Here is a 56,859-nt window from a genome sequence, read left to right as displayed (position 1 = left end):
ACGAGGGGGAGGTGGGGCGCGGTTGGCGGCTTGGACGCCGTATGCGGCCCTGGCTCTGGCAGTGCTGGCAACGCCCTGGGTGGTTGCGGACACGTATTTACTCTCTTTGGGCAGCCTTATCGGGGTGTTCGCCTTGGCCGTGACCGGCCTGAACCTGCTCATCGGCATGGCCGGGCAGGTTTCCCTGGGTCAGGCCGCTTTTTTCGGCCTGGGGGCCTACGGATCAGGTATTCTCAGCGTCCATTTCGGGCTCCCGGTGGGAGCGGCCATGCTCGTGGCCGTGGCCGTCGCCTGCCTCGTGGCCCTGGTTCTGGCCGTGCCCACGCTCAAACTGGAAGGCCATTATCTGGTCATGGCCACCCTGGGCTTCAACATCATTTTCACCATCGTCTGCATTCAGTGGGAATCCTTGACCGGGGGGACATCCGGACTGTTCGGCATTCCCGGCATGGAGCTGGCCGGGCTGAACCTGAGCGACGACCGCAATTTTTTCTATCTGGTCTGGGCCGTCTTGTTGCTGGTACTCTGGCTGTGCGCCAATTTCCTGCGCACCCGTCCGGGCCGGGCCTTGCGCAGCCTGCACCAGGGTGATCTGTTGCCGGCCTCCCTGGGCGTCCCGGTGACCCGCTACAAGGTCGGCCTGTTCGTGGCCGCGGCCCTGCTCACCGCCATGGCCGGAGCCTTGTACGCCCACTATTTCCAGTTCATCAGTCCGCACAGCTTCGACATGTTCGTCTCCCTGCAACTGGTGACCATGACCGCCCTGGGCGGCCTGGGCAACCTCTGGGGCGGCATCTTCGGCGCGGCCTTCCTGCTCCTGCTCCCGGAATGGCTCCACGCCTGGCCTGACCTGATGATCCTGCTCCACGGCCTGATTTTGATGCTGGTCCTGATGTTTTTTCCCAAGGGGCTCTTGCCTGCGGTCGGGGAGGGAATGAAGCGGATTGTGGGAGTCATGGTGAAGCCTTGGAGGCAACGCAATGAGAAAATGTAATTGTCATTTTTGTGGTTCTCCGGATTATGACCAAAGAAAGGTTGATTATTTATATTCGTATAAAGAGAAAACACTCCTTGTACCGAATACTCCTGTTGACGTATGTGTAAAGTGCGGCATGTTTTATTATGATGCGATTATTTTAAAGGCCATTGAAAAGTTTTTTTTTGCTGTTTATGCAAAAAATATAGATATATACGAAGACACTATAGAGCTTCTTGGGTATGGAAAGCAGTTTGGCATGAAAGGCTCTACGGATGAATGGATGCGCGAAATGCGTGACGGGGAAGAAAATGATACGGTGTGCTGTAGAGACACACCTTGATTGGTCCCTGAAACCAGATTTATCAATATAGACTTTCATGAGCGACAACGAATCATACCTCCTCTCTCTGCGCGACATCTCCCTGCGTTTCGGTGGGTTGCAGGCGCTTTCGGATATTACCGTGGGCGTGTCCTCGGGGTTGTGGACGGCGCTGATCGGACCCAATGGGGCTGGGAAGACGTCGCTTTTGAACGTGATCTGCGGGCTGTACGCGGCTCAGCGCGGGGAGGTGGTTCTGGGCGGGCGGCCTTTGGACGGGCTGGGCGTGCATCAGCGGGCCGCGCTGGGTTTGGCCCGGACGTTTCAGGCCGTGCAACTCGTGCTGGAGATGCACGTTCTGGACAACCTGCTCCTGGGGCTGCATTGTCGCGGTCAGGTTGGATTGTTGGGCCATTTGCTGGGCAGCCCTGGCAGTCGGCGGGAGGAGCGGGCCTTGCGGGATACGGGCCTGGCCGTGCTGGAACGCTACGATTTGGCCGAAGTCTGGGACCGGCCTGTGAGCGAGCTGTCCCTGTGGCAGCGCAAGCTCCTGGAACTGGCCCGGGCCGTGGTCGGCGAGCCCCGGCTGCTGCTTCTGGACGAGCCCATGGGCGGGCTGACCATGGCCGAGCGGGAGGCCATGGCCGAACTGCTGCACGATCTGCGCGGCGGCGGCCTGAGCATGATCATGGTGGAGCACGACATGGACATGGTCATGACCCATACGGATCACGTCATGGTGCTGCATCACGGTCGGTTGCTGGCTCAGGGGCCGCCGCGGGAGATTCAAGCCGACCCGGACGTGATCGCGGCCTACCTTGGGGAGTAGGGGGGAATAGGGGAACATGCTGCGCATTCGCAATGTGAGCGCCGGATATGCCGGGATCGCCGTGCTGCACGGGGTCAGTCTGCACGTGGGTCAGGGCGAGACGGTCTGTCTTGTGGGGGCCAACGGAGCGGGAAAAAGCACCCTGTTGCAGGTGGTCAGCGGGTTGATCCGTCCTTTTTCAGGCGAACTGCGGTTCGAGGACGCGGACCTGACGACCCTGCCGCCTCACCGGATCGTGGCCGCTGGTCTGGTTCAGGTTCCGGAAGCCCGGGAACTGTTTCCGTCCATGACCGTGCGGGAGAACCTGGACCTGGGGGCCTTCGCCCTGCGCCGGGCGGCTCAGGCGGAGATTCGGGCCAATCGCGCCAGGTTGCTGGAGCTGTTTCCGGTTCTGGGGCAGCGCCTGGAGCAGAAGGCCGGCACCTTGAGCGGCGGCGAGCAGCAGATGCTGGCCATTGCCCGTGCCCTGATGGCCAAGCCCCGGTTGCTGATCCTTGACGAACCGTCCCTGGGGTTGGCACCCCTGGTGATCAAGGAGATTTTCCGGACCTTGACGGAACTGCGACAGGAAGGCCTGACTATCCTGCTGGTGGAGCAGAACGCTCTGGCGGCCATGCGCATCAGCGACCGGGCCTACGTCCTGCAGGCCGGAAGGATGCTGCTCAGCGGCACGTCCGAGGAACTGCAAGGCAACGACGATTTTCGCCGGGCGTACCTGGGCCGGGACTACAAGGCAAAATGGGAGCGCTGAGGGAAGGATGAAGGGTGAAGGCGGAAGGTTGATGGCTGATGAGGGGCGGTGGTTTTTGTTGGTTTGAGTCGGTGAGTTTGGAGTCTGGATATGGAACATGCCATTTGGAATCCGCAAGCGGAATGCATGGATCGGGAGAACCTGGCGCAGGTCCAGCTGGAACGCGTGCAGATGACCCTCAATCTGGTTGCCCGGAACGTGGATTTTTACGCCAAAAGATTTCGGGAGATCGGGCTGCTGCCCGAGGATGTCCGGGAAGTGGGCGACCTGGCCGGGCTTCCGTTCACGACACGGGACGACCTGATCCGGGCCTACCCCTACGGCCTGTTCGCCGTGCCGCTGCGCAACGTGGTTCAGTTGCGGCTGGCCGCTTCCAGCGTCGAACCCATCGTGGTGGGCTATACGCGGCAGGACTTGCGGATGTGGACCGAGCTGATGTGCCGGGCCATGACCGCGGCCGGCGCGGGCCGAACGGACATCATTCAGGTGGCCTTTCACTACAGCCAGTTTCCCGGAGCCTTCACCTTCAATCAGGGCGCGGAATCCCTGGGCGCGGTGCTCACCCCGGCGGCCACGGTGTCCGGGGCCTTGCAGATCAAGATGATGCGGGACTTCCGCTCCACCGTGCTGGCCAGCACCCCGGCCTTTGCCTTGAGCCTGATCAAGACGCTTCAGGACGCGCAAAGCCGGACACCGGCCGAAGGCCCAGGCCAAGGGGAAAGCGGCTCCGGGCTGCATCTGCGGGTGGGCCTGTTCGGGCCGGAGGCGCTGCAACCCCAGGTGCGCGGGCTGCTGGAGCGCGGCCTGGGGCTACGGGCGTATACGGTCTACGGCGTGGCGGAAATGATCGAGCCGGCCCTGGCCGCGGAATGCGTCCAGCAAAGCGGCATGCACCTGGCCGAGGACCATTTTTACGTGGAGATCGTGGACCCGGAAACCGGCCAGCCACGCGCCCCCGGCGAGGAAGGCGAGGTGGTGGTGACCAGCCTGACCACCCAGGGCTATCCGCTGATTCGTTTCCGGACCGGGGACATTAGTCGGCTGCACTTGGCGGCCTGCCCCTGCGGAAGAAACTCGGCCCGGCTGTCCCCGGTTTTCCGGCGCAGCGACGACGCGGTTTCGGTTCGCGGCATCCGGGTCCATCCCGGACTGGTGGAGCAGGTGATCCGGGATATGGCCCCGGAGTCCTCGGATTTTCGGTTGGTGATTCAAACGGTGCACGGGTTGGGCGACCAGGTGGAACTGGTCCTGGCCCATCCCGAGGACGGCCCGCTGTCCGGGGCGACCCTGGAGATACTGCGCGCTCAACTTCGCCGCGTTCTGGGCCTCGGCCTGCGTCTGCGCCAAGTTCCGGTCAATCGCCTGCCTCTGGCCGGATTGACCTACAAGACCACGTTTCAGGAGCGGGAAACTCCGGCTTCCGAGCTGCCGTTTTAGAGGAATGCGTTTCATGCCCAAATCCCCCGTGTATTTCTCCCTGGTGCTGCATTTTCATCAGCCCGTGGGCAATTTCGATCATGTTTTCGCCAATGCCTACGATTTGGCCTACAAACCGCTGTTGGATCACCTGTGGGACTATCCGGATATCCGAGTCGGGCTGCATTTTTCCGGTTGTCTGCTGGACTGGCTGCTGGAGCATCGGCCCGCGGTGCATGAACAGGTGGGCCGACTGGTCAAGCGCGGGCAGGTGGAGATTCTGGCAGGCGGGTATTACGAGCCCGTGCTGCCCATGCTCCGGCCCGAGGATGCCCAGGGTCAGGTGCGGATGCACATCCGAGCCATGGAAGACCTTTGGTCCGTCACGCCCACCGGGCTTTGGCTGACCGAGCGGGTCTGGGAGCCGCACCTGCCGTCCTGGCTGGCACCCCTGGGCCTCCGCTACAGTTTGGTGGACGACAACCACCTGCACAGGGCCGGGGTGCGCTGCCTGGTCGGAACCTGGCTGACCGAGGACTGCGGCCATCCCTTGCGCCTCCTGGTCAATCTCAAGCCGCTGCGCCGGTTGATCCCCTGGCAGCCTCTGGACGCGGTCTGGACCATGCTGGGCGATCTGGCCGAGCTGGGTCGGAACCAGGGCATCGCGCCTTTGGCCTGCCTGGGCGACGACGCCGAGCGGTTCGGACTGTGGCCCAGAACCCACGAGCATTGCTGGGAACAGGGCTATATGCGCCGCTTTTTCGACGGGTTGCTGGAGCGGCGGGACTGGATCAAGACGGTCACTCCGGCCGAGTACATGGAGCGTCACGCGGACCAGGGCCGAGTCTACCTGCCCACGGCCTCTTATCTGGAAATGATGGACTGGGCCATGCCCACCCAGGAGGCCGCGACCCTGGGAACCTATCGCCGGGCCTGCGAGACCCAGGATATTTCCCGGTTTCTGTCCGGCGGGTTCTGGCGCAACTTTCTGGTCAAATATCCGGAAGTGAACTGGCTGCAGAAGCGGGGGCTTGACCTTTCCAGGGCCCTGGACGGTTTGGCCGCTGAGCGGGGCGAGGACGCGGCCGTGGAGTCGGGCCGCAAGCGGGTCTGGGCCAGCCAGTGCAACTGCGCCTACTGGCACGGGGTTTTCGGTGGGGTCTACCTGACCCATCTGCGTCAAGCCAATGCCAGCAATCTCCTGGCGGCCCAGGAAGAGTCCGGCCTGTGGCCCTCTCCCCACTGGTCCGTCCGGGACGTGGACGTGGACGGACGCGAGGAAGTGCATGCGCGGTTCGGTCCCTGGCAGCTCTTTCTGAGCCCGGCCAACGGGGCCGCGGCCAAGGAGCTGGACTACCTGCCCAAGCGCCTGAATTTGGCCACGGCCTTTGCCCGGCATCCCGAACCGTATCATCAGGCCCTGCGGGAAGCCGCGGAAAAAGGCGAGGTGATCACGCCGGACCATCCGCAATGGAAGGAGTTTTTCCATATCCACTCCGCGGAAGTGCGGGCCAAGGAGCCGGGGCTGGAACGGTTACTGGACTATGACCGGTTCGACCATATGCCCTTCGCGGATTATCTCCTGCCCGACGAGACCAGTCTTGATGATCTGACTCACGGACGCTTCCAGCCCTTGGCCAGCTCCTGGCAAACGGCCATGACCTGGGAGATTCAAGGACTGAAGGAGGGGATGGAGGCGGCGTTTACGGGCCGGATGGCTTTTACAGAAAACTCCTTCGACAAGCCGGTAGGAGACCCTTCGCGAGGACTGGACGTAGAGAAGTCCTTTCGGTTGTTCACGGACCGGGTGGAGGTGGATTACCGGATTACGGCTTGCGGGGGTGATGTCCGAAACGCGATCTGGGCCACGGAACTGGCCTTGGGTCTGACTTCGCGGTGTACCGGACGATCCCATGGCAATGGCGGCGGGGAAGAGGAAAAAGACCTCGAACAGTCCTGGAGTTTCGTTGCTCTCGCGGACGTGACCTTTGCCTGTCCCTATTCCCAGGGACGGTTTCTGGTGGAGGTCAGCCCGGAGGCCACGTTGCGCCATGTTCCGCTGTGGGCCGTGACCAAGTCCGAAAGCGGCTTCGAGCGCACCCCCCAGGGTTCGGCGTTCTATTTCTGTCGTCCGCTGCGGCTGACTTCCGGCGGGGAAGAGCGCTTCCGGCTGACGTTGCGGTTCGTCGAGTAGGGGCTTGCCCTTCTTGCCTGTCTCCATGCGCCACGTTGTGCCGAGGTTGCCGGAATGCTGCTCCCCCAGCCTTTGATCACCGGTGTTTTGATTCGGCGCTACAAGCGCTTCCTGGCGGACGTCCGGCTGGAGAGCGGCGAGGTGGTCACGGCGCACACCCCGAACACAGGGTCCATGCTCGGGTGTTCGAGTCCGGGGAGCCGGGTTTGGTTGAGCCGGGCGGAAAACCCCAAACGCAAATATCCCTGGACCTGGGAGTTGACCGAGACCGAGTCCGGCGTGCTGGTGGGCATCCATACCGGAAGGAGCAACGGTCTGGTCTGGGAGGCCCTGGCCGAGGGCAAGGCCGCTGAACTGGCCGGTTACCGACCGGTGCGCCGGGAGGTCGTGGTGGAGAATGGACGGCTCGACATGCTGCTGGAAAACGCCGAAGATCGGGCTTGCTATGTGGAGGTCAAGAACGTCACAGCGGTGGATGAGCAGGGCACCGCGATCTTTCCGGACGCCGTGAGCGTCAGGGCCTCCCGGCATCTGGAAACCCTGGCCGAACTGGTCGTCAAGGGACACCGGGCCGTGATCTTTTTCTGCGTCCAGCGCGGTGATGCCCGCCGACTGTCCCCGGCGGACGTCATTGATCCCGTCTACGGCCAAACCCTTCGCCGAGTGTCCGCCCTGGGCGTGGAGGCGTTGGCTTGGCGGGCGGACGTTTCACAGCGGGCCATCGTCCTGGAAACGCCTTTGCCCGTGGTTTGTTGAATACGATGACGGAGGACGGATGACGACGACAACGCCCTTGACGTACAAGGGCTCCATGATGGACGAATACTTTTTCGAGGAACGCTGTTTTATCAGCGAATGGTGGAACTCCGACCGGGACGAGGACGTGTCCGTGGCCCGGGCCCGTGTCCTGCCCGGCGTCACGACCCGCTTGCACCGTCTGCGCGGCATCATGGAGCGGTACATCATTCTCGAAGGCCAGGGCTTGGTGGAAATCGACGGGCGGCCTGCCGACACCGTGAAGCCCGGAGACGTGGTCCTGATTCCCCCCGGCGTTTCTCAACGCATCAGTAATCCCGGCATTTCTGACCTGCTTTTTCTGGTCGTGTGCACGCCTCGATTCGTCCCCGAGGCCTACGAGGATATGGAAAGCCTGGACGGCGTCGAAGCGGATCAATGATCCCTCGACCATTTTTAATATCTCAAGCAATAGCGACCACGGCTCCCAAGCCAAGAACCCAAAAGGAATACTGACCATGACAATCGAACGTTTTGAAGAACTGAATCTATCCGAGGAAACACTGAAGGCCATTCAGGACATGGGGTTTGAGGAGCCGTCGCCCATTCAGGCCTTGGCCATCCCCATGCTGATGCAGGGACGGGACGTCATCGGCCAGGCCCAGACCGGAACGGGGAAAACCGTGGCCTTCGGCATCCCGGTTTTGGAAAAGGTTGACCCCACGAGTCGGGACATCCAGGGCATCGTGCTCTGTCCGACCCGGGAACTGGCCATCCAGGTGGCCGAGGAGCTGAACACCCTGGCCAAATACCGCAAAGGGGTCACCGTGCTTCCGGTCTACGGAGGGCAGCCCATCGATCGGCAGATCCGGGTGCTGCGCCAGGGGGCGCAGGTGATCATCGGCACCCCGGGCCGGGTCATGGACCATATGGACCGGGGGACCATCAAGCTGGACAAGGTCCGGATCGCGGTCCTGGACGAGGCGGACGAGATGCTGGACATGGGTTTCCGGGAAGACATCGAGCTGATCCTTCAGACCGTGCCCGCCAATCGACAGACCGTGCTCTTCTCCGCGACCATGCCCTCGGAGATTTTGCGCCTAGCGGATACGTATCAGACGGACCGGCTGCTGGCCAAGGTATCCCAGAAAGTGCTCACCGTGCCGAACGTCGAGCAGTTTTTCTACGAGGTGCCCCGAGGCTCGCGGCTGGAGGCCATGTGCCGGATCATCGATGTGTTCAACCCCAAGCTGAGCATCGTCTTTTCCAATACCAAGCGGGGCGTGGATCAGATCGTGGAGCACCTTCAGGCCCGGGGGTACATGTCCGAGGGGCTGCACGGGGACATGAACCAGGTGCAGCGCGACCGGGTGATGGGCAAGTTCCGGTCGGGCAGCGTGGAGATTCTGGTAGCCACGGACGTGGCCGCCAGGGGCATCGACGTGGACGACGTGGAAGCGGTCTTTAATTTCGATATTCCCAGCGACGTGGAATACTACGTCCACCGTATCGGGCGCACGGGCCGGGCCGGACGGACCGGAAGGGCCTTCACCTTCGCCTCGGGCCGGGAGTTCTACAAGCTGCGGGACATCCAGCGGTTCACCAAGGCCAAGATGGTTCAGCGCAGCGTACCCAGCGTGGGAGACGTGGAACAGGCCAAAACCGATAAGTTCCTGAGCGGCATCCGGGAGAGCATGGCTCAAGGCGGATTGGAAAAACAGGTAAGAGTGGTTGAGCACTTTTTGGAGAACGAACAGGTCTCTTCCCTGGACATGGCCGCGGCGATGCTGAAAATACTCATGGGACCGCCCAGGAAGGAACAGGAGGATGCGCTGCTGTTCAACGAGCCGTCCCGCGGTCGGTCCGGTGATCGGGATCAGGACCGGAATCGTCCTGGCCCCGGATTCCGGGAGAGCGGGCCGCAGCAGGGCATGACCCGGCTGATGCTCAACGTCGGTCGCAATCAACAGGTGGAAGTGCGGGACGTGGTCGGGGCCATTGCCGGGGAAACAGGCCTCTCCGGAAGGCAGATCGGCAAGATCGTGATGCAGGACAGCCGCTGCTTCGTGGAAGTCCCCACGGAATTCGCCAAGGACGTGGTGCGGGTGATGGACGGGAACCAGATTCGGGGGCTGCGGATCGAGGTCAAGGAGGTTTCGGACGGCGGACGAGCGGACGATGACCAGCGCCCCATGCGCAAACGACCCGCCACGGTCCGTCCGTTCCGGGCCAAGCGGCCCAGCTCGCAAGGCTGGGACAGATAACACTACAGCGAAATTTTGCTGAAACTCGTGAAAATGCCGAGGGCAAGGTGCCGTTGTCCCCAAGGTTTCCCGTGCTTTTCAGTGTGTTCCGTGGGCCAATCTTGGGGCGTATTGCCGATCAAGGCATGAAGGTTCACTGTAGTGAAAAGCGCGGCCGGGGCAAAATTATCAGCCGTCGTCCGATGCAAACCAGTTGAACCACCTAGGTATGGGGCGTTATGAAGGAGCAACAATGCCCACTCTCTTTCCATATCCGATCCGAAACCTGCCGCGGGCCGACATCCCGCTCGCGGGCATCACGGCCTACTTGTCCCAGGCCAAGAACCACCAGGTAATATTCATGGAGTTTGAAAACGACGTGGATCTTCCGGAGCATGCGCATGCGGCGCAAATCGGATTCGTTCTTCGCGGGAGGATTGAGTTGACCATTGACGGAGTCAAAACCGAATATTGCCAGGGGGATGTTTATTACATTCCGGAAAACGTCAGCCACTCGGGGAAAATTTATGCCGGATACGCGGACATCACTTTTTTCAATGAGGCAGACCGGTATATAGTGAAGACCTGAGACGTGGGCGGGTTTGCGATTGTTCGACCGTTGGAGTCGAGCAGTGCCGGATGCTCATATCTGCACAATTACTGTTGGTTTCAAACAAATCAATTGCATCTGTTGGGATGCAGGTTCCTGGAGCCTATGGCCTTGTAGCGGGTGCTGTGGTCAAACGGCTTTCCCTCCGTCGCGTGTTCCAGGACGTACTTTTCCAGGGTATCCGGGTCGGTTATTTCCTTCAGGGCGACCCTGGCTAAATGCTCCTGCCCGCTGAGTTTGGCCACAGCGTTGGAGGCCTTGTCGCTCCTGGCCTGAAGTGCTGTCTGCAGCAGTTTCCCCTTTCGCTCCTCAAATGATGAGCACCCGGAAAGGACAAGAATCAAGCCCGCGCAAAGCGCCCCGAACAAGACCAAGCAGTAACGCGACCTGTCTGAAACGTGTTTCTACTTGTAGAAAGATGATGGTTGAATTTTGGTTGAAAACAGGTTGTTATTGTTTCATTATGCCGCGAAAAGACATTTTGTTTTTTGCAAGGACATCATTCATTGTGGTGATGTAATAGGAGACGATCAGGTAATCAGTATACAAATACAGAGGTTGTGGATCAAGCATGCGAGGTCCCTCTTCATGGAGAGTATCCTGGGTTCATGGCATTTCGTAATCCATTTTCATGTAATGAGGAAGCTGTTCAAGTATTTTTGTGACCAGATAACGGATATCGAACAAGAGATTAATATCTCATACGTAATGTGAGTTGCTTATTGAAATCGCAATAAAATGTTTCATTAATATGAAATAATGCAGTTTATTGTCTCATAATTTACCATTATTTAAAATATTGCCTCTGAATTTCGACCAAGTTTTTTGCAGAATGCCATTGGAATTTACCTTGAGAGCATTTATATAGCCATCGTCTGTGCCAAAATACATTATTCCATCATTGCTAATACTAGGGGATGAATAAAGTGCATCTGTCAAGCCGTATTTGTCTACTAACTCGCCATTAATGTCTAAAGCATAAATCCAACCATCATCAGATCCAATATATATAATTTCATTTTCCCCTACTATAGGAGTAGAACGTATCCAGCTTTCTGTGCGATACTTCCAATTTATTAAACCGTCTTTGTTTAGCGAGTATAAATTATTATCATATGATCCAATATAGATATCACCGTTTTTCCCTATTACAGGAGAAGATCTTAGTGATGATCTTAAATATGTTTTCCATCTTAATACTCCATCTTTATCGTTTGAATATATCCAACCATCTTCTGTACCATAATATACATTTCCATAATTATCGATAGCAGGAGATCCTGGAACTTCACCAGTACATTCATATATCCATTTGATTTTTCCATCAAAAGAAACAGAATAGAATTTATTTCCCTCATCTGTGCCAAAATATATAGAGCCATTTTCTTCATCAATTGACGGTGATGATCTAATCCATCCTTTTACCAATAATTTCCATTTTACCTCTCCATTAGGGGAAAATGCATAAAAATAGCCATCTTTAGATCCAATGTAGATTGTTCCATTAGAATCTATCGCTGGTGAGCACCAAACATATCCTCCCAATTTGTATTTCCATTTTTGATTCCCATTGTCATCAACCGCATAAATATACCCATTTTTTGAACCAAAATAAATTGTTTTATCTTGTGATATGGCAGGTGAAGAATATATTTCATTCCCGGCTTTAAATTTCCATCGCAATGTTCCATCACTATTCAATGCATATAGAAATCCATCATCTGACCCACTATAAATAATATTATCTTCACTGATTGCAACAGATGAATAAACATCTGAGCCTGTTAAATACTGCCATATTAATCTGTTATCTTTTTCATGCCGTATTGTTTTTCCTCCTATCGCGGATTGCCAGTCCGCGTTTTTCATGCAACTGCTGAGTATGGTAAAACAAATAACCACAAGAGTAAGCAATATTTTTTTCATAACACGATAATCTCTAATTTCTTATATGATGGTCTGATCTAGTACAGGATATTTTCAGCATAGAATTTGTAAAACGAAATTATTGCATGTCAGTTCACCAACTAAATTGTAATAAATTCATATTGAGTCAGCAGTAGCCTTGAAAACAGGCGATGTGTACCATGAAGAGTATCCGAGCCATTATCAGGATGCTATGGGAAGACAAATCCAAGCATCACCTGCTTTGCCAAGATCGACGCAAAAGCTGCGAGTAGAGTGGGGTGTATGCATTTGTTAGCTGATTTGATTCAAATATTGCTCTATTTTTGTGACTCTGTCGATTCTTTTACGTCTTTTATTAACATTGAGTGACAGATGTAATGGAGGCACTTTTATTATTAAACCTTTCCAATTCACTTCTTCCAGATTGGCCAGTGCGGATGGGCCACAGTCGATTGGTTCTGGATTATCTAATATATCTTGCGGATCAGAAGCAATATCTATCCTTGCATGTCGGAAGATTACTCCAAAGTCTTTTGTTAACCACCCATTTGTGTCGACTATTGGCTCAATCAGGTAATCAGAGAACATGTCACTGATTTTGTAAACATCTGAAGAATCAATCATTATGTCAACATCGTGAGGATTTAATGGGATACCTCTTACGCAAACCGCGCAACTACCGGTCAACCACCAGTTAATATCCTTATTCTCTAGCTCTTTTGCAAAATCAAATAGAGCAATATCCCAAGGAATAGGTTTGAAATACCCCAATTGATCAAACATGTCCTGTGCATGATCATAATAGTATTTCATTATCTTATCCAGATATTTTGTGTTTTTGGGAAATCGTTTCGTGTAGCTGCTGCTTTCTTGGGAGTAAAAACAAATTTTCAATACACTTTCGTATTTCTTGTGGAATTCGGAGACACGAAACACCACGGCATCATTCTCTTCTTCAAATGAGATTTTCATTTTTCCTTTTATCAGGCTTTATGCGTAAGCCATTTAATAGTGTTATTATTCTGAACTCTCAAAAAATCGATCCCCTGATTACCAAGAAAAAACTGACATTATTACTGTCATACGTTCAGTCTCTCCCGGAATCCTTGACGAGTTCCACCCGCCGGTTCAGGGCACGGCCGTCTTCATCATCATTGGGGGCTACCGGGGCCAGGAAGCCAACTCCGGCACTCTTCAGCCTGGTCCCATCCAAACCGTATCTGTCGGTCAGTTCCTGGGACGCTGCCTGGGCGCGTTTGCGGATCAAATACATGTTGTAGTCGAATCCGCCGACACTGTCCATGTGCCCAACCACATACAGTATGAGGTCCGCGTCAGTCCGAAGCAGCTTGGCGATTCATCTTCAGATGAGCAGTTCGATCCGTGGGAGGGACAATAATCACTTCGCGACGACTCAGCAAATGGAACTGCTCAAAAGCATTTGCGTAGTGATGAGATTATCCTGCTTGTCTCCGATTCCGAAAGCGTTCCCAATTCCTGATAAATGAGAACAGGATTACCATGGTGTGCAGAGCCGCCGCGTGCAGCGCGATGCCGTGAAGTTCGTCGTTGACCCGCATCCGGGTCCCCGACCAGCAGCATCACCACAGCATGAAGAATCACCTTGAGGACATGCCGCGGTAGCAACCCGAAAAGTCGGGTATGGGGAAAAGCCTCACCGCTCCAGCACTCTGAAGGAAACCTGTTCGAATTTCCCGGCTTGGTCCATAACTGCCAATCGCTGTTCGCCCGGGCCAGGCGCGGACAGGGTCCAGTGGTGTTCCGGACCCTGGCCCGAGGTCTGGCCCTGCCAGATGCCGTTGAGAAACCAGTGGGCCTCGCCCTGGACTCCGATGGCGGACAGGTGCAGGTCGGGCATTGAGGACCGGCTCGGCAGGGGGCTGAGTACGGCGTTGGGCTGGATGCCTTGCACCAGCAGCCTTCCGCGGGGTGATTCGGGCCGGGCCTGGAGCGGGTCGAAGCGCGGCAGGAGGCTGGCCCGCTGCCAGCGTTCGGGCAGCCAGGGCTCCAGGGTGGGCGGCCAGAGCTGGATGGTTTGCGGTTCCCTGGCGGCAGAGCCGTGGTCGGCATCCGGGCTGCTCCGCGCCTGCTGGCGTAGGGTTTCCCCGGGTGCCAGCAGGGGGTCGCGCAGGGTTGGCGGGGCGGTTTGGTCAATGAGCCAGGCCTGGCGGCGGCGATGGCAGTCTTCCGGGGATTGGAGCGAGGCCAGGGTGCCCTGGGGCCAGCAGATGGCCGCGGACATGACATTCGCGGGCCGTGGCGGCGGCTGCCAGCTTTCCGGGGGCAGCAGGAGCAGCAGGCGGTGCAGCAGGGGCACGGCCGAGACGCGGCCGGTGTTGTGGGCCAGGGCCGCGCCGTCGGGCCGACCGATCCACACGGCCACGGTATGGGTCGCCGTGACGGCCACGGCCCAGGCGTCGCGATGGCCGAAGCTGGTGCCGGTCTTGTGGGCCACGGTGGGCAGGCGGGTGCGGGTCAGGCGGTGCAACTCGCCGGACTGCTCCAGGGGAACGCGCAGGACGTGGTGGATGATCCAGGCCGCTTCCGGGGACATCAGCCGACGCTCCGCAAGCGGCTCATCCGGCGTGAACCTGATCCGGCCGGCCATGCCGTCCCGACCCAGGGCGGCATAGACCCCGGCCAGATGATCCAGGCGCACCCCGACCCCGCCCAGGGCCATGGACAGGTTGGGCTGGGCGCGGGCCGGCAGCCGGACATCCAGGCCGGCATGCTGCAACCGGGCGAACCAGCGGCCAGGCCCGAGTTCAGCCAGAATCTGTACAGCGGGCACGTTCAGGGAGCGTTGCAGGGCTTCGCTCAGGCTGACCGGCCCCAGGAAACGGGCGTCGAAATTCTGGGGGCGGTAGCCGTCAAAGGCCAGGGGGGCGTCCAGGAGCAGGGATTCGGCATGCACTAGGCCCTCGTCCAGGGCCAGCCCGTAGATGAACGGCTTCAGCGCGCTGCCCGGCGAGCGCACGGCCTGGACCATGTCCACGAACCCAGCGCTGGTCTCGTCGCCGTAGCGGGCCGCGCCGATATAGGCCAGCACGGCAAGGTCGGCGTTGTTTACGATCAGGGCCGCGGCCGAGGTCCCGGGCGGAAAACCGCTGATGTGGTCCGCGGCCAGATCCTGGACAGCGGCCTGCAAGCCGCTGTCCACGAAGGTGGCGATCACCGTCCGATCCGGATGCGCGGCCCGCAGCCTGTCCGCCAGCAGAGGGGCCAGCAGGGGCCGGGCCTCGAACCCGGCCAGGACCGGCTCCATGCGGGCCTCGTCGATCTCCCGGGCCGACCATTGCCCGGTTCGGGCCAGGCGCTGGAGCACCTTGTCCCGGGCCTGCACGGCCCGTTCCGGGTGGCGGTCCGGGCGCAAGGCGCTGGGCCGCTGGGGCAGCACGGCCAGCAGCGCGGCCTCGGCATGGGTCAGGCTGGAGGCGGGCTTTTCCAGATAGGCGTAGCTGGCCGCCTGCACCCCTTCCAGGGTTCCGCCAAAGGGCGCGTGGTTCAGGTACAGGGTTAGGATTTCGTCCTTGGAGAACCGACGCTCCAGCTGCAAAGCCCGGAACATCTGTCCGGTCTTTCCCGCAAGGCTGCGGGGATGGGGGTGGAGAATGCGGGCCACCTGCATGGTCAGGGTGGAGCCGCCGGACACGACCCGCCCGTACCGGCCCCACTGCCCAAGGGCCCGCAGCAGGGCCAGGGGATTGACCCCGGGATGATGGAAGAACCAGCGGTCCTCGTAGGCCAGCAGGGCAGTCAGGTACAAGGGCGAGACGTCCTCCGGCGCGACCGGATAGCGCCACACGCCGTCGGCGTCCGGAAAGGCCCGCAGGGGTCGGCCCTGGGCGTCGGCGACCAACTGGGCAAAATCCCGGCCCTGCTCCTCGGGCAGACGCAAGGGCAAGGCCGCGTCCAGCATCAGAAACAAGGCCAGGGACAGATTCCAAAGCACGGCGCAGATCAGGGCCGCGAACAGGCCCAAGGACAGGCCCAAGGACAGGCCCAAGGGCAGGCCCAGGAAAAGGGGGTGGCGGGTGCGTGGCAGCATGGCTGGGTTACGGTTCAATCTCCCGGCACTCCCCGCTCCCTGACGGTCGCCACGCCCGGAGTACCTCCTACCGCCCGCAGCATGGGCCGGTACATGTCCTCCACCTGGGTCGGGGGTACGGTAAAGCGTCCGGGGGTTACGGCTCGGGCCAGGTAGAACAGCTCGGCCGTTTCGCGGCCCGCTAGGGCCACCGCGGCCACGTAGCGGTCGTCCCGGAATTCCTGGTGGGCCAGCCGTGTTTGCTGCATCCAGTCCTGCACCTGGCGGCCTTCCACCACGACCTGGTCAAAAGAAGTGGCCCCGGTCAGGGCCGGGTTGTCCAGTTCCAGGCCGGCAGGCAGGAAGTCAGCTACCAGGACGTCCGGCAGCGCGGCTCCCGTCGCGGACCGCACCCTGATCCGGGTCAGAACCCAGTCTCCGCTGGCCAGGTTCTTCAGGGACAGGGGCTCGCCTTGCAGGTCGTAGTATTGTCGATCCACCTCGATTCCCTGGCTCCGCGCAGGCGGGGTTTGGGCGGGATAGCCCTGTACGACCCCGGAGACGTAGAGCGGGCCGTTACTGGTATTGATCAGTTCCAGTCGCGCCGGCCAGGTTCCGGCCGACCAGTGATCCGACCATTGCCGTTCAGCCGAGACAGGCAAATTGATGTGAACGTCCGTCGTCGCATGGGGCGGGACCACCAACAGCTCCGCGGTCCATGGGTCGCCGCCGCGCTGCTCCAGAAGCAGGGCCAGCCGGTACAGGACCATGCGCTCCTGGGTGGACAGCCATTGCTGATCGCGCAGGGCTTGCTGCAAGGGGAAGATCAGATTCCAGGGCTGCACGGCCCGCTGATCGGGCTGGGCCAGCAGGCGGCTCTCCTGGCTGAGCAGGAGGGTCCAGGCCAGATCCCGTACCGGGGAGCCGTAATCCCCGCCATAAACGGGCCGCACGTCCGTCCAGGCCAGGGCCTTTTGCCAGGCCTCCCCGGCCCGGCGCACGTCGCCCAGCCGCTCCAGGGCCAGGGCCAACTGGGCCAGGGGCAAGGGGGATCGGGCCGCGTCGGCGTGCCGGTCGTAGATCTGGCGCACCGCGGACAGTCTGGCCTGACCGGCCCCGGACAAGACCAAAGCCGCATAGGCCCGGTAGGCCAGGCGATAGTGTTCCGGGGCTTCGCTGTGCCAGCGGCCCTCGCCCGGAATCCCCTGTTCGGCTCCCACATACCGGCCAAGACGCTGCAAGGCCTTGTCCAGCATTTCCGGATTGACGGCATGGCCGTGATCCCGGGCCGTCAAGAGCAGGTCAGCGGCGTACGCCGTCAGCCAGTGCGCCTCCTCCCTGTCGTTGCGCCATGCGCCGAAACCGCCGTCGTAACGCTGCATCCCGGCAATGCGTCCAATGCCCTGTTCCACGGTTTGCCGCACGACCTGGGCCCGGTCTTTGGCCAGGGCGTGGTCCGGATGCAGGGCAACGTAGCGCCGCCAGTCCTCGTCCCTACCCAGGAGGAAGGGCCACAGTCGGCTGGCCGTCTGCTCCAGGCAGCCGTAGGGGTACTCCACCAGATGCTGGAATTGGTCGTCCAGATCCAGGGGCGGGATGGACGAAATGACCAGTCGCCCCTGCAGGGTGTTCAGCTGGAGGTCCGCGGCCAGGGACTCGGCGGAAGCCTCGGTCCGGTCGTGCAGAACCAGCCCTTGCCCGGCCGGAACCATCCAGCGGCGTACGTGGCGCTGGGCCGGATAGGGCGGCCGCAGGCCCAGGGACCAGGTCCGGTCCATGAGGATTTCCGGCTCTTGGCCGTCGCGGCTGCGCAGGTTCAGGCGCAGCTCGCCCCGGCCTTGGGTTGAATCCTGGCCCTGGGTCTGGCTCGCCTGGACCGGAAGATGCATTCGGGTCCGTCCGGAGGCCTCCAGGGTGATCACCTCCGTGACCCGGTTTGCTCCCAGGGCCGCGTCGCCTTCCAGGGTCACTTCCAGTTCCCGGGCCTCGGGCAGCAGGTTCTGGATGTCCCACACGGCATCGATGCGATCCCCCAGGGCCAGGAACCGGGGCAGATTGATTTCGGCCACCACGGGCGCGGCCACCCTGACCGGGCGCTCGGCGCTGCCGACCCGTTGATCATCGAAGGCCACGGCCATCAGGCGCACCTCGCCGTTGAACCAGGGCAGATCCAGGGGGATTTCGGCCCGTCCGTCGTTATCCAGAAGCACCTTGCCGGAAAACAGGGCCACCACCTGGACCTCGCTCAAGGGCGCGTCCCCGCCCCGGGCCAGGTCCGCGTCGCCGCCGAAGCGCTGACGCGCGGCCTCGGCCCGGCTGATCTCCACCAGGTCGCCGTAGGTGTCGCGTAGCGCCGGACTGTAGCTCCGGGGCCCGAAAAACCAGGCCAAAGGGTCAGGGGGCGCAAACCCGGTCAGGCTCAAAATGCCCGCATCCACCGCGGCCAGGGTCACGGCCACGGTATCGCCCATATCCTTTTTTGTCAGCGGGGCCTGAACCTGGACGACCACGTTCAGCCGCGTATCCGGCAGAACCTGGTCCGGCGCGTCAATGGTCAACCGCAAATCCCGTGAGGACCGGTCCAGGGGCAGGTGGCGCAGGCCCCAGGCCCGCCGCGGCATGCGCTGCTCCGTTTCGGACTGGGTGCGCTGGCCGGGCCGTAGCACCAGGGCCGTGGCGTATAAGTCGTGCCGGTCCCAGGAGGGCGAGACTGGGATGCGGATATCGGCCCGGCCGTCCCGGACCTGGGCCGTGCCCTGCCAGAGCAGGGTCGGGCCTTCCACCGTGACCAGGGCATGGCCGTCAAAAGGCGCTTCCAGGGTCAAGCCGGCCATATCGTCCGGGCCATAGGCCGAGGCGTCCCAGTGCAGGGCAACCTGTTCGGGTCGCGCCCCCTGGTCGTCCTGGTCCCCGTCCCAGCGCCAGCCGGCAAAAAAACGGTGCGCGGCCAGGAGCCGACCCTGGACGTCGCGCAGCTCCAGACGGTACCGCCCGTACTCCACCGGCACGTCCAGGCTGGCCCGTTCTCCGTCGGCCCAGCCCAGTACCCGGGCGTAAACGGTCTGCTCCTCCTCGCTTTCCTGGCGGCGCCAGCCGTCATCGCCCCAGCGCCAGTAGTGGTCCTGGTCCTCCCGGATCAGCTCGGCCCGGACCATGTCCAGGCCCAGCAGGCGGTCCTCGGGGTCCACGTGGATCAGTTCGAAACCGGCTTGACCGTGGGGATCGGCAATGGGGCCGGTCCAGAGCGGCCGCAGCCCCACCAGGGTCGGACTCGGCCAGAGCACCCTTTGCCAGGATCGGGTCACGGGCCGCCCCCCGGATTCAAACAGGCTGACAATGGCCTGGAGCTGGATCGGACGATCCGTTTCAGCCCAGTGGTTGGGCAGTTCCAGGACGGTCCGACCGGACTCGTCCAGGATCTGGACAGGTAGTTCCAGGGTCTCATCCGGCCCCGGCGAGGCCGGACCGAACAGGAAATCGGCAAACCTGGCGGACAGCTTGCGTGCGCCGGAAACCCGCAGGGTGGTTTCCACGCGGTTGCCCGCGGCCGGCGCGCCCCACAGGTATTCGCCGTGGATCTCCAGGGTCGGGACCATGGACAACATGGGTGACTGGGCCAGATCCTGGGCCAAATCCTGGGCCTGATCCTGGGCCAGGCCGTCCGCCAAATCGTCCCTCAGTATCAGGCGCATCCGTTCAGGCAGGAAATCTTCCACATGCACGGGATAGGTGAAGGTGTCGCCGTTACCCAGGGTGGCCTGGAACCGCCATCTGCCGGTCAGGGCGTCGCCGGGCAGGGCCACCTGCGCGGTGGAGAAGCCCTGGTCGTCCCCCTGCCAGGCAAAGGTGCGGTAGGTCCGGCCATCCGGGCGGGTCAGGACAAGCTGGACCGGCTGGTCGGCAATGCGTCGGCCGTCGTGATCCCGGAGCAGGGCGTTGAGGATCATGGTTTCCCCAGGCCGGTAGATGTCCCGCGGGGCGTAGAGAAACAGTTCCTGGGGTCGCTGGGGCCGGGCGGGCAGGGTGAACTCGGTCAGATCCAGGGCCGGCCGTTTCAGGGAGACCATGGCCAACTGGCTGCCCATGCGGGCCAGGACCAGGGCGGCCTCGGGCTCCACGCCCTGAAACAGGGCCGCGCCCTGGTCGTCGCTGCGCACCTCGCGCAGCACCGTGCCGTGCGCGTCCAGCAGTTGGACCCGCACCCCGGACCGGGCCTCGGCGCTGGTCAGCCCGTGGACCCAGGCCAGGGTCTGGGTCTCGTACCGGCGCACGTGCAGGCCCAGGTCGCTGACCGTGAACCAGGTGGACTGGTACTGCCAGGGATAATCCCCGGCCGCCTTGAGCACGGCCATCCAGACCCCGGCCTCGGCCAGGGGCGGCAGGCTGCGCAGCGGCAGCAGTCGGCGCACCCGGTGGTTGGCCGGGGCGTCCAGGTCGAACCGCCCGCTATAGCGCAGGTCGGCGATCTCCCGCAGATTCTGGATGTCAGACACGTGGCCGCCCAGGGGCTTGGCCGCGAAGGAGCTGAGATGCTCCGCGCGTACCTGCCACAAGTCCAGATCCACCGCGGCCACGTTGGTTGCCTCGACCTCCAGGCCGTCGGTCAGTTCCGGAGAAAATTGGGCACCTCGGCTGGTGAAGCGGACCGCCGGAGGCAGGGCCGCGCTGGTCACCCACTGTTCTTGGTCCCGGTCCAACTCGCTGCCGGTGAGCGCTTTCACCCCCCTGGACACCCGCACCTGGTAGCGGGCTTCGGGTTCGATGAACGGAAACAGGGCCACGGCACCGGACGGATCAAGCAGCCAGCCCCCGGCCACGGGTTGCCCCGCGCTGTCCAGCACGTCCAGATGCCGCTCCAGGATCGTATCCGGGTCCAGGGGCACGGAAAAGGACACGGCCAAAGCAGGCTCCCCGTTCCATTCCCGCTCGCCGATGCCCAGCACCTCGAAGGGCGTCCGGGCAAAGTCCCGTCGGGCCTGTTCCAGGTCCAGGGCCAAGTCCAGGGCCGGGGCTGGCTGGGGCTGAGCCGATTCCATCGCGGCCAGGCCGTCCGCTCCGCTCTGTTGGCCCGAGCCAGGTTGCTGCTGCTCGGCGCAGCCGGGCAAGAGCAGGGTCAGGAACAGGAGGCAAAACAGAAGCGGCAGGAGCAAAACGGGGCGGAACGGGATCATGGCTGTTCTCCTGGAATGGCCACGGCCAGAGGCCGGGTTCAGGGTTCGGATCGCACCAGGCGCGGGCCCGGGTCCGGGTGGGCGCTGTCCGGGGCGAACCAGTATGCCCAGGCAGTGGGATGCAGGCTGGAAGTTCATCTTGTCCCGGATGTCGGAGCAGCTTCTGACTCCGGTGGACGTCAGGGTTCTGACTGATGTGGAGGATTCGCCATGGAACACGAATACACCCCCGAACATGTGATGGAAATCGGCAAGGAACTCCACGAAGCCTTCATGGCTGGAGTGGATTTGACGATATACCGTCCAGATACGATCTGGAAGAGGTTTTGTCCAGATACGGCATCGAGGAACGCCTGTCCGGGCTCAGGCCATTCGGACATGGGGGCGGTTCGTAGGCCGGGGGCTTGGAGACGGCAGGGTCGTCAGGCAACCCGCCGTTAGGTTATCCGTGGACCGCTTCCCCCAAACGCTTCATCTCACTTTCATTGATACATTCCATTCCCGATAAAAAACGCCCGGGGTCTTGAGCCCCGGGCGTTTTTACCGAAACTATTTCTGGATCGGCGTTTTATCCAGGCGCATATTCCAGCTGTTGCCGACCCAGTAGTCGGCAAAGGGTGGCTTCTTATCCTCGTTGCCTGGCACCCCTTGGTTGGTTAGAATGCTTAACTCATAAACACGGGCAATGTTTTCGGCCTTCATTTCCGTGTTGGTGATGGCTATATGGATGGGCAGGCGCCACTGAAGAACCCGTCCGAAAATATCGCTAGTTGCCACGGCCCAGGGGCCTCGAAGGGCAACAGCCAGTACCTCAACGCCCTTACCGGATGGATTCCAACTGGGGTGGCTCCGGAAATACTCAAGGGCCTTCCCGGTCAGTTCATTCGGCAACCCCGGCCCGGGAAAGTCGTTGATGTCGCCGACCCAAGTGCGCGCGTCCACATCGGCTTCAATGCTTGCGCTGATGTCGGCATACAGAATATCCATCTCTCCCAACAGCCTATTGATCTCTGCGTTGGCCGGATCAAAAGCCTTTCCGAGAATAAGCTGCTCCCGCGCCTCAGCCAGCCTCTGTAGACGGATTTCCTCGGAGTACCCGGCAATGCCGCTCATGGTCTGCCCTGCCCTGCCCGCCATGTCCTGCCCGGTGGCTTGTCTGGACTTGCGGATGTTTTCCAAACCTGAGTAGAGTTCTCGGAAGGCTCCACCAAAAAAATGATCGTTCTTTAGGCCCAGGGCAAAGAGCGAATTATCAATATCCATGGGGTTGTCGCCGTATTTCTCAACAATAACAGCCAACACAGGCTGAATGGTCGGCACTACCTCGCTCTCCAGGGCATCCAGTTGAGCCAAAGTGTCGCGGCCTTGCTTGAACTGGGCTTCCAGTAGACTTTCGTTGATCATGGTTGAACCGTACACCCCCACAAAACGATCTTTATGTTTGGTATGCAGGGCCAGCAATTTCTCCTCGATGGCCAGGGCTTCGGCCACTGCTGGCTGCACATCCGCAACCGGCTCAGTTTCCGAACCCCGACGTTCACGCCATGAAACAATTTCTGCTAACAGTGCTTTATTTTCCTGAACCTGCAGGGCATCGGCCAGGGCAGGATCAAGGCCGACAATCAGTTCGTCGAGTTGGGTCCGGAACTTGGCCAGGTTCTCGTCCGCGCTTTGAAGACGACCCTCGCGCATGCTGGGCGCTAAATCCCACCATTGGTCATAGCTCAGGCTTGACCTGGTTCTGTTCATTTCCCGGTTCAGCTCCAGGAACTGCCGGGACACGGACGCAGGCATTTTGACTGTAGCCTTTTCTCCGGGCGAAGCCTGCGGCTGGGCGGAATCGACTTGCTTCTGTCCAGTGCGGCGCTGAACATCGGCCAGTAGCTTAACATGCTTATTCAAGGCGGTTTTCAGCTGTGGCGTTTCGCCTCCAGCCTTTGCAGCCTCAAGCAGAGTACCGGCCTTGACCAGATCCGCCAGGGCTAGATCAGCCTTCCCTCCATGCATATTGCGTTCCGCCGCACGGAGCAGATCATTGGCCTGCTTGATCTGCTCAACCTGCGTCTTAGCCCAGGCTTGGTCGCTAAGGGTTGCCGTGCTAAACGCCAGGGACAGTGCTACCATCAGTAACAGTATTGGCCATTTTCGCCTATGTTCCATATCATATCCCCCTGATTGAAGAGCACATTCAAGATTGAACGAAAACCCATGGAAAACGTTTTTACAGGGCTTAAGCCAGCAACGTGTTGAAAAAGAGAAACATTCCGTCTGTCCACACTAGCAGGAAAACCGATCCAAAAGATGTTGCTTCCGTAGATCTGAGACTTGTCAAGATAACCTCCTTTGTCGAAGCGCCTGTAAACGACATTTGATATTGAAGCAATAATGTGAACAGTGAAACATGTCGGAGATATGTCCCAAAGCTCCGGACAAATCCCTTTGCTGTTTGCTGGTAGTGTTTTGAATTAAAAGAAAATGTTTGAATTTCTCCGGCCATTGATTTGTCCTTTCGCACCAAGTTTATTAGGCGGTAGCGCCACGGACATTTTCAATCCATGATCATCTATCATCACTTGGCATACCTGATCCCGGTGGTCATGGTCCGGCGATTCCCCCGACAAACCATGGCCAAGCGGTTGCAGGGGAGGATAGTCAAGACGTATATGGGAACACAGCAAAGGAGAGTCCATGAGCAGTTCTTTCCGCATAAACACTTCGCACTTGGCGACCTTGGCCAGTGGGGCGGTTCTGATCCATTCTCTGGCTGTTTTTGTTATTCTGCTTTGCGTCCCCGTCCAGGCCCACGGCTGGTCCGTGGACGACACCCTGAACGTCGTCGTGATCAGCGACATAGACGTCTCCCCGGATGGAAAAGTCGCGGCGTACGTAGTCAAACGGGCCGTCATGACGGACGACCGGAGCGCCTGGGAGCGGCAGGTGTTTGTATCCGCGGGAGGAGGCCAGGCCACCCTGATCAGCGATGAGGAGTCGGTCTGGTTCAGCCCCAGATGGTCTCCTGACGGGCGGTGGCTCGCCTTTTTGTCCGACATGTCCGGAGACGCCAACATCTGGATCATCCCGGCCGAGGGTGGACGATCCGTGCAGGTGTCGGACGTGGATACCGAGGTTCTGGATTTTCAATGGGCACCGGATTCACGCTCCCTGGGCTTCCGTGCTCCAGACCCGTTGCCGGACAACGCCAAGGCGGCTCAAAAGGCCCGGGACGACGCTCAGGTCAAAGGGAAGTCCTTCCGGATGAAACACCTCTGGATCGTGCCGTGGAGTCCACCCACGGGGGCGGCGACTTCGGGGGACGACGGGCCGCGTTCAGCGGGCGTCCGGGTGACTTCCGGGGGCTTCAGCGTCTTGGACTGGGACTGGTCTCCGGACGGGTATTTCATGGTCTTTTCCCACGTTCCGAGTCCTGAACCGGCGAATTCCTTCTTTTCGGACATTTCCACCGTCGCCGTGGGAACCGGAATAGTCACCCCCTTGGTGCATGATCCGGCCATGAACAAGAGCCCTCTGTACTCCCCTGACGGCCGCTGGATCGCGTACATCGCATCAGATCTACCTCCTTGCGACTTCAGCGCTTTTGCGGTCTTCCTGATTCCAGCCGAAGGGGGGCTTCCGCGACGTCTGGCCGAAACGCCGGACCAAAGGCCTCATTTGCTGGGCTGGTCCGCAAACGGCGACTTTTTGTTATTTTGGGAATACCGGGGAACAAGCACCGCGCTCTCGGTTCTGCCCGCGGACGGTCGGGAGCCGGAAGATCTGTCCGCCCTGGGCGGAGTCATGGCTGGGATCAGGCTGAACAGCTCGAGGACATCCGTGGGATTCTACCTTCCAGAACAGCTCCGAGCCTCCAGAGGTATACGTCTCGCCTCTGGACGTCTTCGAACCAAAGCAACTTAGTCGCATCAACGAAGACCTGCCTCTCCAGGGGCTGGAAAGGACCGAGATCGTACGCTGGAAATCGACTGACGGTCACGAGATCGAGGGACTCCTGACCTACCCGGTCGGCTACCGGCCCGGGGAGATGCAACCCCTGCTGGTTGCGATCCACGGAGGCCCCGCCAGCACCTCATCCCAGGACTTCATCGGCGGCTCCACCTTCTATCCCATGTCCTACGTCTACCCGTACGCCGCCTTCTCCGCCCAGGGGTATGCGATTCTCCGACCGAATATCAGGGGCTCGGGCGGTTACGGGGCCGCGTTCCGAAAAGCCAATGTCGAGGACTGGGGCGGTATGGATTATCAGGATCTGATGGCCGGAGTGGACCATCTGATCAACATCGGATTGGCGGACCCGGACCGCCTGGGGGTGATGGGCTGGAGCTACGGCGGCTACATGACCGCCTGGACCATCGCCCAGACCCAGAGGTTCAAGGGCGCGTCCCTCGGCGGCGGGATCACCAACCTCGTCAGCATGTACGGGACCAGCAGCCTCTGGAATCTGGTTTCCATGTACCTGATGGGAAGCCCCTGGGAAAAGCGGGATCTGTACCTTGCCCGCTCGCCCATTTCTCACGCGCCCAACATCGCCACACCGGTCCTGATCCAGCACGGCGCCGAGGACTCCATGGTTCCCCTGACCCAGGCGATGGAACTCCACCGGGCTCTCATCGAGCATGGGACGCCGGTGGAAATGGTCGTGTATCCGCGCAGCGGCCATATGCCCGAGGAACCCAAGCTGCTCCGGGACGCCATGCGCCGCAACCTGGAGTGGTTCCAAAGGCATGTTCCCCAGCCAAAAAAATGAATCCCCTGGACAGCGGCAAGACCGACGCTCTTTGCAGATCTGACAAAGGACGTGCTCCTTGACATGCCCATCCTCGCCGGTGTAGCCGCGAATTGACACGCAATCAATATTTTTCGTGTTCATGGCTTACGTGGCGTGCATGCCGAAAGCCTCCTCAAGGGCTGAAGGCATGTACGGACTTTTTCGCCAACCAAGGAGGTTTTCATGTTTTTTCCCGTCGCCGGAATCGAAGTGGCCCCCTGGATTCCCTTGGTCGCTGGTTTCGCCGTGGCCTTCGTCTGCTCCATGGGCGGCGTGTCCGGAGCCAATCTGCTGCTGCCGTTTCAGATGAGCGTGCTGGGCTTCGTCACCCCGGCGGTCAGCGCCACCAACCACCTCTTCAACATCGTGGCCATTCCCAGCGGGGTATACCGCTTCATCCGGGAAGGCCGGATGGTCTGGCCCCTGACCTGGGTGGTCATCGCCGGGACCGTGCCCGGGGTGCTGGTGGGCGTCATCCTGCGGGTCCAATACCTCCCCGATCCGACTCACTTCAAGGTGTTTGCCGGATTCGTGCTGCTGTATATCGGTTTCATTATGGTCCGCTCGTTGATCAAGGGGCCACCTCCCGGAGAGGACAAGGCTTCCTCGGAAAAACGGTTTCAGGAACTGGTCAGCCGGTTTCGCAAGAAAGAGGCCGCGTCCAATGAGCCTCTGCCCAGGATCACCGTTGATCATTTCGGGTTGAAGACCATCGACTACTCATTCTACGGTGAAAAAATCAGCGCCCCGACCATGGGCATTTTCTGGCTCAGCGCCATTGTCGGAGTTGTCGGCGGGATGTACGGCATCGGCGGCGGCGCGATCATCGCTCCCTTTTTCGTGGCCGTGTTCCAGTTGCCCGTGTACACCATCGCCGGAGCCTGTCTCATGGGTACGCTGATTACGTCGGTGGTGGCCACGGGCTTTTATCAGGCCATCGCTCCGTTGTATCCGGACATGGCCGTGGCTCCGGACTGGCTTCTGGGCATCCTCATGGGCGTGGGCGGAATGATCGGCATGTACGCTGGCGCGAGAATGCAAAAATTCGTCCCGGCCCAGGCCATCAAATGGCTGCTGGCCTTCATCCTGGTTTTTTCCGGCGGACGGTACGTTGTGGGGTTCCTGTTCTGATCCCGCGCGGCATTCCCCATCAGCCCCGCAACAGCACGATGGCGACAATGGCCAGGGCCAGCCCCAGCAGACGGCTCGGGTTCAGTTTTTCTCGAAAAATCAGCACGGACAGCACCACGGCCACCAGGAAGTGCATGCCGTTGATCGAGGCCACGATGGCTAATGGCCCCAGGGCCAGGGCTTTCAGGAAGAGGTAGAACCCGGCCAGGTTGAGCAGGCCCATGGCCAGGCCGATGCCCGCGGCCAGTTTGCGTGAGCCCCGGGGTGCGGTGTGGGGGACGGTGTGGGCTTGGTCTGGGGTGAACATCCTTGGGGCCAGGGCCAGGGTGAAGAGAGTGGAGAAGACGTAGGACAGGGCGATGAAGGCCAACAGGTCCGTATGCTGGGCCGCGTACCTGGAGCTGATGGCCGACAGGGCCCCGGCCAGCATGGCCAGCAAAACAAGAAAAAGCCCCTTGGTCTTGGTCCGGGCGTTGCTGTCCGGCGCGCTGTCCCTTCCAAGCACCCAGATGGTGGCCAAGGAGAGCGCGACGCCCAGAATTTGCAGGGGCTCAAGCCGTTCCTGGAGAAACACCACGGCAAAGAGGATCACCAGCACGATGTTCATCCGGATCAACGGATAGGCCACGGTGGCGGGCATGTGCTTCAGGGCCTGGATGTGGGCCAGGGTGGCGCTGACGAAGGTCAGGCTGTTGGCCAGGGAGATCAGGGCCAGGAAGGTCAGACTGGGCACGATCGGCGGGAACAGGACCAGCAGGCCGGAACTGAGCACGGCCACGGTGATCATGAAGCAGAAGGTGGTCAGGAAGGTGCCGCAGTTCTTGGCCGCGGCCACCTTGTACAGAAAGCGCTGTCCGCCCAGAAGCAGCAGGGCCAGCAGGGAGTAGAGATACCAGGTTTGCATGAGTATGGTCAGTGTTCAATATGGCGTGGAGAGCCGAGAGGTGTGCGGGGGCGCAATCGATATCGAAATCGGTACCGCCATCGTTCCATGATATGCTTGGCTTTCTCGATTACGATTTCGATTGCGATTTCGATCCTGAGTCCGATGCGGGGGGGTGATCCCGTGTGCCGTTCGGAAGATGGTCGGGGATGTCCTGCAGGAAGCGTTCGAGGATGGCGTTGCTGACCAGCATCCCGGATCTGGTCAGGCGCAGCAGGCCGGAGTGGACCCGGATCAGGTCGTTTTGCCGGAGCACTTGGATCAAACGGCGGTGCCGGCGCAGGAAGTCCTGGCCCGTATGCTCCCGGTACTTGTTCAGGTTCAGCCCCTTGGTGGTGCGCAGGGAGAGCATGACCAGTTCCTTGACCTTGTCCGCGGGCGTGAGGGGCGCGGAGGTTTCTCCGATGCGCTCCGTGCGGACCTGCTCGGCGTATTCCTTCAGGTTCCTGGGATTATCCCAGCGCAGGCCGCCCAGGGTGGAGACCGCTCCGGCTCCCAGTCCGAGGTAGCTTTGGGATTGCCAGTAGCCCTGGTTGTGGCGGCAGGCGAAGCCCATCCGGCTGAAGTTGGAAATTTCGTAGTGCAGGTAGCCCTTTGATTCCAGCAACTCCGCCCCTTGCAGAAACATCTTGGCCTGCTCGTTTTCGGGCGGCAGCTCGATTTTTCCGTTCGCTGCGGCCTGGGCCAGGGGCGTCTCTTCTTCCAGGGTCAGACCGTAGCAGGAGAGGTGGTCGGGCTGGAGCTTGACCACGGTTTCCAGCTCACGCAGCCATTCCAGGGCTCTCTGTCCTGGCAAGCCCCAGATCATATCCAGGCTGATGTTCGCGAAGCCCGCTTGGCGGGCCAGGTCAAAGGCTTTCATGCCTTGAACGGCTTGATGCCGTCGTCCCAGCACTTCCAGTTTTTTGTTATCCAGGCTTTGCAGGCCCATGCTGAGCCGGTTCACGCCCAGGGCCAGCAGGCCGCGCAGGTAGTCCCGGTCGGCGGCGGAATCCGGATTGGCTTCCAGACTCCATTCCAGACCCGGAGCCAGGTCGAAGGTCCGAGTCAGGGCCGCGGTAATGCGCTCCATCTGGCCCAGGGAAAGCAGGCTGGGCGTACCGCCGCCGATGTAGATGGAGGAAATGGGCCGCCGAACTCCGGTCCGGTCCAGCCGCCTCCCCCAGAGGGCGATTTCAGCTTCGAGGTGGCTCAGGTAGGCGTCCAGGTCGGCCGCGCCGGGGTCGGGGATCGAGAAGAAGGAGCAGTAGCCGCACTTGCTCCGGCAGAAGGGGATGTGGATATACAGTAACATGCACGAAGTTCATGCCGGACTGGAGCTGTCCGCCAGCCGGTTCAGCTTTTTGCGGCGGCGCTCCAGTTCGCTGTACAGGCAGCCGCAGTAGCTCTGACGGTACAGCCCCCATTCTCGGGACAGGTCGATTCCCGCTTGCCAGCCGGAACGGAAGTCCCGGTCCAGGAAGCGGATTCCTGTCTGGTCCGCCAGCTCTCTGCCTATGGCCACGATGGCATTCCGATCCTGGTAAATGCTGTAGAGCAGGGTGGTGCTTACGGAGGAGAAACCGTGTTCCTTGGCGTAAGCGAAGGCCCGCTCCAGGCGCAGCCGGTAGCAGGCGGGGCAGCGGTGGTCCTCCCGGCCATGCACGACCTGGAAAAAAAGGCGCGGGTCGTACTCCGCATCCAGGCAGATCACCGGGAAGTCCAGATTCTGGGCGGCCTGAAGCACCGCCTCCCGTCGCTTGAAATACTCCTCCACGCCGTGGATATTCGGGTTGGTGAACAGCCCCACGACCTCCTCCTCCTGCTCTCGCAACGTTTGCACCGGCACCAAGGCGCACGGTCCGCAGCAGACGTGGAGCAGGGTGACGCGGTTCGTTACCCCGGACATTTCTCGGTAAGCACGAGAATCGAATTTTGGAAGCGGTCCTCCAAGTCCTTGAGCATGATCCGTTTGTGGTTCAGCAGGTACAAGGCCAATTCGGCCTCGGTGCGGTACTCCAGTGGCATGGGGCAGTTTTTGGAGCGCAGTTTGCGGTAGATGTCCTTCAAGACCTGGAGGGCGCGCCACTCGATGTTGCGTTGCAGTCCCCAACCCTGGCAGTGCGGGCAGGGCTCGGAGCTGATGGACAGGGCCGAGGAGCCCAGGCGCTGGCGGACCATTTCCAGCAGGCCAAACTTGGAGAGCCGGCCCACGTCCACCCGGGCCCGGTCTGCCTTGAGTGAGGACTTGAGTTCCTTTTCCACTTCCCGGCGGTGCTTGGGGTCGCGCATTTCGATGAAATCGATCACGATCTGCCCGCCCACGTCGCGCATTCTCAGTTGCTGGCCGATCTCCTGAGCCGCTTCCATGTTGGTCTTGAAGACCATTTCGTTGAAATTGCTGCCGCTGATCTTTCCGGAGTTGACGTCCACGGCCATCAGGGCTTCAGTTTGGTCGAAGACCAGCCGTCCGCCACTGGGCAGCAGTACCTCGCGGCCGAAGATTTGCTGCAACTGTTTTTCCAGGTTGAAGCGCTCCCAGAGGGTGCGGTCCGTGTCCGCGTGCAGCTTGACCATGTTCTGCCGGCGGGGAAAGGTCAGGGTCACGAATTCCATGACCAGCTCCATGGTTTCCGGGTGGTCGATCCAGATTTCGCCCACCTCCGAGGTCAGGTAGTCCCGCACGGCCCGGAAAGCCAGTTCCTTTTCCTGGTAGATCAGTACCGGGGCCTGTTCGGTCATGCCCTTCTTGCGCACGTCCTTCCAGAGCCGTTTCAGGTACTGAAGGTCCTTGAGCAGGTTGGTCTTGCTCTGCCCCATGCTGTTGGTTCGGGCGATCAGGCCGATGCCCTCGCCCAGATCCTGTTCCCGGAGGATTTCCTTGAGCCGGGTGCGTTCCTCGTCGTCCTCGATCTTGCGGGAAACCCCGAGTTGGTCCTGTCCCGGAGTGAGCACCAGGAAGCGACCGGCCAGGGAGAGGTAGGTGGTCAAGAAGGCGCCTTTGTTCACCGTGGGTTCCTTGACCACCTGGACCAGCAGTTCCTGGCCGTTTTTGAGCACCTTTTGCAGGGGGGGGTACTTGCGGCCGCTGTCCGGGTTGTGTTCCTTGAGGTAGTATTCGGGGTGGACCTCGTCGATTTGCAGAAAACCGTTGCGAGCCTCGCCGTAATTGATGAACGCCGCTTGCAGGGCTGTATCGATGTTGTTCACGGTGCCTTTGTAAATGTTGCCCTTGGTTTTGGCCTGGTGCAGCATTTCAATGAAATAGTCGGTTATTTTGGCGTCCTCGGCCAGAATCAACTCGACCTGCTCACCAGGCAATACGCTGATGAACATTTTCTTGCGTTTTTTTGTTGGAGCCATGATTTTTCCTTTTGAAAATATTGAAAATTATGAATTCTTCCGTTCATGAAACGGAAGTGGGTCGCAAAGGGTTTCAGGGAGCGGCCTGAAAAAAATCCTCGCCGAGTTCCTGGGCGTGTTGGATCGCGCCCTGGGCAGTCAGGTCGGCGAACACGGCGCGGGTTTGCTCCGTGCCCAGTCCCAGGGCCTCGCGGACTTGGTCGATGGTTTGCGGACGGCGACGCAGGGAGTTCAGCACCAACTCGCGTTGGGCATCAGTTGTCAAGTCCTGGGCCACACCCTGTATCTGGTCCTGGGCCTGAATTGCGGCGGGCTGCTCGATGTCCTGTTTTGGATCGGTCGTTCCTTGCAACTCGACACGCCATGCGGTCAATGTTCGTTGATCCACCGCCTCGGCCAGGGGGGAAGCTCCCGGTCTGGTCATGGTGACCACGTCTACCCGGTCCGGTCCGAGCTTGGGCAGGAAGTCCCGAAGCAGAGTCAAGTTCTTCGGAGTGTCGTTGATGCCGCGAGCCAACAGGATTTCCAGGAAGATTCTTCCGGAGTATCGGCTGCGCAGTTCCAGCAGGCCGGAGGTGATGTTTTCCAGGCTGACGCCGGAACAGGGCGTGTTTATCCTGACGAACTCCTCGGGAACAAGGGTGTCCAGGGAGGGCAGGACCATCTGGGTCGTGGCCAACTCCCGCCGGACGGACGGGTCGTGAAGCAAAGTGGAGTTGGTCAGCACGGCCACGGGGATATCAGGAAAGATGGCCCTGCTGCCGACGATGATTTCTTCCAACTCCGTGTTCAGGCAAGGTTCGCCCAAGCCGCCCAGGGTGATGACCTCGGGCTTGGGTAAGCCCTGACGTTTCCAAGAGTGAAGTTCTTCCAAAATGGTCCGGGCGGGCATGTATACCCGACGTTCCAGAGTATGGACGCGGGTCGGGCCCACCTCGCAATAGACGCAGTCCAGGGAGCAGATGCGCTTGCCCAAGAGGTCCACTCCCAGGGAAAGTCCGAGGCGTCCGGATCGAACCGGACCGTAAAGGGTTTTGAATTGCATGGGGTGTTTGATGGTTCCCGATGGATGAAAAAGAATTTGGTGGTTTCAAGGCGGAGTGGCGACCGTCGGCGTTCCCGGCGATCTGGACGGGGATGACGGGGCGTTTGGCCTTGACACGTCCGGATTCAGCACATACCAGCACACTTCTTTATCTTCAGGAGGCGATATGCTCAATCCAGGTGATCTGGTAATGCTGGTCTGTCCGCAAGGCAAGCGTTACGTTCGAAAAGTTCGCGAGGGCGAAACCATGCAGACCCACTTCGGGGTGCTGGGACACGCGGCCCTGCTTCAGTCCGGGTACGGCGAAGAGGTGCGCACCCATCTCGGCCATCCCTTCCGGGTGCTCAAGCCGAGCCTCTACGACATGGTCAAGATGCTTAAGCGGCGGACCCAGATCATCTATCCCAAGGAAATCGGTTATATTCTGCTTAAGTTGGGCATCGCGCCGGGATGCCGGGTGATTGAAGCCGGCAGCGGTTCAGGCGCGTTGACCACGGCCCTGGCCTGGTATGTCGGGGATCACGGCCGGGTCTACACCTATGAACAGCGTGAGGAGTTCTACAGGTTGTGCGGCGAAAATCTGAGCTGGTCGGGGCTGGGAGAACGGGTGGAGCAGTTCAACCAAAATATCGCCGAAGGCTTCCTGCAGACCAACGTGGACGCCCTGTTTCTGGACGTGCGCACTCCTTGGGACTTTCTGGACCAGGTCGTGGCCGCGATCATGCCCGGAGCGCCGGTGGGCTTCCTGCTGCCCACCACCAACCAGGTCAGCTCCCTGCTGGTCGGCCTCGAAAAGGCGCCTTTCGAGGATGTGGAAGTGTTGGAGATATTCCTGCGCCGCTATAAGCCCGTGGCCGAACGACTGCGTCCGGACGACCGGATGGTCGCCCATACCGGGTTCCTGGTTTTCGCCAGGCACGAAGGCCGCAAGGCGGCGCGGTGTTCGGAATCGGCGGTGAATACGGCAACGGCGTCGACGGACTTGAATATCGACGCGTCAAATCCCGTGGATGCAGCTTAATCGCTGATCAAACCTAACCATTAAAGACGACCGGATGCTAGTTTCCCGGTCGTCTTTCCGCTTCCAATCTTGAACGTCTCCGGCTGACCGCTCCCGTCAGTTTCCGCTAGGTTGCGATTTTCTGGACAACCAGCTAGATTTATCTATTCTTTCGCGGTGCACGCCTCAACTGGTCGTCCGTGATCAAGGCGGCGGGCGTCGACTCGTATCCTCCTGAAACAGCAGCCTTCAGGGAGCGTTTCCTTTCATGACCTGTCGCATTCTCGTCCTCAACGGCCCCAATCTCGGCCATCTCGGCCAGCGTCAGCCGGACATCTATGGCACTCAGGGCATGCGCGATCTGCCGGACCTGTTGGAAACCTTGATGGGCCGGGCCGTGGACGAGGTGGAACTGCTTTTTTTTCAGGCCAACGGTGAAGGACGAATCATCGATCGTCTGGAGCAGGCCCGCAACGAGGACGTCTACGGCGTGGCACTGAACGCCGGGGCCTACACGCATACCAGCTTGGCCCTGGCCGACTCTCTGGCCTGGATCGGCCTGCCCTGCGTGGAAGTGCATCTGAGCAACATTCTGGCCAGAACCGAGTCCATCCGGCATGCCAGCCTGATCGCCCCGCACTGCATCGGTGTGGTTTCCGGTTTCGGCCTACTCAGCTACGCCCTGGCCGTGCAGACGCTCTGGTTGCGGTGGACATCTGCCATTGCCGAACAATCATAATCTCCAACCTCTTTAACCATGGGACCAACGCCATGCCTTCGACGACCGACTTCAAGCGCGGACTGAAAATTGAAATCGACGATACGCCCTACGAAATCGTGGAATTCCTGCACGTCAAACCCGGCAAGGGCGGAGCTTTCGTGCGCACCAAGCTGCGCAACATTCTCACGGGTCGGGTCCTGGACCAGACCTATCGCTCCGGGGAAAAGTTCGTCAAACCGGATCTGGAATCTCGGGAAATGCAGTTCCTGTATCACGACGGCACGGGATACGTGTTCATGGACATGACCACCTACGAGCAACTCAGCGTGACCGAGGAGCAGGCCGGGGAAAAGGGCCGTTATCTACTGGACGGTCAGCAGGTCAAAGTGCTGCTGTACCGGGGGCAGGCCATCGACATGGACCTGCCGGCCTCCGTGGTGCTGAAAGTGACCGAAACCGAGCCCGGCCTTAAAGGCGACACGGTCAGCGGTTCCACCAAACCGGCCGTGGTTCAGACCGGCCTGACCGTCAACGTTCCATTGTTCATCAACCAAGGCGACAAGATCAAGGTCGATACCCGTTCCGGGACCTATATCAGCCGCGATTAATGGATGCCTTGCCCTAGACTCGCTCGATCACTCGTCTGAGTATTGAAATGACCTTATCCGGCAGTTCGTTAAAAAAATCCAAATGCACGAAGCAAAAAGTGTTCAAGATCGAGGCGTATTTTTCCATACGTGAGAGTTTGAACGCTTTACGGCGACGCGGCAATTGGGAGTTTTTCAACGGACTGGTATGAGTCCTTCCGCCGTGACCGCCGACGCCCCCCAGGAAAATGAAACGCGACTGCTCCGGGAAATCTGCGCCCTGACCCTGCTGTTCGTCGCCGCCTTTCTCACTCTCAGCCTGTTCAGCTACCATCCCCAGGACCCGTCCTTCAACCAGCAGGCCACAAGCACCCAGTCCATTCATAACCAGGCCGGGGTCGTCGGGGCCTACCTGGCCGGTCTGTTCGTGGACCTGGTCGGGCTTTTGGCGTTCGTGTTTCCGGCGCTCCTGACCTGGTTGGGACTGGCCTGCGTCTGGAGCGTGTTCCGGGTCCCGTGGTGGCGCTGGATCGGTTCGCTGCTGCTGTGTTTCGCCTTGCTGGCCGCGGCCAGTCACCCTTGGATTCAGGAACGGATCGTCGTGTCGGGGATTCAAGGCGGCGGTTACTTCGGAGACCAACTCCACGCTTTGAGCATGGTTTTGTTTCATGAGCGCGGAGCCTTGCTGTTGTGGCTGTTTCTGGTCTTTCTGGCCTCGCAATTATTGTTCGGCGTCTACTGGACCACCTGGGGAAGCGCCTTGGCCGAGTGGGCCAAACGCCCTTCCCGGCCACGCCCGTCCAAAGGCAAGCCCGGCAAGCGGAAGAACGGCGGCGACATGCCGCCGTCCCTGTTGGAGGAGTTTTATGTTTCCGGCGGAAAAAGCCGGGCCGCCAAACCCAAGGAAGGGAAAAAAGAGCGAGATCCACTGGCGGCGGTCACGGAAAAGCTGGATTTCGCTTTGGGGGAGAAGGGCGTAGCGCTTTTTCCGAGCTTGAACCTTTTGGCCGTCCCGGACCGCAAGCAACCGCGCACCTCCCCGCAGCGCCTGCAGGAGATGGCCAAGTCCTTGTCGGCTTGCCTGGCAGACTTTGGGGTTCAGGGCGAGGTCCAGAATATCCAGCCCGGTCCGGTGATCACCATGTTCGAATACAAGCCCGCGCCGGGGGTGAAGATCAGTCGGATCGCCGGTCTGAGTGATGATCTGTCCCTGGGACTCAAGGCCGCATCGGTGCGGGTGGTGGCCCCGTTGCAGGGTAAGGACACCGTGGGCGTGGAGATCCCCAACGAGCACCGCCAGTCGGTCTGGTTGCGGGATATCCTGGAGTCCGAGGCCTTTCAGAAATCCAAATCCAAACTGACCATCGCCATCGGCAAGGACATCGAAGGCCTGCCCATGGTCGCGGATCTGGCCCGCATGCCGCACCTGCTGGTGGCCGGGGCCACCGGGGCCGGAAAAAGCGTGGGCCTGAACGCAATGATCGTGAGCATTCTGTTCAAGGCCCGACCGGACGAAGTCAAGTTCTTGCTGGTGGATCCCAAACGGATCGAGTTGGCCGTTTACGCGGACTTGCCCCACTTGGTACATCCCGTGGTCACGGATATGTCCCTGGCCAAAAGCGCCTTGGACTGGGCCATGGCCGAGATGGACGCTCGTTACGAGGCCATGGCCGCGTTGGGCGTGCGGCATATCTCGTCCTACCAACAAAAGCTCGTCGGACTGCCGCCGGGAGAGGCCGAACAGCATCGGCCCATGCCGTACCTGGTGATCATCATCGACGAATTGGCGGACCTGATGCTCACTTCGGGCAAGGATGTGGAAGTGAGCATCGTTCGTTTGGCCCAATTGGCCCGGGCTGCGGGCATCCATATGATTTTGGCCACGCAGCGGCCTTCGGTGGACGTGGTCACCGGACTGATCAAGGCCAACTTCCCCTGCCGGATCAGCTTTCAGGTCACCTCCAAGCACGACTCTCGGACCATCCTGGATTCCGTGGGCGCGGAACATCTTCTGGGGCAGGGCGACATGCTTTTCAAGCCCAGTGCAGGAAAGTTGCAGCGGATGCACGGGGCCTTCGTCGGCGACGATGAAATTTCCGCCGTGGTCAAGGCCTGGCACGAACAGCAACCGCCCAGCTTTGAACTGGATTTCAACGAGTGGGCCAAGGAAGAAGTCGGCGGCAATAACGGCCCCGGCCCCGAGGGCTCAGACGTGGTGGATGACCCCATCTACAGCCAGGCCGTGGAATTCGTCCTGGAACAGGGCCGGGCCTCCATCTCCCTGCTCCAGCGCCGCTTCCGGATCGGCTTCAATCGCTCGGCCCGATTCATCGAACAAATGGAAAAGGACGGCCTGCTGGGCTCCCAGGAAGGCAGCAAGCCGCGGGCCGTGATTAAATCAAAAAAAGGCTGATCTTTCCTTTTTTTATTCAAACGAGCACTTGAGGAGCAAGTAATGGACTTACACGGAACGACCATTCTCGCCGTGCGGGATGCGAGCGGGGTGGCAATGGCCGGAGACGGGCAGGTGACCATGGGCCAGAGCGTAGCCCTGAAGCACAAGGCCCGCAAGGTTCGGAAAATATTCAAGGATCGGGTGATAGTCGGATTTGCCGGGGCCACGGCGGACGCCATGACGCTGTTCGAGCGCTTCGAGGCCAAGCTGGAGGAGTACGGCGGGAATTTGGTCCGGGCCAGCGTGGAAATGGCCAAGGAATGGAGGCTGGACAAGTATTTGCGGCGGCTTGAAGCCATGCTGCTGGTGGCCGACGATACGTCCATCCTGCTGCTCAGCGGCACCGGGGACGTGATCGAGCCGGACGACGGCGTTGCGGCCATTGGTTCCGGCGGGAGCTACGCCTTGGCCGCGGCCCGGGCCCTGGCCCGGAACACCTCGCTGGAGTGCGAGGAGATTGTGCGCAAGTCCATGGCCATTGCCGCGGAACTCTGCGTGTTTACCAACGACCAACTGAGCCTGGAATCATTGCGCAAGGACGAGGCCAAGAAGGAGACGACCACCTGATGAGCTATTTAACCCCCCGTGAAATCGTATCGGAACTGGACCGTTACATCATCGGCCAGAAGGACGCCAAACGGATGGTGGCCATTGCCCTGCGCAATCGCTGGCGTCGGCAGCAGTTGGCCCCGGAACTGCGGGACGAAATCGCGCCCAAGAATATCATCATGATCGGCCCCACCGGCGTGGGCAAGACGGAAATCGCCCGGCGGCTGGCCAAGCTGGCCAGTGCGCCGTTCATCAAGGTGGAGGCGACGAAGTACACGGAAGTCGGGTACGTGGGCCGGGACGTGGAGTCCATGATCCGAGATCTGATGGAGATCGGCGTGTCCATGCTGCGCAAGGAGGAAACCGAGCGGGTTCGGGTCAAGGCCGAGAAGCTGGCCGAAGAACGATTGCTGGACCTGCTTCTGCCGGCCAAAAAGCCGCCGCAACAGGCTTCGCCCACCATTCCCCCCACCAATGGCCCGGCCCTGGAGAGCGAGGGCGACGCCGGTCAGGATTCAACCCGGGAAAAGCTGCGTAAGTTGTGGCGAGACGGCAAGCTGGATGAGCGGCTGGTGGAACTGGATGTCAAGGCTTCCTCGCCCCAGGTGGAGATCATGGCCATGCCCGGTCTGGAGGACATGGAAATGCAGTTTCGGGACATGTTCAGCCGGGTTTTTCCCCAGCGCCGCAAGCAGCGTCGGGTCAAGGTCAAGGACGCCTATGAACTGCTGATCCAGGAAGAGAGCGACAAACTCATCGACATGGACAAGATCATGGAGGCGGCCCGGGAGCGGGTCGAGCAGGGCGGGATCGTTTTTCTGGACGAGATCGACAAGGTCTGCAGCAGTCGGGAAGCGTCCAAGGCCGACATATCCCGTGAAGGCGTGCAGCGGGACCTGCTGCCGGTGGTGGAGGGCAGTTCCGTGAATACCAAGTACGGGATGGTGCGCACGGACCACATTCTGTTCATCGCCGCCGGCGCGTTCCATATGTCCAAGCCCTCGGATTTGATTCCGGAATTGCAGGGCCGCTTTCCGTTGCGTGTGGAACTGTCCGCGCTGACCAAGGAAGACTTCCTGCGCATCCTGACCGAGCCGGAAAACGCCCTGACCAAGCAGTACATGGCCCTGCTGGGCACCGAAGGCGTGGCCCTGGAATTCACCCCGGACTCCCTGGAAGAGGTGGCGGGCTTCGCCCAGAAGATTAACGACGACACGGAGAACATCGGCGCACGCAGATTGTACACCATCCTGGAAAAGATCCTCTCCGACCTCTCCTTCGAGGCCTCGGAACGCTCAGGCGATCAGGTGATCGTGGACGGCGCCTATGTCCAGGACAAGCTTCAGGATATTCAGCAACGTCGGGATTTGTCGCGGTATATACTGTAGCGTCGGCTTCCAAACCGTGACGGCATCAGTCGAAATCACTATTGAAAACGATTTCGATATCGGAAAAGGAGATTGGCTCCGAACCTGCTTAAATCGCACTATTACCTGATTTAGCGAGTACAACCTCATGCAACACGAAATCGCCAAAGCTAAAACCCTGCTCGAAGCGCTCCCGTACATCCGGGATTTCTACGGACAGACCGTGGTCATCAAGTACGGCGGGCACGCCATGAAGGACGAGCAGCTCAAGCGGGCGTTCGCCCTGAACATCGTCCTGCTGCGCTACATCGGTGTCAATCCGGTGATCGTGCATGGCGGCGGGCCGCAGATCGGCAAAATGTTGGATCAATTGGGCATCTGCTGCCAGTTCCGGGAAGGGTTGCGGGTCACGGACGAGGCCACCATGGACGTGGTGGAAATGGTCCTGGTGGGCAAGGTGAACAAGGAGATCGTCAACCTGCTCAACCAGCACGGCGGCAAGGCCGTGGGGCTCTCCGGCAAGGACGGGCGGATCATCAACGCCCAGAAAATGGAGATGGTCATCCCGCACAAGGACATGCCCCCGGAGATCATCGACCTGGGCAAGGTGGGCGAGGTCACGGACATCCGCACCGGCCTGATCCGCACCCTGGAAAAGGAAGGGTTCATTCCGGTGATCGCCCCGGTGGGCGTGGACGACGACGGCGAGACCTACAACATCAACGCCGACGCCGTGGCCGGGGCCGTGGCAGCGGCACTCGAAGCCAAGCGGTTGATCCTGCTCACGGATGTTGCCGGGGTTCTGGACATCGAAGGCAATCTGATCTCGTCCATGAATCGCCACAAAGCCGTGGAGGCCCTGGAAAAAGGCATACTGCGCGGCGGGATGATTCCCAAGGTCAAATGCTGCCTGGAAGCCGTGGAAGCCGGGGTGGAAAAGGCGCACATTATCGACGGAAGGCTGGAAAACTCCATCCTTCTGGAAATGTTCACCAAGGGCGGGATCGGCACGGAAATTATTTTTTAAGGATAAGCAACGGAGACAACATGATATCGCGTGAACAAGCTTGGGAATTGCTTTCGAGCAAGGGCCAGGAACAGCATATGCTGCATCATGCCCTGGAGACCGAGGCGGTGATGCGGGGACTGGCCAGGCGACTGGGGCAGAATGAGGAAGTCTGGGGGCTGGCGGGGCTGCTGCATGACCTGGACTTCCATGAAACCAAGGATCTGCCCGAGGAGCACGGCTTGCGGGCGGCGACGTGGCTGGCCAACGCCCTGCCCGAGGAAGCCCTGACGGCCATCCGCGCTCACAACGGCGAGCGCAACGGCGTTGCGCCGTCCACCACCTTCGACCATGCGCTGCGCTGCGCTGAAACAGTCACCGGCCTGGTTTCCGCCGCGGCTCTGATCCGGCCTACCAAGCTGGAGGGACTGGGGGCCAAGAGCCTGAAGAAGAAAATGAAGGACAAGGCCTTTGCCGCCGCGGTGAACCGGGAGATCATCCGGGAGTGCGAAACCATCGGGGTGGGATTGGACGATTTTCTGAACGACGCCGTGGCCTCCGTCGCCACCGTCGCGGACCAGGTCAACCTGAAGTGACATCATCCTCCGAAGCCGTTGGTTCCTATGCCATGCTTCTGGCCTTTCGCAGCCTGGAAGAAGTCTACGTGCGCGGCAGGACCGTACATTTCGTGGGCAACGGACATCGGTTCTACGGCAATATCGAGTGTGAAAGCGCATCCGATGTGCGGGTCGGCTCGCTTGCGCCCCTGGATGATTCCGTACTGGGAAGCGGCCAGGAATTCGGCTTCCAGCTTGAGCTGACCCTGGACGAGGACATGGCCCGCTCCGGCCGGGAGCGGGTTTGTTTCCAGTTCACGGACCGGGAGGAGGCAGCCATGGTTCATCAGATCTTCAGCGAGGTCGCCGCGTCCATACGTGGAGCGTCCTGATTCACATTAGGGATACGGCTGTCGCGAATTACCGTTTATGAATCGGGTAGTGCAGGCATCCTGCCTGCATGGACAGGCAAGATGTCTGTCCCTCCATTTTGACATCCGCCCTGCCCCGGACCCTTTTCCCGATCATGCATGCGTGATTCGGATGCGTTATAAAAGGGCCCGCCAAAGGCGCTCGGCCAGATCTCTTGGTCGCTGGTCCAGGCGGGTGATCCCGGCTTGAGCCGCGGCTTTCAGGGCTTGCTCGAACTCCCCGGCCGTGAGCGGGCGGCCCAGTTCCGGGAACGCGCCTGCCTCGCCGCACGGCCGGTATTGGTCCATGATGTTTACGTAGGTGTCCGGCGAGATTTCCGCGGCCAGATAATCCATCCACTTGGCCGTTCCGGCCAGGTCACCGGGCATGACCAAATGCCGGACCAGCAGGCCTCGGACGGCGACGCCCCGGTCGTCCAGTTCCAGATCCCCCACCTGGCGATGCATTTCCTTGAGGGCCGCTTTGGCCCGTTCCGGATAATCCTCGGCATGGCAGTATGTTTTGGCCGCATCCGGGGCAAAGAATTTGGCGTCGGGCATGTAGATGTCCACCACGCCGTCGAGCCGAAGCAGCGTCTCCAGGCCGTCGTATCCGCTGGAATTGTAGACCAGGGGCAAACGCAGCCCCTGGTCCGCGGCGATGACCAGGGCTTCGAGGATCTGGGGCACGACGTGGGACGGGGTGACGAAATTGATGTTGTGGACGCCCTGGCCCTGCAATTCCAGCATGACGACGGCCAACTGCTCCGGAGTTGCTTCCGGGGCGTTCTCTCCGTGGTGGCTGATGTCGTGGTTCTGGCAAAACACACAGGCCAGGTTGCACTGGGCGAAAAAGATCGTCCCGGACCCATCGTTGCCCACCAGCGGCTCCTCCTCCCCAAAGTGCGGGCTGTAGCTGGCCACCTTGGCCCAGCGACCGACCCGGCAAAAGCCCAATTCCCCTTCGAGTCGATTCACCCGGCACTGTCTGGGGCATGCGGTGCAGGAGCAAAGCGCCTCCACCGCCTCGGCTGCACGGGCTCGCAGTACTCCGGCGGCGTGGAGTCGTAGATATCCGGCTTCCGGCGTTTTGGTCATGCCGTCCTCCTTGGTTTGCGATCACGCTCCATTTCCGAGAAAACTACCCAGGGACGACGCGGATGTCACGGGCTCGGATCGCGTTCATGACTTCGAATCTACGTTTTGGTAAAATAGGCATCGTGAAGACAGGACTTGACGGCGTGACCAAAGGCAGGGAAAAGAAAAGAAGACATGAGGCTATGATTTTGAATCAATTCCAAGAGGAATTCCGCCATGTTCATTTTCAGTAAAATCGCTCTCTCCTTCGAAGCATGGATCATCGGCGTCGGCCTTTTCGCGTTGTTTGGGTTGATGGATATTTACGCGGCGGTGGTCTTTTGATGGGACTTGGTCTCCGCGAAACGATGATGACGAACAGTTCCGCTGGCTGAAATTCATCGGAAATTGCGACAAAACTTGTCGTGGATCATGTGTTCAAAATGCTCGCGCCCTGGAACGGATAACGTTCCAGGGCGCGGGCATTTTTTCGTGGTGGTGGGAAGAGCGCGTGAATTGAACCACGCAGCTACAGGCCGCCGAGCTGGGAAAGTGCGTCCGCGTTGCGATAAGCGCTGTAGACGTCTTCGTTCAACGGATAGTCCCAAGAGCCGCTACGCAGTTCGATGGTTCCGCCGAATCCGGTCTTGAAGCGAAACAGTCCGTAAAAGGGATGGTCCGGCGCGGCCACGGGCGAGACCGCCCCCATGTCGTAGCGGGTGCAACCTCGGCTCCTGGCCAGCCGCATGGCGGCCCAGTGCAGGGCGTACGAACCCATGAGCGTCCTGTTGGCCGTGGAGGAAGCGCCGTGCAGAAAAACGGCGTTACTTCCGGAAATGGCGACGATCGCTCCGGCCAGGAGATCGCTTTCATGTCCGGCCAACAGGAAATGCAGTTCCGGAGTGTCGGACTTTTGGGCGTGGGCTTGGAACAGCGCCACGAAGTGGCGATAATCGCAAGAGGGGAAGCCGTTGCGTCGGGCGGTCTGGCGGTACAGGTCGTAGAACGTGAGCAGCTTGTCCATGGACGCCGGAGTCACGGTGACGCCCTTGCGCCGGGCCAGGCCGATGTTGTAGCGGGTCTTCGCCTTCATCCCGGCCAAAATCTCCTCCTCCGCCCGATCGATATCCACGACCAGGGAACTGGCCACTGTCATGTCCATTTTCGCTTTGCGCAGGTTCCAGTGTCTGGTGCCAATGTTCATGCGCATTTCCCGGATGCGTGGCTCTGGAAAGGCGGTCCAACTTTTGACGTGCATTTCACGAGCGTACCGTGACTCCCAGGGTAGGTCATAGCGGATGAAGGCCACGGAAGGGTCCAGGTGACTGATCAGCGCTTCGGAAAGGTCTTCGAGATACTGTCCGCGATGATCCCCAGGCGGCGCATGCTCCGGCCCCTGGGGCACGAAGGCTCCCAGGCTGTCCCGGCCTACGGGCTGGAGCAGGACCAGGACGTCGCCGCGACTCTCGCGGGCCGGGTTGGAGGCTGTTGGCTCCGGGGAAAGGATGTCGAAGGCCACGGGCCTGCATCCCAGGCGGGATTTGACATGGGCCCAATAGTCGGACTGGAATAGAATGTCCGTGGGCAAAAGGGACTGGATTTTTTTGGGAGCGAGGCGAACGGACATGATGGTGCTGGGTTCTGTATGAATGGTTGAACGGTTGAATGAAATCGGCCCAGGGCCGCGTAAACAAAAGAAAAAGGGTTTCGGCCTTTCGGTCGAAACCCCTGTGTTTTGCCATGAAGGGGAGGATCCCTTGGAGGCCTTGCGCTGCGAGCACTTTCCTCTAAGGAACCCCAGTGGGGCAAGTGAACGGAGGGACTCTTAGCCGATTTCAAAGCTCTTGGCAAATGTTGATTGTTTCATAACTACTCAGTTGATGTGCCGGATGCGGCATTCGCTTTATCCGGCCTACATCAGAAACGGGGCCGTTACGTAGGCCGGATAAGCGAAGTGCATCCGGCGGCAGTGTCGACGTTCAAAGCACAATGGCGATTGTCTGTCCCGGTCTTTTTGATCTGGGTAATTACATTATTTCTTGAGTTTCTTAGACAGGAAAACACGCAGCGGGCAGCGGCAGAAGTAGTCATGTCCGAAGGACAGGGCAAATGGGCAATCCAAGGGAGTATCATCGCGGCACTTGATGTAGCCGTCCAGCCCGAAATCCCGCGCTTCACAGAGATCCTCGAAGTCATGCCGCTTGCATCGGAACTCTTTTGGACACTCTATTTCGGTCATGATTCGGTTGATGGTCTCGCGGTCTTGTTCATTCATACGGCTGGGCTCTCGCTATGGTTGGGGCGTGTTTTCAAGAACGGGGCGGGCGGCGACCTGGGCTATGGCCCGGGCGAAATCCTCGGCGGCCGGCGGGGATTGGCGCAGCCAAAGTTCGGGTTCGATGAGTTCAAGTTCCATGACCATCAGCTTTCCGCAGTCGTCCCGAACCATATCCACCCGACCATAGCTCGGGGTCGGGTCGCAGGCGGCCATGGAGCGTTGGGCCAGTTCCACATGTTCACGGGTCGGTTCGAGCTGGTAGACCGTACCGCCGTGATCGTCCTGGACCCGAAAGTCTCCCGCTTTGGGAACCTTGCGCACAGCGTGGGTGATGCGGCCGTTGACGACCATCACCGTGTCCTCCCCGGTTTGGACCACGTCGCGGATGAATGGCTGAAGCAGGAAGGACTCGGCGGCGAGAAGCGGACGGACCTGCTCCTGGAGCGTGTCGGCGACGTCGCGATGGACCCGGTAGGTGTGGCGGGCTCCCCCGGAAACACAGGGTTTGAGCACGGCTTCCTCCCATCCGGCGTCGTCGAGCAGGTCGCGTAGACTCTGGGGGGCGTCGGGTTCAAGAAGTCGGAACGGAACCACCGGAACGCCCCGGACCCGCAAGTCCGCGAGATAGTGTTTGTCCATGTTCCACCAGATGGTTTCCGGGGCGTTGCACAGCCGGGTCTGCGTTTGGACGCGGCGTAGCCAAGCGTTGAATTCGGCTATCCGATCGAAGTAGTCCCAGGTGGTTCGGAAGACGGCGCAGCGAAATGCCGACCAATCCACGTCCGGAGCGGCCCAGTCCAGACGGACCGAGGATAGTCCAAGTTCCGTGAGGGCATTTTGCAGCAGCTCGTCGTCACGCAGAATGTTGCGCAGGTACCAGTCGTCCGGGGCCGCGTCGTTGCAGGCGTAGCGGCTCTCTGTCAGAAGGGCCACGTCGGCCATGGGGTGGTGGGGTGCGGGGGGCATTTTTCGTCGTGAGGGATAGAGGGTTATGGCTTCAGAGGGTTGGATCACGGTTGTTTCTGAAGCCCCGGCGGCGGGCCGCGGCGTTTCAACAGCATTGGGGAGCGCTGCTTTTCGAAAGCCAGGTTTGAATGATGTAGGAGGCGCAGCCAACGCCGGGCGTCACGGCTACGGCCTCGGCGGGGCAGTTCAGGGCGCAGGCCCCGCACTCCATGCAGGCTTCGCGATCCTGGACGTGGGCTTTGTCGTTGCGCAGCGTAAAGACGCGGTGCGGGCAGACAGCGACGCAGAGGCCGCACCCCACGCATTTGTCCTGATCATAGGCCAAAGTGGCCACGTTTTGAAGATGGCGGTATTGTTTCATGGCATGCGTCCTCATTGCAGGTTTCCCCAGACGAAGCAGATCACGGACAATACCGTGGACCCGGCAAGGATGGGGATGGCCGCCCGCATTTCCTTTTCCACGCCGGAGGGCGACGTGTAGGGCGTGGATCCGGTGAAGTTCAGCGCCGTCCAGGCGGAAAGGGTCATGGTCCACAACCCCGCTCCCATCAGGACGGGCCAGGCCGGGGTCGGGAAGAGCAGCGGCAGGGCCAGGGCCGGGATCAGTCCCAGACCGGCCCCGGCCAGGGAAAAGAGGCGGGTGGGCAAACGGGGCAGCAGCAACGGAAAGGCCACCGCTCCGCCCAGCAGACCGAAAAAAGTGGCCGTCGCGGCTAGGGTCCAGCGCTGAAAGACGGCCCCTGGGGTAAACCCTGTCCCGATGAGGCTCAATACCGCTGCCGCAGCCAGAACCCCGAGAATGATTTTCCAGCCCAGGACCAGCTCAACGGGCACCACGGCAAGCCGTTCCATGAAGGTAAAGGTGACTTCCCGCATGGCCTCATCCGGACCCTGGTCCAGAAAGAGCGGCAGATCCCCGGCCCGGATCGGCCCCAAAATAACTTCGAAGCCCGTGGCCTTGCGCACGTCCCGAAGTCGGACGCCGTTGGCGGCCAGTTGGGGCACAATCAGCTGGCGATGAGACGTGACACGGTCCAGGTTGGCCTTGCGCACTTGGAGGGCCACGGCTTCGGCGTTGAAGGAACCCTTGCCCCCGGCACACCAGACGTTGATGCCCCGGGTGTCCGTCACCAGCACCCAGGCGTCCCTGCCGCGTAGGGCGAAACGGACCGTGTCGAAGGTCAGCTTGTAGTTGGCCGTGACAATGACCGGGGCGTCGGGGGACGGGTCGCCGACGGCGTAGAGCCCCGGGTTGACGGTATAGTTGTTGCGATCCAACCCCAGCCGGGCACGGCAGTCGCCGAAGCGGTCCCAAAATGTTGGTCGGGTCCTGACACGGGGAACGCGTCCCGTCGGGGTGGCGATGAACCCGTCGACATAAGGTTCGATCCGATAGCCCGGCAGATCGTCGGCCCCCGCACCGGGGGCCGGCGGCGGGCCTCAACAAGGGGCGGCGCTTGAATCAGTTTTTGGCTCGACGACGTGCGAAAGGCTTGGAGTCGGCGTATGGGGCGAGGGCGGGGCCATGGGAAAGGGCTGCAATGGTTTCATGACGCTTCCAGCTTGGCGATGAGGTTCTTGAACAAAGTCAGGCGTGATTTGTCCACGCAGTAACAGATACGTGGTCCGTCGATTTCCCCCTGGATCAACCCGGCGTCCTTGAGCAGCTTCAGGTGCTGGCTCACCGTGGATTGAGCCAAGGGCAGGATGTTCACAAGCTCGCCGCAAACGCATCGGTCTGCTTGCAACAGGTGGCGCAGGATGGTCACCCGGGCCGGGTGACCCAAGGCCTTGCAACATTTGGCAATGATCTGAACGTCGGTCATGGGGGCTCCCCGAATTGCTTTATCGTTGATAAACGATAAAGCAGGGAAGCGTCAATTGATCTTCATGAATTGATCCGTTGCATAGCTTCGGGAATCGTTTTCCTTGCAGGTTTGACGGGTTGGGATTCAACCGGTATATTTTATGGTTTGTTGACGGCTTGCCCGCCCCTGGGTGGAGAAAAGGAGAGCATGATGCGGGAAAAGGTCCAGGCGGTGCTGGAGACGATCAGACCGCATTTGCAACGAGATGGCGGGGACGTGGAACTTGTGGACGTCTCGGCGGACGGCGTGGTCACGGTGCGCCTTACGGGGGCCTGCAAAGGATGCCCTATTTCGCAAGTAACGCTGAAAAACGCCGTGGAAAAGACCATCTTGAAGGAACTGCCCGAGATCCGGTCGGTTCAGGCGGCTTAACGGGCTATCGGAATAAAATAACAGATTTTCGGCGGGCTTCGACCCGCACTTACTTGCATAAGGAGCAGGCAATGACCCAGGTTATTACGCGATTTCCGCCCAGTCCCACCGGGCATCTCCATGTGGGCGGGGCGCGAACGGCTTTGTTCAATTGGCTTTGGGCGCGCAAGAACGGCGGGAAGTTCATTTTGCGGATCGAGGACACGGACGTGGCCAGGTCCACCGAGGAGATGACCCAGGGCATTCTGGACGGGATGCGCTGGCTGGGCTTGGATTGGGACGAGGGGCCGCACTTTCAGAGCCAAAGGGTCGATTTGTACAACCAACATATCGATCAGTTGCTGGAGACCGGGCACGCCTATTTTTGTTGCTGTACCCCGGAAGAGGTGGAGGCCATGCGCGTCGCGGCCCGGGCCGTCGGGTCGGTGCCCAAGTACGACGGTCGGTGCCGCAACAAGGGCCTGGAGGCCGGTCCGGGTCGGGTGGTGCGGTTCAAGACACCCACTGACGGGGAAACCCAGTTCCGGGATCTGGTCAAGGGGCCGGTGGCGGTGCCTAACACCCAGTTGGACGATATGGTCCTGCGCCGGGTGGACGGCATGCCGACCTATAACTTGGCCGTGGTGGTGGACGACGTGACCATGGGCATGACCCATATCATCCGCGGCGACGACCACCTGAGCAATACGCCCAAGCAGGTCCTGCTGTACGAGGCCCTGGGCCGGGACCTACCGCTGTTCGCCCATGTGCCCATGATCCTGGGGCCGGACAAGAAAAAGCTGAGCAAGCGTCACGGAGCCACATCGGTTACGGCCTACCGGGACATGGGTTATCTGCCCGAGGCCATGGTCAACTACCTGGTCCGGCTGGGCTGGTCCCACGGGGATCAGGAAATTTTCAGCCTGGAAGAGCTGCTGGAGCACTTCAGCCTGGATCACCTGGGTTCCGCGGCCTGCGTTTTTGATCAGAGCAAACTGCTCTGGCTGAACAACCACTACATTAAGAGCGAACCGGAGGACCGAGTGGCGGCTCTTTTGGCCGACCATCTGACACAGCGCGGGCTGGACGGGTCGGACGAGGCCTATTTGCGCGCCATTGTTCCGTTGTTGCGGCCCCGGGCCGGGACCATGGTCGAAATGGCGGAAATGGCGGAATTTTTCGTGATGGAGGACGAGGCCTTGCCCATGGATCAGGCCGCTGTGAGCAAGTTTTTGACGCCGGAGGCTAAGGAGCATTTCGGTCGTTTGCGCGACCTGTTGTCCGGGACGTTGAGCTTCGGGCAGCAGGAACTTGAGGCGCTGTTCAAGAACTATCTTGAAGACCGGGGCGTGGCGTTCAAGGTATTGGCCCAGCCCTTGCGGGTGGCGCTGACCGGAAAGACAAAAAGTCCGGGGATTTATGAAATCATGGAAGTCCTGGGGAAGGACCGCGTACTGCGGAGACTGGCCGGGGCGGAGCGAGAGGGAGTTGGTTCGTAATCAGGCCGGAGACGCGGCCCTAGAGAAACGATACGCGACGAAAAAGGGCGACCCTCGGGTCGCCCTTTTTCGTCGCGGTATTCGTCGATAAGATTACGCTTCGGCTGCTTGTCGCGCAACGGGCTTGATTACTGCATCGGAGCGGATGCACCGGGTGCAGACCTTCAAGCGACGGGTTTCGCCGCTGGGCAGTTGCGCCCGGACCTGTTGCAGGTTGGGCAGGAAGCGCCGCTTGGTTTTGTTGTTGGCGTGGCTGACGGTGTTTCCGGTGTGGGGGCGTTTCCCGCAGATGTCGCATACTTTGGACATGTTTGTACTCCTCAAAAGGTTGACATGTGCTCGTCTCCATGTGCTTTGGTGCGGAGCTGAAGCGCATGATGGACGTTGAATCGAAGGAAGGGCGACATGCGGTGCCGCAGCTTCCATTCCAGTCGTTCTTCTCTTTCATAAAGCGTTCGGTGGGCCGCTCCCTTGGTGCGTGCAGAGGAGCCAGGGGAGCATGCCGCGCATTCGCAAAAACGGAATCGAACGTATTAGCCGGACTTGGTTTCTTTGGCAAGAGATTTCTTGACATACGGACCAGGGAAGAGATACGAAGCCCCTTTTGGGAGAGAGAGATGATTGAACTGCTTGTCGAGACCACAAATCTCCCGGGCGACGGCCGGGAGTTTTCTTTTGATGAACAGCGCATTTGGGCCGACCCCATCGCGGAGTTTCATCTGCCGTATCGCATCGCGGAACCGTTTTCAGCGGTGATCCGCGTCGTCCCGCACGCGGACGGCTGCACGGTGGAGGGAACGCTGCGCGGTTCACTGGTTCTGTCTTGTGATCGATGCGTCGAGGAATTCACCTATCCCGTGACGGCCGAGTTTCACGAATTCGAGGCCTATCCCGGCGGCGACTCCCGAAACGATGCCCCAAGCGATGTTTGGTGGGTGGTGGCCAAAGATGGCTTGCACTACCTGGACGTGGCCGGATTCCTTTGGGAGCAGTTCCAGTTGGCCCTGCCGGAGAAGCCGTTGTGTACGGTTTTGTGTCGCGGGATGTGCGCCGAATGCGGGGCGAACAAGAATCTTGACGAATGTCGGTGCGCCGCCTCCGGGAGCGACCCCCGCCTGGCCGCGTTCCACTCTATGAAGCTCTCGTAAACCCAGTAAATTGCAACGTATAACCCACTAATTCATTCCTTAAGGACACCCTCAATGGCACTTCCCAAGAAGAAAACTTCTCGTTCCAAACGTGGCATGCGTCGGTCCCACGACGCCGTCTCCATTCCTAATCCCATTTATTGCGAGTGCGGCGAGTTGAAGCGATCCCATCGGATATGTTCCGCTTGCGGCACCTACAAAGGTGTGAAACGTATCGCCGTCCAAGAGCCGGATGTCGCAAAATAAGCCCTGCATCGCCGTGGACGCCATGGGGGGCGATTTTGGCCCCTCGGTCGTGATCCGCGGTGCGCTGGATGCGTTGCGTACGCAAGACATCAGGGTGATCCTGGTGGGTCGTGAGCCGGATATCCGAGCGGAGTTGGCCACCGCGAAGGCGACGGACGCCGACGTGGAGGTAGTGCATGCCGAACAGGTCATCGAGATGCAGGACAAGCCTTCGGACGCCCTGCGCCGAAAAAAGAACAGTTCGGTGCAGGTCGCATTTCGACTGGTCAAGGAAGGACGGGCCGACGGCGTGGTCAGCGCCGGCAATTCCGGAGCAACCCTGGCTTGCGGCATGTTCATCCTCGGCAGGATCGACGGCATCGACCGCCCGGCTTTGGCCGGGATACTGCCTACGGAAAAAAAACCCATGGTGCTCATCGACGTGGGCGCCAACGTGGACTGCAAGCCGCACAACCTCTTGCAGTTCGCCTTGATGGCCGATGTTCTGGCTAGGTCCGTGCTGGGGGTGCCTAAGCCCCGGGTCGGCCTGATGAGCATCGGCGAGGAAGAGGGCAAGGGTAATTCCCAAGTCAAGCTGGCCTTTGATCTGCTGCGCAAATCTTCCCTGAACTTCAAGGGCAACGTCGAGGGCCGGGATGTGTTCACCGGAGACGTGGACGTGGTGGTCTGCGACGGGTTCGTGGGCAACGTGGTCCTGAAGTTGAGCGAAGGCTTGGCCGTTTCTCTGGGCCGGTTGCTGAAGCGGGAACTCTTGGCCGGTTTTTGGTCCAAATGCGGGTGCCTGTTCGCCAAGGGGGCCCTGCGGCGTTTTTCCCGGCGCATCGACTACGCCGAGTACGGTGGTGCACCTCTGTTGGGTCTGAAGGGCATTGGAATCGTCTGTCACGGTGCCTCCAACGCCAAGGCCTTGAGCAGCGCGATCCACATGGCCGCGACCTTCGTGCGGAATCGTTCCAACGACCATTTGGCGCAAGAACTGGCCAAGAATCGGGATATCGTTCAGCTCAGTCGGACTGGAACAACCCCGTCGTCGAACAATGGGCAAGGCCTTTTGAGTCGGGTCGCCGATCAGGCCTCGGAACAGTCGCCAGCCCAGGGTTTAACGGTGCATCAAGGCTCGGAACGTGAGTTCGGGCAGGAAGCTCCCGGCGTGGTCAGTTGAGGCCCTTTGCATATCCTTCCGGAAGGTTTCAGCGCGCGGTCACTCTCCCTGTGTCTTCTTACCTTTCACTTTTTTCGCGCATCAGCGCGCGGTCGTGACTATGTCGGCACATATTATCGGAACCGGGGCCTTTGCTCCTGAGCGGGTGGTGACCAACATCGACCTGCAACGCTTCGTGGACACCAACGATGAATGGATCGTCAGCCGGACGGGAATCAGGGAGCGACGGATCGCCGAGCCCGGACAATCCTGTTCCATGCTGGGCGTCGAAGCCGCCAAACGAGCGCTGGAGGACGCCAAAGTTGCCGCGACGGACGTGACCCACGTCCTGGTGGCCACCTTTTCTCCAGACGCCTACATTCCCTCCACGGCCTACATCCTGCGTGAAAAGCTGGGCATTCCCCGGGGCATGGCCATGGACGTCTCGGCGGCCTGCTCCGGTTTCCTCTTCGCTTTGGAGACCGCACGAGCTTTTGTCGCTTTGTATCCCGAGGCCATGGTCCTCGTTGTCGGCAGCGAAGTGATTTCTTCGCGCCTGAACTGGGAGGATCGCGGAACCTGCGTTCTGTTCGGCGACGGAGCCGGGGCCGCGGTGGTCACGGGCAAGCCTTCCCAGGGCAGCGCGGAAGTGCTGGACGTGCTCTTGGACGGCGATGGGTCGTTCAGTGATTTACTGGTGGTTCGCGGCGGCGGGTCGGCGACTCCGATGAAGCTCGGCCAGACCGTGTCCGAGGATTTTTTCGTTCAGATGCAGGGCCGGGAGATCTTCAAGCACGCCGTGCGTTCCATGGCCGCCATCTGTCAACAGATACTGGAAAAGAACGGTTTGACCCCTTCGGACATCGACCTTGTCGTTCCGCATCAGGCCAACATCAGGATCATCGAATCCCTTGCCGGCCGACTGGACGTTCCCATGGACAAGGTGTTCGTGAACATCGAAAAATACGGCAACACCTCCGCGGCCTCCATTCCCCTCGCCCTGGCCGAAGCTCAAGAAAAGGCATTGATTCCCCCGGGAAGCAAAGTTATGTTGACGGCCTTCGGCGGCGGATTGAACTGGGCCGCGGCATTGTTGCAATACTGAATCGATTATCAAGACGACGGGACTGACGACATGAGCGAATTGATCAAGACCGCCCTGGTCACCGGGGCTTCCAGGGGGATTGGCCGGGCCGCGGCTTTGCGGCTGGCCCAGGACGGATATCAGGTCTACCTGACCTATGTCAGCAAGCCGGAACTGGCCGAGGCCGTTCAGGCGGCCATCGAATCCCGCGGCGGCAAGGCCAAGGCGTTTCGGTTGGACGTTGGGGACGCCCAGGCGGTTTCCGCCTTTTTTCAGGAGCACGTCAAGGACAAGGTTCGTCTGGAGGTGCTGGTGAACAACGCCGGAATGACCAAGGACAACCTGATCATCCGGATGAAACCGGCGGACTGGGAAGCGGTCCTGCGCGTCAACCTGACCGGAAGCTTCGTCTGCCTCCAGGAAGCGGCCAAGCTCATGATTCGTCAGCGCTATGGGCGGATCATCAACATCTCGTCGGTTGTCGGCCAAATGGGCAACGCCGGGCAGGCCAACTACGCGGCATCCAAGGCCGGGCTGATCGGGCTGACCAAGTCCGCTGCCCAGGAATTGGCCTCGCGGGGGATCACGGTCAACGCTGTTGCTCCGGGATTCATCGACACGGACATGACCTCGGGCTTGTCCGAAGAGATTCAAAACGTCTACATGGAACGGATACCCATGCGTCGCTTCGGCCAAGCCGAAGAGATCGCCGACTCCGTCGCTTTTTTGGCGTCCGAGAGTGCCGGGTACATCACCGGCCAAGTGATCGGCGTGACGGGCGGCATGTACATGTAGAGGACGACGTTCGTCATGGACCGTATTCCGCTGTACGGTGCGGAAGAAGCAAACAAACCACTTACTTTTTTCAGCTGGAAGGAGAACAATCATGTCAATGGAAGAAAAGGTCAAAAAAATTATTATCGATCAGCTCGGTGTTTCCGCCGACCAAGTGACTCCGGATGCGGCCTTTGTCGACGACCTGGGCGCTGACTCCCTGGATCTGACTGAATTGATCATGGCCATGGAAGAGGAGTTCGGCGTTGAAATCGATGATGAAGACGCTCAGAAAATGACCAAGGTCAAGGACGCGTTGGCCTATATTCAGTCCAAGGTCGCCTGATCCGGTTCTCCGAGGCAGCCGCTAGGTGTTTCGGGCGTCTTGTGATCCGCTTCGGCACGATCACGGGGCGCTCGTTTTTTTCCCGTCAGCCGGACAAGTCAAGGTGGAAGCATGTCCAGAAAAAGAGTAGTCGTCACCGGTATTTCGGCGGTCACACCCTTAGGCGTGGACGCACGGACCAGTTGGGAACGGTTGATCAAGGGGGAGTCGGGCATCGCCCCGTTGACCCGCTTCGACGCCAAGGATCACGCAACCAAGATAGCTGGAGAGGTCAAGGGGTTTGATCCGGAGAAATACATGCCGGCCAAACAGACCCGACGGATGGAACTGTTCGCGCAGTTTGCCGTGGCCGCCGCCAAGATGCTCCTGGAGGACGCCGACTGGACGATCCCCGCTGAGCGAGCGCATCGAACCGCCGCGATCATCGGATGCGGCATCGGCGGGCTGGACGCCCTGGAGCGTTCCCAGGCCACCCTGCTCAAAAGCGGGCCGCGGAAAATTTCCCCGTTTTTCATTCCATCCCTGATCGCCAACATGGCTTCCGGGCAGGTGTCCATCTTTACCGGGGCCAAAGGCAACAATCTGGTCACCACTTCGGCCTGCGCCTCGGGGCTGCACTCCATCGGCACGGCTTTTTCCGAACTGCTCCTGGGCCGGGCGGATGCGGCCATTTGCGGCGGAACCGAGGCCTGCCTGACGCCCTTGGCCATGGCCGGGTTCAACGCCCTCAAGGCTCTGTCCACCCGCAACGACGAACCGCAACTGGCCTCAAGGCCTTTTGAGAACAGTCGGGACGGATTCGTCATGGGCGAAGGCTGCGGCCTGCTGCTCCTGGAAACCCTGGAGCACGCCCAGGCCCGAGGGGCGAATATTCTGGCCGAGGTGGTGGGCTACGGAGCTTCGGGCGACGCCTTTCATATCACCGCCCCGGACGAGGACGGCTCCGGCATGTCCCTGGCCATGCGGGCCGCCCTGGACGAAGCCGGGATCTCTCCGGAGGAGGTGGACCACATCAACGCCCACGGTACCTCCACCAAGCTTAACGACATCACCGAGACCCGGGCCATCAAGAGAGTTTTCGGCAAGCATGCCGCCTCCATCGCCATCACCGGCAACAAGTCCATGATCGGCCACCTGCTCGGCGCGGCTGGCGGGGTGGAGAGCGTTTTTTCGGTCCTGACCCTGCTTCACGGCATGATTCCCGGGACCATCAACATGGTCGAGCCGGATCCGGAATGCGATCTGGACTACGTCACCGACGGCTCCAGGAAGGCCGATGTCCGATACGTGCTTTGCAATTCCTTCGGTTTCGGCGGTACCAACGCCACTATCCTATACAAACGCTGGGACGGTTAGTCGAAGCGGCGGGTGGCCGGATTCGATTCGTATCCCTGCCCGCCGCCGTCCGGCCTCTTCGTTCGCGCATTCTTCCGGCTTCCCGTGAAGCCGGGGTACGCCATCGCTAATTCAATCCCCGGAGAACTGCCATGAACCTTGACGAACTTCGCCGCCACGACCCAGAAATCGCCGAAGCCGTGCGTCTGGAAGAACTGCGACAACTACACAAGCTGGAACTGATCGCCTCGGAAAATTTCACCTCGCCGGCCGTGCGCATGACCATGGGCAGCGTGCTGACCCACAAGTACGCCGAGGGCTATCCGGGCAAGCGCTATTACGGCGGCTGCGAATACGTGGACATGGCCGAGACTCTGGCTCAGGAGCGGGCCAAGCAATTATTCAAGGCCGAATACGCCAACGTTCAACCTCATTCCGGCTCGCAGGCCAACATGGCGGTCTACTTCGGGGTGTTGCAGCCCGGGGACGTGATTCTGGGCATGGACCTGTCCCATGGCGGGCACCTGACCCACGGCAGCCCGGTGAACTTTTCCGGCAAGTTGTACAAGGTGGTTTTCTACGGCGTGAGCAAGGAAACCGGGACCATTGATTACGACCAGGTCCGGAGCATGGCTCGGGAGCACCGGCCAAAGGTTATCGTGGCCGGGGCCAGCGCCTATTCCCGGGTGATCGATTTTCCAAAATTCCGGGAAATCGCCGATGAGGTCGGAGCCAAGCTGATGGTGGACATGGCGCACATCGCCGGGCTGATCGCCGCGGATCTGCATCCTTCGCCCGTGGGCAGCGCGCATTTCATCACCACAACCACGCATAAGACCTTGCGCGGGCCGCGCGGCGGGATGATCCTGTCCACCGACGAGTTCGGCAAGCTCTTGAACTCCCAAATTTTTCCTGGAATTCAGGGCGGTCCGTTGATGCACGTGATCGCCTCCAAGGCCGTGGCCTTCGGCGAAGCCCTGCGCCCCGAGTTCGCCACGTATCAGCAACAGGTGATCAAGAACGCCCAGGCCATGGCCAAGGCCCTGACCGACGCCGGATTCGCTCTGGTTTCCGGGGGGACGGACAACCATCTGATGCTCGTGGACCTGACCAACAAGGACATCACGGGCAAGGATGCCGAGATCGCTCTGGACAAGGCCGGGATTACGGTGAACAAGAACACGGTCCCCTTCGAGACCCGCTCTCCGTTCGTGACCTCCGGGATTCGCCTGGGCACTCCGGCCCTGACCACACGGGGCATGACCGAAGAACACATGGACCGCGTCGTGGAGTGGATCGTGGAGGCCCTGGAGCAGCGTGACAACGACACGGAACTGCAGCGGATCGAGGCCGAGGTACAGGCCTTCGCGTCCCAGTTCCCGCTGTTCGCGGGGTAAATCGGGAGTTAAGGGGTATGTGGGTGGTGCAGGCATCCTGCCTGCACGGACAGGCAAGATGCCTGTCCCACCATTTTGACATGCCTCCGGCCCACTCTCGCGGAGCGTAAAGCGCAGGCAGGGCAAAAACGGTAAATTAAGGCAGTCAACGCCCTATTTTTTTGACTATTGTCTTTATCTTTTGGAAATTCAAGGGAAACTCTACCTGATGCGACTGCCGTGGCCGGAATACTTCATGGGTATCGCCAAA

General features: G+C 60.2%; 54 protein-coding genes (1 of these 54 cut by a window edge). 34 read left to right on the top strand and 20 right to left on the bottom strand.

Going from position 1 to position 56,859, the window contains the following annotated elements; translation table 11 throughout:
- From C6366_RS08660 to C6366_RS08615, 10 genes are all read left to right on the top strand, one after another.
- A partial coding sequence (locus tag C6366_RS08660; RefSeq protein ID WP_146164802.1) for a branched-chain amino acid ABC transporter permease occupies positions 1–994 on the top strand: 994 nt, incomplete at its 5' end.
- Positions 981–1,319 carry a type II toxin-antitoxin system MqsA family antitoxin gene (locus tag C6366_RS08655; RefSeq protein WP_107737062.1) on the top strand — a complete coding sequence of 113 codons (339 nt, stop codon included), beginning with the start codon at positions 981–983 and terminating at the stop codon, positions 1,317–1,319. The genes C6366_RS08660 and C6366_RS08655, both read left to right, overlap by 14 nt.
- A 37-nt stretch (positions 1,320–1,356) precedes the next feature.
- Positions 1,357–2,127, top strand: a complete 771-nt coding sequence (locus C6366_RS08650; RefSeq protein WP_107737079.1) for an ABC transporter ATP-binding protein — start codon at positions 1,357–1,359, stop codon at positions 2,125–2,127.
- Positions 2,128–2,143: 16 nt separating this feature from the next.
- Positions 2,144–2,878, top strand: a complete 735-nt coding sequence (locus tag C6366_RS08645) for an ABC transporter ATP-binding protein (protein ID WP_107737061.1) — start codon at positions 2,144–2,146, stop codon at positions 2,876–2,878.
- 90 nt (positions 2,879–2,968) lie between these two features.
- Entirely contained in the window at positions 2,969–4,315 is a 1,347-nt protein-coding gene (locus C6366_RS08640) for a phenylacetate--CoA ligase family protein (protein ID WP_107737059.1), read from the top strand.
- Between the two features lie 13 nt (positions 4,316–4,328).
- Complete coding sequence (locus C6366_RS08635) at positions 4,329–6,488, top strand: alpha-amylase/4-alpha-glucanotransferase domain-containing protein (protein WP_158269705.1); 2,160 nt, start codon at positions 4,329–4,331, stop codon at positions 6,486–6,488.
- Positions 6,489–6,542: 54 nt separating this feature from the next.
- Positions 6,543–7,244: a DNA/RNA nuclease SfsA gene (sfsA, locus tag C6366_RS08630; protein ID WP_107737055.1), complete on the top strand. Its 702-nt coding sequence runs from the start codon at positions 6,543–6,545 to the stop codon at positions 7,242–7,244.
- A 19-nt stretch (positions 7,245–7,263) separates the two neighbouring features.
- A complete protein-coding gene (locus tag C6366_RS08625; RefSeq protein ID WP_233248438.1) occupies positions 7,264–7,665 on the top strand; it encodes a cupin domain-containing protein in 402 nt (133 codons plus the stop codon).
- A 76-nt stretch (positions 7,666–7,741) separates the two neighbouring features.
- Positions 7,742–9,487, top strand: a complete 1,746-nt coding sequence (locus C6366_RS08620; RefSeq protein WP_107737053.1) for a DEAD/DEAH box helicase — start codon at positions 7,742–7,744, stop codon at positions 9,485–9,487.
- A 232-nt stretch (positions 9,488–9,719) separates the two neighbouring features.
- Positions 9,720–10,055 carry a cupin domain-containing protein gene (locus tag C6366_RS08615; RefSeq protein WP_107737051.1) on the top strand — a complete coding sequence of 112 codons (336 nt, stop codon included), beginning with the start codon at positions 9,720–9,722 and terminating at the stop codon, positions 10,053–10,055.
- Positions 10,056–10,144: 89 nt separating this feature from the next.
- Here C6366_RS08615 and C6366_RS19570 read toward each other — a convergent pair whose 3' ends face one another.
- From C6366_RS19570 to C6366_RS08585, 6 genes are all read right to left on the bottom strand, one after another.
- Positions 10,145–10,321 (bottom strand): hypothetical protein, encoded by a 177-nt coding sequence (locus tag C6366_RS19570; RefSeq protein ID WP_158269704.1) that lies wholly within the window; start codon positions 10,319–10,321, stop codon positions 10,145–10,147.
- Between the two features lie 529 nt (positions 10,322–10,850).
- A complete protein-coding gene (locus tag C6366_RS08605) occupies positions 10,851–12,002 on the bottom strand; it encodes a PQQ-binding-like beta-propeller repeat protein (protein WP_107737048.1) in 1,152 nt (383 codons plus the stop codon).
- A 273-nt stretch (positions 12,003–12,275) separates the two neighbouring features.
- Positions 12,276–12,956, bottom strand: a complete 681-nt coding sequence (locus C6366_RS08600; RefSeq protein ID WP_199221468.1) for a hypothetical protein — start codon at positions 12,954–12,956, stop codon at positions 12,276–12,278.
- A gap of 115 nt (positions 12,957–13,071) precedes the next feature.
- Positions 13,072–13,332, bottom strand: coding sequence for an OmpA family protein (locus C6366_RS08595; RefSeq protein WP_255412089.1), 261 nt, complete (start codon positions 13,330–13,332; stop codon positions 13,072–13,074).
- 327 nt (positions 13,333–13,659) lie between these two features.
- Entirely contained in the window at positions 13,660–16,071 is a 2,412-nt protein-coding gene (gene pbpC / locus C6366_RS08590) for a penicillin-binding protein 1C (protein WP_146164801.1), read from the bottom strand.
- Positions 16,068–21,203, bottom strand: coding sequence for an alpha-2-macroglobulin (locus C6366_RS08585; protein WP_158269702.1), 5,136 nt, complete (start codon positions 21,201–21,203; stop codon positions 16,068–16,070). The genes pbpC and C6366_RS08585 overlap by 4 nt, the downstream gene beginning before the upstream one ends.
- Between C6366_RS08585 and C6366_RS19565 the strand changes: the two genes are divergently transcribed.
- On the top strand, positions 21,202–21,444 hold the full coding sequence (locus C6366_RS19565) for a hypothetical protein (RefSeq protein WP_158269701.1): 243 nt from the start codon (positions 21,202–21,204) through the stop codon (positions 21,442–21,444). The genes C6366_RS08585 and C6366_RS19565 overlap by 2 nt on opposite strands.
- 308 nt (positions 21,445–21,752) lie before the next feature.
- Here the strand turns inward: C6366_RS19565 and C6366_RS08580 are convergent, their stop codons facing one another.
- Positions 21,753–23,363 carry a hypothetical protein gene (locus C6366_RS08580; RefSeq protein ID WP_146164800.1) on the bottom strand — a complete coding sequence of 537 codons (1,611 nt, stop codon included), beginning with the start codon at positions 23,361–23,363 and terminating at the stop codon, positions 21,753–21,755.
- Positions 23,364–23,891: 528 nt separating this feature from the next.
- Between C6366_RS08580 and C6366_RS08575 the strand changes: the two genes are divergently transcribed.
- The 3 genes from C6366_RS08575 (at position 23,892) to C6366_RS08565 (ending at position 27,117) form a co-directional block, all read left to right on the top strand.
- The gene (locus tag C6366_RS08575; RefSeq protein ID WP_107737038.1) at positions 23,892–25,118 is read left to right on the top strand and encodes a PD40 domain-containing protein; all 1,227 of its coding nucleotides are present in this window, start codon (positions 23,892–23,894) and stop codon (positions 25,116–25,118) included.
- A 124-nt stretch (positions 25,119–25,242) separates the two neighbouring features.
- On the top strand, positions 25,243–25,965 hold the full coding sequence (locus C6366_RS08570; RefSeq protein WP_107737037.1) for a S9 family peptidase: 723 nt from the start codon (positions 25,243–25,245) through the stop codon (positions 25,963–25,965).
- A gap of 204 nt (positions 25,966–26,169) precedes the next feature.
- Complete coding sequence (locus tag C6366_RS08565) at positions 26,170–27,117, top strand: sulfite exporter TauE/SafE family protein (RefSeq protein WP_107737035.1); 948 nt, start codon at positions 26,170–26,172, stop codon at positions 27,115–27,117.
- A gap of 19 nt (positions 27,118–27,136) precedes the next feature.
- Here the strand turns inward: C6366_RS08565 and C6366_RS08560 are convergent, their stop codons facing one another.
- The 5 genes from C6366_RS08560 to C6366_RS08540 form a co-directional block, all read right to left on the bottom strand.
- Positions 27,137–28,021 carry a DMT family transporter gene (locus C6366_RS08560; protein WP_107737033.1) on the bottom strand — a complete coding sequence of 295 codons (885 nt, stop codon included), beginning with the start codon at positions 28,019–28,021 and terminating at the stop codon, positions 27,137–27,139.
- Positions 28,022–28,130: 109 nt separating this feature from the next.
- A complete protein-coding gene (gene hemW / locus C6366_RS08555) occupies positions 28,131–29,354 on the bottom strand; it encodes a radical SAM family heme chaperone HemW (protein WP_107737031.1) in 1,224 nt (407 codons plus the stop codon).
- A gap of 9 nt (positions 29,355–29,363) precedes the next feature.
- A complete protein-coding gene (locus C6366_RS08550; protein ID WP_107737029.1) occupies positions 29,364–29,948 on the bottom strand; it encodes an epoxyqueuosine reductase QueH in 585 nt (194 codons plus the stop codon).
- Positions 29,936–31,402, bottom strand: coding sequence for an Rne/Rng family ribonuclease (locus C6366_RS08545; protein WP_107737027.1), 1,467 nt, complete (start codon positions 31,400–31,402; stop codon positions 29,936–29,938). The genes C6366_RS08550 and C6366_RS08545 overlap by 13 nt, the downstream gene beginning before the upstream one ends.
- A gap of 73 nt (positions 31,403–31,475) precedes the next feature.
- Complete coding sequence (locus tag C6366_RS08540) at positions 31,476–32,447, bottom strand: radical SAM protein (RefSeq protein WP_107737025.1); 972 nt, start codon at positions 32,445–32,447, stop codon at positions 31,476–31,478.
- Positions 32,448–32,613: 166 nt separating this feature from the next.
- On the opposite strand from C6366_RS08540, the gene C6366_RS08535 reads away from it, so the two are divergent.
- From C6366_RS08535 to C6366_RS08495, 9 genes are all read left to right on the top strand, one after another.
- Positions 32,614–33,468 carry a tRNA (adenine-N1)-methyltransferase gene (locus C6366_RS08535; RefSeq protein WP_107737023.1) on the top strand — a complete coding sequence of 285 codons (855 nt, stop codon included), beginning with the start codon at positions 32,614–32,616 and terminating at the stop codon, positions 33,466–33,468.
- A gap of 247 nt (positions 33,469–33,715) precedes the next feature.
- Positions 33,716–34,186: a type II 3-dehydroquinate dehydratase gene (locus C6366_RS08530; RefSeq protein ID WP_107737022.1), complete on the top strand. Its 471-nt coding sequence runs from the start codon at positions 33,716–33,718 to the stop codon at positions 34,184–34,186.
- Positions 34,187–34,218: 32 nt separating this feature from the next.
- Positions 34,219–34,776 carry an elongation factor P gene (gene efp / locus C6366_RS08525; protein WP_107737020.1) on the top strand — a complete coding sequence of 186 codons (558 nt, stop codon included), beginning with the start codon at positions 34,219–34,221 and terminating at the stop codon, positions 34,774–34,776.
- A gap of 202 nt (positions 34,777–34,978) precedes the next feature.
- A complete protein-coding gene (locus tag C6366_RS08520) occupies positions 34,979–37,168 on the top strand; it encodes a DNA translocase FtsK (RefSeq protein ID WP_233248436.1) in 2,190 nt (729 codons plus the stop codon).
- A 42-nt stretch (positions 37,169–37,210) separates the two neighbouring features.
- Positions 37,211–37,777 carry an ATP-dependent protease subunit HslV gene (gene hslV / locus C6366_RS08515; RefSeq protein ID WP_107737016.1) on the top strand — a complete coding sequence of 189 codons (567 nt, stop codon included), beginning with the start codon at positions 37,211–37,213 and terminating at the stop codon, positions 37,775–37,777.
- The gene (gene hslU / locus C6366_RS08510) at positions 37,777–39,147 is read left to right on the top strand and encodes an ATP-dependent protease ATPase subunit HslU (RefSeq protein WP_304481807.1); all 1,371 of its coding nucleotides are present in this window, start codon (positions 37,777–37,779) and stop codon (positions 39,145–39,147) included. Before hslV ends, hslU begins: the two co-directional genes overlap by 1 nt.
- A 127-nt stretch (positions 39,148–39,274) precedes the next feature.
- A complete protein-coding gene (gene argB / locus C6366_RS08505; protein ID WP_107737014.1) occupies positions 39,275–40,153 on the top strand; it encodes an acetylglutamate kinase in 879 nt (292 codons plus the stop codon).
- 20 nt (positions 40,154–40,173) lie between these two features.
- Positions 40,174–40,728 (top strand): HDIG domain-containing metalloprotein, encoded by a 555-nt coding sequence (locus C6366_RS08500; protein WP_107737012.1) that lies wholly within the window; start codon positions 40,174–40,176, stop codon positions 40,726–40,728.
- The gene (locus tag C6366_RS08495; RefSeq protein WP_107737011.1) at positions 40,725–41,081 is read left to right on the top strand and encodes a hypothetical protein; all 357 of its coding nucleotides are present in this window, start codon (positions 40,725–40,727) and stop codon (positions 41,079–41,081) included. Before C6366_RS08500 ends, C6366_RS08495 begins: the two co-directional genes overlap by 4 nt.
- Positions 41,082–41,237: 156 nt before the next feature.
- Here C6366_RS08495 and C6366_RS08490 read toward each other — a convergent pair whose 3' ends face one another.
- The 7 genes from C6366_RS08490 to C6366_RS08460 form a co-directional block, all read right to left on the bottom strand.
- Positions 41,238–42,197 carry a radical SAM protein gene (locus C6366_RS08490; protein ID WP_107737009.1) on the bottom strand — a complete coding sequence of 320 codons (960 nt, stop codon included), beginning with the start codon at positions 42,195–42,197 and terminating at the stop codon, positions 41,238–41,240.
- 508 nt (positions 42,198–42,705) lie between these two features.
- Positions 42,706–43,803: a peptidoglycan bridge formation glycyltransferase FemA/FemB family protein gene (locus C6366_RS08485; RefSeq protein ID WP_107737007.1), complete on the bottom strand. Its 1,098-nt coding sequence runs from the start codon at positions 43,801–43,803 to the stop codon at positions 42,706–42,708.
- A 405-nt stretch (positions 43,804–44,208) separates the two neighbouring features.
- Entirely contained in the window at positions 44,209–44,451 is a 243-nt protein-coding gene (locus C6366_RS08480) for a hypothetical protein (RefSeq protein ID WP_107737005.1), read from the bottom strand.
- A 15-nt stretch (positions 44,452–44,466) separates the two neighbouring features.
- Positions 44,467–45,420 carry a RimK family alpha-L-glutamate ligase gene (locus C6366_RS08475; protein WP_107737004.1) on the bottom strand — a complete coding sequence of 318 codons (954 nt, stop codon included), beginning with the start codon at positions 45,418–45,420 and terminating at the stop codon, positions 44,467–44,469.
- Between the two features lie 85 nt (positions 45,421–45,505).
- Positions 45,506–45,781: a mercury methylation ferredoxin HgcB gene (gene hgcB / locus C6366_RS08470; protein ID WP_107737002.1), complete on the bottom strand. Its 276-nt coding sequence runs from the start codon at positions 45,779–45,781 to the stop codon at positions 45,506–45,508.
- 11 nt (positions 45,782–45,792) lie between these two features.
- Positions 45,793–46,971: a mercury methylation corrinoid protein HgcA gene (gene hgcA / locus C6366_RS08465; protein WP_255412088.1), complete on the bottom strand. Its 1,179-nt coding sequence runs from the start codon at positions 46,969–46,971 to the stop codon at positions 45,793–45,795.
- Complete coding sequence (locus C6366_RS08460; protein WP_107736998.1) at positions 46,968–47,246, bottom strand: helix-turn-helix transcriptional regulator; 279 nt, start codon at positions 47,244–47,246, stop codon at positions 46,968–46,970. Before C6366_RS08460 ends, hgcA begins: the two co-directional genes overlap by 4 nt.
- A gap of 192 nt (positions 47,247–47,438) precedes the next feature.
- On the opposite strand from C6366_RS08460, the gene C6366_RS08455 reads away from it, so the two are divergent.
- Together C6366_RS08455 and gltX are read left to right on the top strand one after the other, a co-directional pair.
- The gene (locus C6366_RS08455; RefSeq protein WP_107736996.1) at positions 47,439–47,660 is read left to right on the top strand and encodes a NifU family protein; all 222 of its coding nucleotides are present in this window, start codon (positions 47,439–47,441) and stop codon (positions 47,658–47,660) included.
- Between the two features lie 71 nt (positions 47,661–47,731).
- On the top strand, positions 47,732–49,138 hold the full coding sequence (gene gltX / locus C6366_RS08450) for a glutamate--tRNA ligase (protein WP_107736994.1): 1,407 nt from the start codon (positions 47,732–47,734) through the stop codon (positions 49,136–49,138).
- A gap of 93 nt (positions 49,139–49,231) precedes the next feature.
- Here gltX and rpmB read toward each other — a convergent pair whose 3' ends face one another.
- Positions 49,232–49,447 carry a 50S ribosomal protein L28 gene (rpmB, locus tag C6366_RS08445; protein WP_107736992.1) on the bottom strand — a complete coding sequence of 72 codons (216 nt, stop codon included), beginning with the start codon at positions 49,445–49,447 and terminating at the stop codon, positions 49,232–49,234.
- Between the two features lie 308 nt (positions 49,448–49,755).
- Between rpmB and C6366_RS08440 the strand changes: the two genes are divergently transcribed.
- The 9 genes from C6366_RS08440 to C6366_RS08400 all read left to right on the top strand — a co-directional run.
- Complete coding sequence (locus C6366_RS08440; protein WP_158269700.1) at positions 49,756–50,286, top strand: DUF177 domain-containing protein; 531 nt, start codon at positions 49,756–49,758, stop codon at positions 50,284–50,286.
- 54 nt (positions 50,287–50,340) lie between these two features.
- Entirely contained in the window at positions 50,341–50,532 is a 192-nt protein-coding gene (gene rpmF, locus C6366_RS08435) for a 50S ribosomal protein L32 (protein ID WP_107736988.1), read from the top strand.
- The gene (gene plsX, locus C6366_RS08430) at positions 50,519–51,694 is read left to right on the top strand and encodes a phosphate acyltransferase PlsX (RefSeq protein WP_107736986.1); all 1,176 of its coding nucleotides are present in this window, start codon (positions 50,519–50,521) and stop codon (positions 51,692–51,694) included. The genes rpmF and plsX overlap by 14 nt, the downstream gene beginning before the upstream one ends.
- A gap of 94 nt (positions 51,695–51,788) precedes the next feature.
- Entirely contained in the window at positions 51,789–52,778 is a 990-nt protein-coding gene (locus C6366_RS08425; RefSeq protein ID WP_199221467.1) for a beta-ketoacyl-ACP synthase III, read from the top strand.
- A gap of 30 nt (positions 52,779–52,808) precedes the next feature.
- Complete coding sequence (gene fabG, locus C6366_RS08420) at positions 52,809–53,552, top strand: 3-oxoacyl-[acyl-carrier-protein] reductase (RefSeq protein ID WP_107736984.1); 744 nt, start codon at positions 52,809–52,811, stop codon at positions 53,550–53,552.
- A gap of 91 nt (positions 53,553–53,643) precedes the next feature.
- A complete protein-coding gene (acpP, locus tag C6366_RS08415; RefSeq protein WP_107736982.1) occupies positions 53,644–53,877 on the top strand; it encodes an acyl carrier protein in 234 nt (77 codons plus the stop codon).
- A gap of 111 nt (positions 53,878–53,988) precedes the next feature.
- Positions 53,989–55,233, top strand: a complete 1,245-nt coding sequence (gene fabF / locus C6366_RS08410) for a beta-ketoacyl-ACP synthase II (protein ID WP_107736980.1) — start codon at positions 53,989–53,991, stop codon at positions 55,231–55,233.
- A 131-nt stretch (positions 55,234–55,364) separates the two neighbouring features.
- Entirely contained in the window at positions 55,365–56,609 is a 1,245-nt protein-coding gene (gene glyA, locus C6366_RS08405; protein ID WP_107736978.1) for a serine hydroxymethyltransferase, read from the top strand.
- A gap of 208 nt (positions 56,610–56,817) precedes the next feature.
- Positions 56,818–56,859 carry the 5' portion of a cytidine/deoxycytidylate deaminase family protein gene (locus tag C6366_RS08400; RefSeq protein WP_107736976.1) on the top strand. The gene runs 405 nt beyond the window's last position, so the window shows 42 of its 447 coding nt (coding positions 1–42); the start codon lies at positions 56,818–56,820; its stop codon lies off the right edge, out of view.

The sequence above is a fragment of the Desulfonatronum sp. SC1 genome (assembly GCF_003046795.1).
In the GTDB taxonomy this organism is placed as follows: domain Bacteria; phylum Desulfobacterota; class Desulfovibrionia; order Desulfovibrionales; family Desulfonatronaceae; genus Desulfonatronum.
Note: the sequence above shows the minus strand (reverse complement) of the source record. Positions and strands in the feature narration are given on the sequence as shown.

What these genes read in the sequence shown, in the direction of transcription:
- C6366_RS08645 (WP_107737061.1), top strand. Translation starts at nt 2,144, where the DNA reads ATGCTGCGCATTCGCAATGTGAGCGCCGGATATGCCGGGATCGCCGTG.
- fabG (WP_107736984.1), top strand. Translation starts at nt 52,809, where the DNA reads ATGAGCGAATTGATCAAGACCGCCCTGGTCACCGGGGCTTCCAGGGGG.
- C6366_RS08455 (WP_107736996.1), top strand. Translation starts at nt 47,439, where the DNA reads ATGCGGGAAAAGGTCCAGGCGGTGCTGGAGACGATCAGACCGCATTTG.
- C6366_RS08620 (WP_107737053.1), top strand. Translation starts at nt 7,742, where the DNA reads ATGACAATCGAACGTTTTGAAGAACTGAATCTATCCGAGGAAACACTG.
- C6366_RS08550 (WP_107737029.1), bottom strand. Translation starts at nt 29,948, where the DNA reads ATGTCCGGGGTAACGAACCGCGTCACCCTGCTCCACGTCTGCTGCGGA.
- rpmF (WP_107736988.1), top strand. Translation starts at nt 50,341, where the DNA reads ATGGCACTTCCCAAGAAGAAAACTTCTCGTTCCAAACGTGGCATGCGT.
- C6366_RS08575 (WP_107737038.1), top strand. Translation starts at nt 23,892, where the DNA reads ATGAGCAGTTCTTTCCGCATAAACACTTCGCACTTGGCGACCTTGGCC.
- C6366_RS08485 (WP_107737007.1), bottom strand. Translation starts at nt 43,803, where the DNA reads ATGTCCGTTCGCCTCGCTCCCAAAAAAATCCAGTCCCTTTTGCCCACG.
- hslV (WP_107737016.1), top strand. Translation starts at nt 37,211, where the DNA reads ATGGACTTACACGGAACGACCATTCTCGCCGTGCGGGATGCGAGCGGG.
- C6366_RS08585 (WP_158269702.1), bottom strand. Translation starts at nt 21,203, where the DNA reads ATGATCCCGTTCCGCCCCGTTTTGCTCCTGCCGCTTCTGTTTTGCCTC.
- efp (WP_107737020.1), top strand. Translation starts at nt 34,219, where the DNA reads ATGCCTTCGACGACCGACTTCAAGCGCGGACTGAAAATTGAAATCGAC.
- hemW (WP_107737031.1), bottom strand. Translation starts at nt 29,354, where the DNA reads ATGTTACTGTATATCCACATCCCCTTCTGCCGGAGCAAGTGCGGCTAC.
- C6366_RS08560 (WP_107737033.1), bottom strand. Translation starts at nt 28,021, where the DNA reads ATGCAAACCTGGTATCTCTACTCCCTGCTGGCCCTGCTGCTTCTGGGC.
- argB (WP_107737014.1), top strand. Translation starts at nt 39,275, where the DNA reads ATGCAACACGAAATCGCCAAAGCTAAAACCCTGCTCGAAGCGCTCCCG.
- C6366_RS08615 (WP_107737051.1), top strand. Translation starts at nt 9,720, where the DNA reads ATGCCCACTCTCTTTCCATATCCGATCCGAAACCTGCCGCGGGCCGAC.
- C6366_RS08640 (WP_107737059.1), top strand. Translation starts at nt 2,969, where the DNA reads ATGGAACATGCCATTTGGAATCCGCAAGCGGAATGCATGGATCGGGAG.
- acpP (WP_107736982.1), top strand. Translation starts at nt 53,644, where the DNA reads ATGTCAATGGAAGAAAAGGTCAAAAAAATTATTATCGATCAGCTCGGT.
- C6366_RS08655 (WP_107737062.1), top strand. Translation starts at nt 981, where the DNA reads ATGAGAAAATGTAATTGTCATTTTTGTGGTTCTCCGGATTATGACCAA.
- hslU (WP_304481807.1), top strand. Translation starts at nt 37,777, where the DNA reads ATGAGCTATTTAACCCCCCGTGAAATCGTATCGGAACTGGACCGTTAC.
- C6366_RS08530 (WP_107737022.1), top strand. Translation starts at nt 33,716, where the DNA reads ATGACCTGTCGCATTCTCGTCCTCAACGGCCCCAATCTCGGCCATCTC.
- fabF (WP_107736980.1), top strand. Translation starts at nt 53,989, where the DNA reads ATGTCCAGAAAAAGAGTAGTCGTCACCGGTATTTCGGCGGTCACACCC.
- C6366_RS08480 (WP_107737005.1), bottom strand. Translation starts at nt 44,451, where the DNA reads ATGAATGAACAAGACCGCGAGACCATCAACCGAATCATGACCGAAATA.
- C6366_RS08580 (WP_146164800.1), bottom strand. Translation starts at nt 23,363, where the DNA reads ATGGAACATAGGCGAAAATGGCCAATACTGTTACTGATGGTAGCACTG.
- C6366_RS08475 (WP_107737004.1), bottom strand. Translation starts at nt 45,420, where the DNA reads ATGCCCCCCGCACCCCACCACCCCATGGCCGACGTGGCCCTTCTGACA.
- C6366_RS08540 (WP_107737025.1), bottom strand. Translation starts at nt 32,447, where the DNA reads ATGCAATTCAAAACCCTTTACGGTCCGGTTCGATCCGGACGCCTCGGA.
- C6366_RS08490 (WP_107737009.1), bottom strand. Translation starts at nt 42,197, where the DNA reads ATGACCAAAACGCCGGAAGCCGGATATCTACGACTCCACGCCGCCGGA.
- C6366_RS08545 (WP_107737027.1), bottom strand. Translation starts at nt 31,402, where the DNA reads ATGGCTCCAACAAAAAAACGCAAGAAAATGTTCATCAGCGTATTGCCT.
- C6366_RS08600 (WP_199221468.1), bottom strand. Translation starts at nt 12,956, where the DNA reads ATGAAAATCTCATTTGAAGAAGAGAATGATGCCGTGGTGTTTCGTGTC.
- sfsA (WP_107737055.1), top strand. Translation starts at nt 6,543, where the DNA reads ATGCTGCTCCCCCAGCCTTTGATCACCGGTGTTTTGATTCGGCGCTAC.
- plsX (WP_107736986.1), top strand. Translation starts at nt 50,519, where the DNA reads ATGTCGCAAAATAAGCCCTGCATCGCCGTGGACGCCATGGGGGGCGAT.
- C6366_RS08570 (WP_107737037.1), top strand. Translation starts at nt 25,243, where the DNA reads ATGCAACCCCTGCTGGTTGCGATCCACGGAGGCCCCGCCAGCACCTCA.
- C6366_RS08535 (WP_107737023.1), top strand. Translation starts at nt 32,614, where the DNA reads ATGCTCAATCCAGGTGATCTGGTAATGCTGGTCTGTCCGCAAGGCAAG.
- C6366_RS08500 (WP_107737012.1), top strand. Translation starts at nt 40,174, where the DNA reads ATGATATCGCGTGAACAAGCTTGGGAATTGCTTTCGAGCAAGGGCCAG.
- C6366_RS19565 (WP_158269701.1), top strand. Translation starts at nt 21,202, where the DNA reads ATGGCTGTTCTCCTGGAATGGCCACGGCCAGAGGCCGGGTTCAGGGTT.
- C6366_RS08625 (WP_233248438.1), top strand. Translation starts at nt 7,264, where the DNA reads ATGACGACGACAACGCCCTTGACGTACAAGGGCTCCATGATGGACGAA.
- C6366_RS08440 (WP_158269700.1), top strand. Translation starts at nt 49,756, where the DNA reads ATGATTGAACTGCTTGTCGAGACCACAAATCTCCCGGGCGACGGCCGG.
- gltX (WP_107736994.1), top strand. Translation starts at nt 47,732, where the DNA reads ATGACCCAGGTTATTACGCGATTTCCGCCCAGTCCCACCGGGCATCTC.
- C6366_RS08460 (WP_107736998.1), bottom strand. Translation starts at nt 47,246, where the DNA reads ATGACCGACGTTCAGATCATTGCCAAATGTTGCAAGGCCTTGGGTCAC.
- C6366_RS08635 (WP_158269705.1), top strand. Translation starts at nt 4,329, where the DNA reads ATGCCCAAATCCCCCGTGTATTTCTCCCTGGTGCTGCATTTTCATCAG.
- C6366_RS08565 (WP_107737035.1), top strand. Translation starts at nt 26,170, where the DNA reads ATGTTTTTTCCCGTCGCCGGAATCGAAGTGGCCCCCTGGATTCCCTTG.
- glyA (WP_107736978.1), top strand. Translation starts at nt 55,365, where the DNA reads ATGAACCTTGACGAACTTCGCCGCCACGACCCAGAAATCGCCGAAGCC.
- hgcB (WP_107737002.1), bottom strand. Translation starts at nt 45,781, where the DNA reads ATGAAACAATACCGCCATCTTCAAAACGTGGCCACTTTGGCCTATGAT.
- C6366_RS08650 (WP_107737079.1), top strand. Translation starts at nt 1,357, where the DNA reads ATGAGCGACAACGAATCATACCTCCTCTCTCTGCGCGACATCTCCCTG.
- rpmB (WP_107736992.1), bottom strand. Translation starts at nt 49,447, where the DNA reads ATGTCCAAAGTATGCGACATCTGCGGGAAACGCCCCCACACCGGAAAC.
- C6366_RS08605 (WP_107737048.1), bottom strand. Translation starts at nt 12,002, where the DNA reads ATGAAAAAAATATTGCTTACTCTTGTGGTTATTTGTTTTACCATACTC.